Here is a 54,717-nt window from a genome sequence, read left to right as displayed (position 1 = left end):
TCGCCACCGCGGTGTAGAGCGCGTCCATGGGATGGGTTCCTCTCGTGTCCGTCCGTACGGAGCCGGTGCGGATCCGTACGGGGAAGCCTCGGCTGCCCGAACACAACTGAAGCACACAATTAGATTGCACACAACTAAATGGCGCGCGTGTTAGCCTGGCCGCATGGTGACCACGCCCCCCGCCCGCCCGCCCGACGAGGACTACCTGCGGCTCGACCTCCAGCTCTGCTTCTCGCTGCACGCCGCCTCGCGCGCGTTCAACGGCGTCTACCGCACGCTGCTGAAGGATCTCGGGCTGACGTATCCCCAGTACCTGGTGATGCTGACGCTCTGGGAGCACGGCGAGCTGCCGGTCAAGAAGATCGGCGAGAAGCTGCGGCTCGACTCGGGCACGCTGTCGCCGCTGCTCAAGCGCCTCGAATCGGCGGGCTTCGTCGAGCGCCACCGCAGCCGGGCGGACGAGCGGTCCGTCACCATCCGCCTCACCGGACAGGGCACGGCGCTGCGCGAACGCGCGCTGGCCGTGCCGCACCGCATCGCGGAAGCCGTCAATCTCCCCCCGGACGACTTCCACACCCTTCGCGCCCTCCTCGCCACCCTGACCGAAGGACTGGACGCCGCACAGGCCCCGCTCGCGACGGCCGCCGACGACGAGGCGGTCTGCGCCGAGGGCATATGAGGGGCCCGTTCGCCGGCCTGCCGGTCGTGCGGTAGGACTTGCTGTCGTCAGCACGTACCAGCCAGCGAGCGCGGGAGGCAGCAGGTGTCACGTCCGGTCACCATCGTCACAGGCGGCAGTCGGGGAATCGGGGCGGCCACATGCGTCCGGCTGGCAGCCGACGGACACGACCTGGCCCTCGGGTACGTCAGCAACCACGCGGCCGCGCAGGAGGTCGCCGAAAAGGTGCGCGCGGCGGGAGCCCGGTGCGTCACCGTGCGGGCGGACACCTCCCAAGAGGCGGACGTGGAGCGGCTGTTCGACACCGTGTCGGCCGAACTCGGGCCGGTGAGCGGCCTGGTCAACAATGCCGGAGTGACCGGCCCGCTGGGCCGGCTCGCCGATGCCCGCACCGAGGACCTGCGGCGGGTGGTGGACGTGAACCTCCTCGGCTATCTGCTCTGCTGCCGGCGGGCCGCCCGCGACATGGCCGCGCTCGGCGGCGGCGCCATCGTCAACATCTCCTCCGCCGCGGCCACCCTCGGCAGCCCCGGGGACTATGTCCACTACGCCGCGTCCAAGGCGGCGACCGACGCCCTGACCATCGGTCTTTCCAAGGAGCTCGGCCAGGACCGCATCCGGGTCAACGCCGTCGCCCCCGGCCTCATCGACACCGACATGCACGCCACCATGGGCGACCCGGACCGCCCGGCGCGGGCGGCCGGCAGCATCCCGCTGGGCCGCCCCGGAGAGGCGTCCGAGATCGCCGCCGCCGTCGCGTGGCTGCTCTCGCCCGACGCCTCGTACACCACCGGCGCCGTCCTGCGGGTCTCCGGCGGCCGGTGAGCTCAACTACCGTACGGTTCATGGGGGTTCGGGCGATGAGACCCGGTGGCGGGTGAGCACGGCGGGAGGTGTCCGGTGATGACTGGACCGTTCGAGGCGGCCACGGGGGACGGGCCCGTTCCGCCCGGGGCGGGCCGGGATGCCGCCGTGCGCACCGCCTTCGAGGGGCTGCTGCACATCCGCCGCGTCATGGACGGCCCGGGCGCCTCGGGGCCGGCGCGGTGGGAACGGCTCCAGCCGGTGCGGGCCATCGCCCTCAGCCTGGAGGCCGCGGGGATCGAGGCGTCGGCCGTCGACGCCGAGGGCCGGCGCTGCGCGACCGGCTACCGCGTCAGCACCACCGACCGGGCCTCGGTCGCCCGCGTCGAATGGCTCGGGCCGCCCGGCAGCGGCGCCGAATACACGGCGAACGAGTCGCTCCAGCGCTGTGCCGGCGTACTGCGGCGGCTCGGGTGGCTGGCACTGGAGTACCGCGGACCGCGCCGTCACCACTACCTGGAGGTTGAACCGGCGGGGTGAGAACGGCCCGGTTCGCAAGCCTCCCCGTCCGGCGCTAGAGTGCGATGCCTGTTCGAAGGGCCGGGGACGATGGGGGAAGCGTGAGCGCGCAACTGCGGGACACCGCACGGGAGTTGGCCGGGCTGCTGTGGCGGGAGCACACCGTGTACCGGGAGCGGTCCGGCAGCGTGGTCATTCGCGGGGCGCACGTCGAACGCTGGATCAGCCTCTCCCCCACCGGCGGCCAGGACCAGGTGCTGCTTCGCGCGGGCCGCATCCTCGACGGTGGCACCACCGCACCGGCCCGCTCGGAGACGGTGGCCAGCCTCACCCTCGGCACGAGTGAACTCGCCACCGTCTGCCGCCGGTTGCTGGCCGACACCGCGGCGGGCGCGGCACCCCGGAGCACCGCGCGTCCGCGCAGACCGAAGAAGGCGAGCAGGCCGCGGCGGGCCCAGGCAGCGGGACGGCCCAGGGGGGCGGGCCGCACGGGACGGCACACCGGTCTCGGCTCCTGGGTGGTCATCCTCGGCCTCGTCGCCGTCGTCGCCCTGTACCTGCGCAATCTGGCCGGGACGTTCTGAGCGCGACCCGTTTCGCGGTGCGCGGTGTGCGGCGGGGCCACCAGTGACCAGTCACCTGCTACAAAGGGCCTTCCACCTCTCGTTTCGACCCAAGGACGGCCGCGTGAACGCCGATGTGCTGGACCGGCTCGGCGCCGGAAAGTACCTGCTGGTCACGACCTACAAGAAGGACGGCACCGCCGTGGCCACGCCGGTGTGGGTCGTGCGTGACGGCGACGCCCTCGCGATCTGGACGGTCGCCGACTCCTGGAAGGTCAAGCGCATCCGCAACCGGTCCGACGTGCTGGTGGGGCCCTGCGACGTGCGCGGCAACCCCACGGGCGAGCAGCGCCCCGCCACCGCCGTGATCTGCGACGCGGCGGCCACCGACGCGTGCCGCGCGCTGCTGCGCCGCAAGTACGGCGTGCTCGGCCGGCTCACCCTGCTCGGCAGCCGGCTGCGGCGCGGGACGAGCGGCACGGTGGCCGTCCGGATCACCCTGGCCGACTGAGGGCGGGGCGCGCACACCGTACCGGGTGAGCCAAGTCGACGGTGATGGGCGCGAGTCGGCGGGCGGGGTTGAAGAATCCCGAGTCGAGGGTCCGCGCCGGTCCCGGCTGGTAGCTTGACGGGTCCGGAAGACGCTTCGCAGGGGGACGATCAGCAGTGCACAGGTTCTTGCGTACCACCGGCCTCGCCTCCGTGGGGCTCGCCGCCGTCCTCCTCGCCTCGGGCTGCAGCAGCAGCGGCTCGGACAAGACGTCCGGCAAGGCGCCGGCTGCGTCAGGCGCGGGAACAGGAAGCAGTACGGCGGCCGGGACGCCCGCCGGAACGGGCCCGAGCGGATCGGGCTCCGCCGGAACGGCCGGCGTCAAGGACGGCAGCACCTCCGGCAGTGCGGCCGGTGCGGCCGGTGGTATCGACGGCGACTGGGTCGCCGTCACCCAGGGCAAGCCGGTCGCCCTCGTCATCAAGGGCAAGAACGCGTCCGTACTCGGCGAGCACCTGTGCAACGGCACGGCGAACAGCGCCGCCGATACGGCGACGCTGCACCTCACATGCCCGGACGGCAACACGAATCGCACCACGGGCACGGCCAGGCTGACCGGCGCCGAGCTGGTGGTCAGCTGGGACGGGTTCGGCAAGGACGAGTTCACCCGGAACAAGACGTCGCGTTGAGGCGGGACCAGCCCCGGGAAGACCGGCCCGACGCCTGATCGACACCGCGAACACCAGCCCCGCAAAGATCCGGCACCGCGAAGACCCGTCCGGCCGGTCAGGCGTCGGCGAACCGCGCCTGCGCGAACAGGCCCACCGGCTCAACTCCGTTCTGCCTGGCCCGAGTTGACCGGACCGGCTCGGCGTCACCGAGCGCCTGGTCCAGGTCGCGCCACAGGTCCTCGGCGTCCTCCAGGCCGACCGACATCCGCAGCAGCCGCTCGCTGACCCCGGCCGAGGCCCGGTCGTCCGCCGGCACGATGCGGTGGCTGATGGAGGCGGGGTGCTGGATGAGGCTGTCGACGCTGCCGAGGCTGACCGCCGGAGTGATCAGGCGCACCCGGGCGATCACCTCGTGCGGGTCGGTGAGCGACTCGAAGGCCACCATGGCGCCGCCCAGCTTCGGGTAGTGGACGCGCCGCACGCGGGGGTCGGCGGCGAGGCGCGCCGCGAGTGCGGCGGCGGTCGCCGACGCGGCGCGCACCCGCACCGGCAGGGTCGCGAGACCGCGCAGCAGCAGATATCCGGCGAGCGGGTGCAGGACGCCGCCCGTGGCGAAGCGGATCTGGCGCAGCCTGCGGGCGAAGGCCTCGTCGCAGGCGACGACGCCGCCCAGGACGTCCCCGTGCCCGCCGAGGTATTTGGTCGCGCTGTGCAGCACGAGGCGGGCTCCGCTGTGGGCCGGGCGTTGCAGGACCGGGGTGGCGAAGGTGTTGTCGACGAGCAGCGGCACCGTTCCGCACGCGTCCGCGAGCGCCGCCAGGTCCACTTCCGCCAGGGTCGGATTGGCCGGGCTCTCCACCATGACGAGGGCGGTGTCGGGGCGGATCGCGTCCGCGACGTCCGCCGGGTCGGCCCAGGTGACCTCGCTGCCGAGGAGCCCGGCGGTCAGCAGGTGGTCGCTGCACCCGTAGAGGGGGCGTACGGCGACGACGTGGCGCAGGCCGGTGGCGTGCTGGGCGAGCAGGACGGCGGACAGGGCCGCCATTCCGCTGGCGAAGGCGACGGCCGCCTCGGTGTCCTCCAGGCGGGCCAGCGCGGTCTCGAAGCGGGCGACGGTCGGGTTCCCGAGCCGGCCGTAGACCGGCGGGCCCTCGGGGGCCTCACCGGTGGCGGCGAAGGCGTCGATCCTGGCGGCCTCGGCCCTGCTGTCGTACGAGGGGTAGGTGGTGGACAGGTCGATGGGCGGGGCGTGCAGGCCGAGGGCTGCGAGGCCTTCGCGGCCCGCGTGCACGGCCAGGGTGTCCACGGAGCTGGCGGCGGTGGTGGTGTCGGCGTCCATGCGGCCACTGTGAACAGTCGCCGGGCCCCCGGAGCCGCACCCCGTGTTACGTTCGGGCCATGGCTGAATCCGTCGTACTGGACCCGGTGGATCTGCACATTCTGCGCCTTCTGCAGAACGACGCCCGCACGACCTACCGCGATCTCGCCGCCGAGGTCGGTGTGGCGCCCTCGACCTGCCTGGACCGGGTGGCGCGGCTGCGCCGCACCGGGGTGATCCTGGGTTATCAGCTGCGCGTCGATCCGGCGAAACTGGGCCGGGGGCTCCAGGCGCTGCTGTCCGTGCAGGTGCGTCCGCACCGGCGTGATCTGATCGGTCCGTTCGTGGAGCGGGTCAGGGCGCTGCCGGAGTCCCGGGCGCTGTTCCATCTGACCGGTCCCGACGACTATCTGGTGCATGTGACCGTCGCGGACACCGCGGATCTCCAGCGGCTCGTCCTGGACGAGTTCACCTCGCGGCCCGAGGTCGCCCGGGTGGAGACCCGGCTCATCTTCCAGCAGTGGGACTGCGGGCCGCTGCTTCCCCCGGCGTAGGCGCTCCGCTGGGGGTGCGGGTATTCGACTGCGGGCCGATGGGGGTCCCCCCTGCTCGAACGAGGTTGAGAGCTTGGGGGAGGCTGGTCGCTCCCCCAAGTTCTCGGCTCTGCTCGAACAGGGGGGACCCCCATCGCGGCGGAGCCGCACGGTGTCACAGCCCCGCGCCCCTTCAGGGCGCCTCCACACGCCCGCTTGGAACCGGTTCCAGGCCCCTCGGTCAGGGGCCCGGAACCGGCCGCCGGGAATCAGCGGGCGTCGGCCTTCAGCAGGTCGGCGCACTTCTCGCCGATCGCCATCGTGGTGATGCACGGGTTGACCGTCACCAGCTCCGGCATGACCGAGCCGTCGCAGACCCGCAGCCCGTCGATGCCCTTGACGCGCAGCCGGGCGTCCAGCGGTGCCATCGGGTCGTCGTCGGCGCCCATCTTCACCGTGCAGGCCGGGTGGTAGACGGTGTTGTGGGTCTTGCGGATGTAGTCGAGCAGTTCGTCGTCGGTCCGCACGTCCGGGCCAGGGGCCAGTTCGGCGCCCGCCCAGCCGCTCAGCGCGGGCTGCGCCGCGATCTCGCGGGCCAGCTTCAGGCCGTACGTCATGACCCGCTCGTCGTGCTCGTGCGTGAAGTAGCGGGGGTCGACCATCGGCTTGTCCCGGTAGTCGCGGGTGCGCAGGCGCACCGTTCCGCGCGACTTGGCCCGGGTCACGTTGGGGGTGAGGCAGAAGGCGTTCTCGGTGGTCGGGTAGCCGTACCGGGCGGTGTTCATGTCGAACGGCACCTGGCCGTAGTGGAACATCAAGTCCGGTCGCGCCAGGCCGGGTTCGGTGTCCGCGAAGATGCCGATCTCCCACCACTGCGTGGAGGCGGTCGTCATGGGCTGCTTGGCCTCCCACATGATGACGCCCTCGGGGTGGTCCTGGAGGTTCTCGCCGACGCCGGGGGCGTCCACGAGGACGTCCACGCCCACCTCGCGCAGATGGGCCGCCGGTCCGATGCCGGACAGCATGAGCAGCTTGGGGGTGTCGATCGAGCCGCAGGAGACGATGACCTCGCGCCGCGCGGTGACCGTGCGGGTGTGGATCAGGTCCGGGTCGAGGTACTCGGCGCCGGTGCAGCGGCGGTCGGCGTCGATCAGGAGCTTCTTGGCGCGGACTCCGGTGCGTACGACGAGGTTGGGGCGCTTGTCCATCACGGGGTGGAGGTAGGCCACCGAGGACGACTGGCGGATGTTGTTCTCGTCGGAGTTGATCTGGAACCAGTTGGCGCCCCGGATCACGGTCCTGCCGTCGTTGAACTGCGTGGTGGGGATGCCCTGTTGGGCACAGGCCTCAAGCAGGGCCGCGCCGCACGGGTCGGCCGACTTGACGTTGCGTATCTTGACCGGGCCGCTGCGGCCGTGGTGGTCGCCGGGGGCGTCGTTGGTCTCCAGGCGCCGGTAGAGCGGGAAGATGTCGGCGGCGCTCCAGCCCGAACAGCCCGCCGCTTCCCAGGCGTTGAGGTCCTCGGCGGGCGCCCAGAAGGCGATGCACGAGTTGTGCGAGGAGCAGCCGCCGAGCACCTTGGCGCGGGCGTGCCGCATGAAGCTGTTGCCGTGCGACTGCGGCTCGACGGGGTAGTCCCAGTCGTAGCCGGACTCCAGCAGGCCCATCCAGCGGTCGAGTTGGAGGACGTTGTCGTCGCCGACGTCGGAGGGTCCGGCCTCCAGGACGCACACCGTCACCGAGGGGTCCTCGCTGAGCCGGGCCGCGACCACGTTGCCCGCTGTGCCGCCGCCGACCACGACGTAGTCGAACTCCTCGGTGCGTACGGGGGATTCAGTGGGCTGTGTGGACATGGGGCTCCGACTCACTTTCGGTTTCCGTTGCGGCATGGCTCGCGAGCACCCCGGTGCGGTGGCGCTGGACGAACCAGTAGTAGGCGAAGCCGCCGAGCAGGACGGCCCCGACGAAGAGGAAGGCGCCCCAGCGCAGGTACCAGTGGTAGGGGGCGGTGGCGTTGTAGACCTCGGCGCGCGGCCAGGCGAGGTTGACGGTCATGAAGCCGCCCCACACCACGCCGACGATGTTCACCGGCAGGCCCCAGCGGCCGAGCGAGAACTTGCCGTCGCCGGCCGGGGTCCACTTGCCGCGCAGCCGGGCGATCAGCATCGGCCCGGTGACCAGCAGGTAGGCGACGTAGATCATGATGATGCCGATGCTGGTGACCACCGAGAAGATCTGCGGCTGGCGGATGTTCACCAGCAGGATCACCAGGGCGAGTACGCCGACGACGACGGCGGGCAGCACCGGAGTCTTGAAGCGCGGGCTGACCTTCGCCATCAGGGACGCGGCGGGCAGGTTGTTGTCCCGGGACATCGCGAACGCGAGGCGGATGGCGGCGGTGTGCACGGCGAGCGCGCACACGGTGACGGCGATCAGGACGCACCAGAGCATCAGCTTGCCGCCGGTGTCTCCCAGCACGTCGAGCACGACGTACTGGAGTCCGTCGGTGGTGATGCCCTTGCCGTCGAGGCTGCTGACGCTCATCAGCGCCAGGATCAGGATCAGGCCGCCAAGGACGAACGAGGCGACCAGCGCCCGCAGGATCGCGCGGGGCGCGTTGCGGGACGGGTCGACGGACTCCTCACCGAGGGAGGCGGCCGTGTCGAAGCCGTACATCACGTAGGCGGAGGCGAGCGCCGCGGTGAGGAAGGCGCCCATGTAGCCGAAGCTGCCGCCGCTGCCGTGGCCGTGGGTGTCGAGCACGACACTGGGGCCGCGCACCACGTGCACGGCGAACAGCACGATCAGGACGACGGTGGCGACGAGTTCGAGGAAGACGCCCGCCGTGTTGATGCGGGCCATCAGCTTGACGCCGAACGCGTTGACCAGGGTGGTGAACAGGATCAGCACCGCGGCGAGGATCACCGCGTTGGTGGCGACGTCGTAGGTGCCGGTGCCGTCGCCGACGATCTGGAACGCCTTCGAGATCTGCGGCAGCGTCGCCTGGTAGGCGAGGGCCACGGCGGCGATCGACACGATCGATGCGACCAGCATCATCCAGCCGGCCAGCCATCCGATGTGCGGGCCGCCGAGCTTCTTGGCCCAGTTGTAGACCGACCCTGCCACCGGGTAGCGGGCGGCGAGTTCGGCGAAGCACAGGGCGACCATCAGCTGGCCGACGAAGACGAGCGGCCAGGACCACCAGTAGGCGGGTCCGCCGAAGCCGAAGCCGAAGTAGAACAGCTGGAAGGTGCCGGTGAGGATCGAGATGTAGCTGATGCCGGCGGCGAAGGTGTGGAAGTTGCCGAGCGTGCGTTTGAGTTCGGGTCTGTAGCCGAACTCCCGGAGTTCGGCGTCATCTTTGGTCATGCTCATGACCAGACTCCAAGTAGGCAGGGAACAGGAGGAGGCATGGGGCGGTGGCCGGCCAGTCCGGGGGGGGAGGACCGGCCGGGCTCAGCGGGTCAGCCCTCGAACCACCGCTGGGGTTCGGGGGCGGTGTTGCGCCAGATGTGCTTCGTCTCCTGGTACTCGGCCAGGCCCGCGGGCCCGAGCTCACGCCCCGTGCCGGACTGCTTGTAGCCGCCCCACTCGGCCTGCGGGACGTACGGGTGGAAGTCGTTGATCCATACGGTGCCGAGCCGCAGCCGGGCCGCGACGCGCCGCGCCCTGGCCTCGTCGGTGGTCCACACCGCGCCGGCCAGGCCGTAGACCGTGTCGTTGGCCAGGCGCACCGCCTGGTCCTCGTCGGTGAAGCGCTCGACGGTGAGGACCGGCCCGAAGGACTCGTCCCGCACCACGCTCATGTCGGCCCGGCATTCGTCGAGGACGGTCGGCGGGTAGTAGTGGCCGAACGCGAGCGCCGGGTCCTCGGGGCGCTCGCCGCCGCAGCGCAGCACGGCGCCCTCCGCGATTCCGGCGGCGACGTACGCCTCGACCTTGTCGCGGTGGGCGGCGGAGATCAGCGGTCCGGTCTCGGCCCGCTCGTCGAAGGGCCCGCCGAGCCTGATCCGGCGGGCGCGGCGCACCAGTTCGTCCACGAACCGGTCGTGCAGCGCGTCCTCGACCAGGAGCCGGGTGCCGGCCGAGCAGACCTGCCCGGAGTGCAGGAACACGGCGGTGAGCGCCATGTCCACGGCGGTGTCGAAGCTCGCCTCGTCCTTGCCCGCGTCGGCGAAGACGATGTTCGGGTTCTTGCCGCCGAGTTCGAGCGCGGTCTTCTTCACGGTGGGCGCGGCGGCGGCCATGATGCGGCGGCCGGTCACGAGACCGCCGGTGAAGGAGACGAGGTCGACGTCCGGGTGCTCGGCGAGCGGCGCGCCCGCCTCGGGGCCCGCGCCGAGCACGAGGTTGGCGACGCCCGCCGGCAGCCCCGCCTCCTGGAGGAGCTTCATGAGGTGGACGGCGGTGTGCGGGGTGAGCTCGCTGGGCTTCAGTACGAAGGTGTTGCCCGCGCCGATCGCCGGGGCGACCTTCCAGGCGGTCTGGAGCAGCGGGTAGTTCCACGGCGTGATCAGCCCGCAGACGCCCACCGGCTCCTGCACGACGCGGCTGTCGACCACCGGGTTCCCGGTGTCCACGACGCGGCCGGCGCCCTGCGCGGTGACGAGCGTGCCGAAGTAGCGGAAGCAGTTGGCGATGTCGTCCATGTCGTAGCGGGACTCGACGAGCCGCTTGCCGGTGTCGAGGGACTCGGCGCGGGCGAGCTGCTCCTTGTCGCGTACGAGCAGCTCGGCGACGCGCAGCAGGAGTGCGCCGCGCTCGGCCGGCGCGGTCCTCGGCCAGGGGCCGTGGTCGAAGGCCGCGCGGGCGGCGGCGATGGCGGCGGCGGTGTCCTTGGGACCCGCCTCGTCAACGGTGGCGACCAGGGTGCCGTCGGCGGGACACCGGATCTCACGGGTCCGCCCGTCGACGGCGGCGTGCCATTGGCCGTCGATGAAAAGCTCGGGCATGGTTCGGATCCTCCGATGCGGTGTGGGACAAGGCCATCTCGGCCCCTGCCCCGGCATGCGGGGAACATGCCGAAAAAATCACCCGAAGTGACGGGCCTCACTTTCCGTGGTCCACGCAGGTCAGAGAGGTACGACCGGTCACAGTCGGTGACGCCCGGCACGAAGGCGGCCAGGGCCGGACGCCCTCCGTACGGAATGTGAGACCGCGCTGCCGTCCCGGGGCGCCTTGTGCATACTGGCGCGTCTGCATGTGATCACCTCCAATCTCCGCGGGAGCAGCCATGGTTGACCGGGCCACCAGCACAAGGGCCGCCTTCAGGACGGTCGTAGAAGTCGGCCCGGACGCGCGGGACCGGGCGCGGGCCGCCGAGGCGGTGCTCCAGGAGGCGATCGCGCCGGCGGCCGCGGACTTCGACTTCGCGGCCGTACGCTCGGCCGCCCGCGGCCTGCCGGACAGCACGGTCGTCAAGATCATCCCCGGTTTCGGCCTCCAGGAGACCGCGCCCGTCCAGGTTCTGGTCCTCACGCTGAAGCAGGCCGTGCGCCAGGCGCTGGTCGAGCCGTTCGGGAATCCGGCCTTCTGGGAGAAGACCGACGCCGCGCTGGCCCGGGTCTTCCTCGGCCTCGGCGAGCAGGAGGGCGCCGCACACCTCGCCTTCCACGACGCCGCCAACGGCACCCGATACACCTGCAACCTCCTCTTCGCGCTCCAGGACGAGGAGACGGTCGGGCACCTCTACGTCGTCGCCTTCCGGGTCGAGGTGAACGTGGGCGCGGACAAGGAGAAGCTCCTGTCGCTGGGCGCCGAGGACACCGCGGCGTTCACGATCCGCCTCGATGCGATCAGCGTGCGACAGGAGCTCGCCCCTACGGACTGATTCCGTCCGTCACACGGGCAGCGCCCAGGTCTGGTTGGACTGATGACTGCCGCAGGTCCAGGTGTCGAGCCTGGTGCCGCTCGCCGTGCCGCCGCCGTACACATCGAGGCAGAGCCCGGAATCGGCGTTGACCAGCGTGCCGTCCTGGTCGGTGAACCACCGCTGGGCGTCGGCGCCGGTGCACGCCGAGAGGGTGGCGGCGCTGCCCGCGTCGCTCCCGCTCGCGGTCAGGCACTTGCCGAGCGCCCGTACGGTGTCGCCGGCGCCCAGGGTCCAGCGCTGGTTGGCGTTGCCGGTGCAGGGAAAGAGGATCACCGGTGTGCCGTCCGCGGTGCCGCTGTGGGACACGTCCATGCAGTTGGCGCCGTTGCCGGTGACCTGTCCGGTGGGTACGGCGGGTGCGCAGCCGCCGCCCGGGGTGAGCCGCCAGATCGCGGTGCCGTGCGCGGGCACGGTCGCGGTCAGCGCGGACGAGGTGGTCGAACTCGCCCCGCTCCACAGGTCCTTGGCCCGCACCGTGCAGCCGGGCAGGCCGATCGAGGCGAGGGAGGTGGAGACGCTCCGCGCCGACGAGGAGCGGTTGAGCACGGCGACGGCCCGGTCCCCGCCCGCCAGCGGGCGGGCCAGGACATCGGTGGTGCCGTCGGTGGCGACCACACCGGCCTGCCGTCCGAGGCTGTCCTGGTCGATCGCGACGAGGCCGGAGTTGCCCAGTGCCAAGAGCCCGGCCGGGCTGAGGGCGGCCACGTCGGAGGAGAGGATCATCGGAGCGGCCATCATCGACCAGAGCGCCACCTGGCTGCGCGATTCCTCGGCGGTCAGGCCCGGGTCGCCGGCGAGCAGGAAGTCGGGGTCGTTCCAGTTGCCGGGCCCGCCGTAGCGGCTGAGCCAGCGGTTGTAGCCGTAGTTGGACAGCACGCTCGCCCAGCGGCTCGCGCCGGGTTTCTGGGCGTCGTACGTGGCGATGTCCCAGCCCTCGCGCCAGAGCTGCCCGTACTGCCCCACCCAGGAGAGCGCCGAGAACCAGTCCGGGGTGCCCCATTCGCCGTTCTGGAAGTAGGCGGGGGCCGATTCGGAGTAGACGATGTCCCGCCCGGTGTCCCGCAGGGCCGTGGCCGCGGCCGCGTAGGCCTGGCGGTACGCCTGCTCCTGGGTCTCGCCGGGCGCGACGTACACGTTGCAGCCGTCCAGCTTGAGGTAGTCCACGCCCCAGGACGCGAAGGTGGCGGCGTCCTGCGCGAAGTGGTCGGCGCCGCCGCCCTGGGGGCGGCCGCTGCCGGGATAGCCCTCGCAGGTGGCGTAGCCCGAGTCCTCGTAGATGCCGAACTTCAGGCCCCGCGCGTGCAGGTACGAGCCGAGCCAGGCCATGCCGTGCGGGAAGCGGACCGGGTCCGCGACGAGCGTGCCCGCGCTGTCCCGGCTCTTGCTCATCCAGCAGTCGTCCACGGTCAGCGTCCGGTAGCCCTTGGCGGCGAGGCCGGTGGAGACCAGGGCGTCGGCGTTGTGCACGACGGTCTGTTCGCTGATGTCGCACATGTAGTGCGCCCAGTTGTTCCAGCCCATCGGCGGGGTGGTGGCCAGGGGCGCGCTCCGGGCGGGGGCCGCGGGCGTGCCGGAGGCGGCGAGGGCCCCGGTCGCGGTCAGCGGGAGCGCCAGGAGCGCGGCGAGCAGGGCGGCGATCCTCCGGCGGCGGGTGGGAAGTGACGGCACGACAGATTCCTTCCTGGCCCGGCCGGTTGTGGCCCGGGCGGGGTGCGTTCGAGGGCAGGGAAGGTGCCGATCCCTCCGGTACGAGCCTGCCGGAGGGCATCAGCCAGTGCAGTACTGATGCTTGTTCTTGTCAATGGCTCCCATCAACCGAGCAGAATCAAGCATCCGTCGCCGTCGCCGCCCAGCCCGGCATTGCCACGGCGTGTCCGGCCACGCGCCACCCGCCGGGGACGGCATCGCCCCGCCACTCCATCGGCGCGAGCCCCAACTCCCTTGACCTGAAAGGGACTTCTACGGCGCGACCACGCCGGCGTCGTGGGCGAGCAGTCCGGCCTGGGTACGGTTGGCGCATTCCAGCTTGTCGAGCATCCGCGACACATAGCCCTTGACGGTGGCCTCGGACAGATACAGCCGGGCCGCGATCTGCGCGTTGGAGAGCCCCTCCCCCAGACCGGCAAGCACCTCGACCTCCCGCTCGGTGAGCCGGCCGACGAGGTCCCGCGCACGGTCGCGGGCGGACAGGCTGTCGGTCGAGGCGGCGATCAGCCGGCGGGCCGCGGCGGGCGAAAGGACGGTGTGGCCCTCGGCGGCGACCCGGACCAGGCCGATGAGGTCCTCCGGCGGTGTGGACTTCACCAGGAACCCCGTGGCCCCGGCCCGCAGGGCGCGCAGGACGTACTGGTCGGCGTCGAAGGTCGTGAGCACCACGACGGGCGGCGCGTCGGAGCGCTCGCCCAACCGCTCGATAGCGGCGATCCCGTCCATGCCCGGCATGCGCAGGTCCATCAGCACGACGTCGGGCCGGTGGCGCAGCACCGCCCGCACGCCCGCGGCCCCGTCGTGCGCCTCGGCGACGACCTCGATGTCGCCGGCGGTACCGAGGATCGTGCGCAGGAACCCGCACACCATCGGCTCGTCGTCCACCACCACTACTCGGACCACAGGCCTCACACCACCGGTTCCGCTGTCGGTACATAGGCGGGCAGCACGGCCTCGACGCGGAACCCGCCGTCCGGGTCCCCCGCGGCGCGCAGGGTGCCGTGCACGAGCTCGATGCGCCGGCGCAGACCCTCGATGCCCAGGCCCGAACCGGTCCGCGCCAGCTCGCTGTTGGGCCCCGCGGTGGGGCGCGTGTTGCTCACGACGACGCGTACCCGCGCCTCGTCGTACTCGATCCGTACGGTGACCCGCGCACCGGGCGCGTGCTTGCGGACGTTCGTCAGCGCCTCCCGGACGATGCGGTACGCGGTGCGGCCGACCAGGGGCGAGGCGAGCGAGGGGTCGCCGCGCTCGACCAGCTCGGCGGGAACGCCCACCGCCGTCGACTCGGCGACCAGCGCGGCGAACCCCGCGACCGAGGGCGTCCGGTCCCCTTCCGGTGCCGTACGCAGAATGCCGATCAGGTCCCTGAGCTCCTCCAGCGCCTGGCAGCCGGCCGCCCGCAGTTCCTCCGCCGCCCGCCGGGTCGCCGCGTCGGGCGCGGTGACGCGCAGCGCGCCGGCCTGGAGCACCATCAGGCTCACCCGGTGTGTCACCACGTCGTGCATCTCGCCGGCCAGCCGGGTGCGTTCCTCGGCGCGGGCGCGTTCGGCGAGCAGGTGCCGCTCCCGTTCGGCCCGTTCGGCCCGTTCGGTCAGCGCGCACACCAGCCGCCGGCGCGCGTCGAAGTACAGGGCGAGCAGCGGCCCGACCGCCGTGCGCAGCAGGCCGATGCTGATGACGGTGACCGACGGCTGCCAGGCCCGGGCGACGACGAGGGTGAAGACGCCGAGCACGAGGTACGCCGCCCGGCGGTTCCAGGCGTTCTTTCCGTAGCAGACCGGGCCGTACGCCGCGAGCGCGGTCGAGAAGGGTGCCCATACGTTGCCGGGGTGCGCGGGCGTCAGTGCGTGCGCGGGTGAGATGAGCAGTGTTACGGCGAGCGTGAACGCGCCGAGGACCGCGACCACGGTCAGGGGCGCGCGGCGGCGGGCCGCCAGCGAGAGGCAGGCGAGCGCCTGCACACCCAGCATCGCCCAGGCGAGGCCGCCGGGCCGCTCGGGCCACCAGGTCGCGCCGAGCAGCGTCATGCCGCTGTCCAGCAGGGCGAAGCAGACGGCGATCGCCGTATCCACGGCGATCGGGTGCCGACGGTGCCACGGTCCGTCACTCATGCCGCTCACGGTAGGTCATCCCCCGCTCGCCCGGACCTGGCAGCGGACTTTCGGCCGGGGCGGAACCTACGAAAGTCGCATGCCGCCACGCGCGGCCCTCCCTTCGTCGCCTCCGGTCCCGACCGCCCGCCCTTTCGCGCGCGGTTCCGGCGGCGTGGAATCGGCCTATGGAAACGAACCAGGACAGGACAACGGCGGCCCCCGGACTCGGCCGCTACGAGATCGACCCGGCCGGCTCGACCGTGACGTTCACGACCCGGCATGTGTTCGGGCTCCTCCCGGTTCACGGGAGCTTCGCGATCCGGAGCGGGACCGTCGACATCGTCGAGCCGCTCACCGCGTCGAGCGTGCGCGCCGAGGTCGACCCGGCGAGCTTCCGCACCGGCAGCCGCCAGCGGGACACCGCCGTACGCTCGGCCCGCTTCCTGGACACCGCCCGCCACCCCGTCATGACGTACACCGCCGACCGCCTGGACGGCACGGCCCTCACCGGCACGCTCACGGTGTGCGGGGTCACCCAGCCGGTGACCCTCGCGATCGAGAACTCTGCCTCGTCCGCGGGGGCGTTCACCGCCCGCGCCACGACCCGTATCGACCGGACCCGGTTCGGGGTGACGGCATCGCGCGGGATGGCCGGGCGGTACCTTGATGTGCGGGTGGAGGTACGGTGCGTGCGCCCCTGAGGGCGGCGAACACGCTCCCCGGATCCGGCCATGACCGGCACGCTCCGCGGTCGCCGCTGACGGATCGGTCACTTTTCCAAGATTTGTAAGATTAATCCGGAACCCTTTGGTCCTTGCTGACCATCACGACTGATGGAACGAACAGGCATGCCCTTGGGCCACAGAACGGATCCGGAGCGAACGCAATGACCAACCCCCGACACGGGGCCTATCAGTCTCGGGGCCACCGCCGGGCCAGCCGCGCCAAGCGCTGGATACTCGGCGTGGTCGCCGTCGTCGTGCTCGGCCTGATCGCGTGGCCCGCCCTCAACTACTTCGGCGTCCTGTCGGACAAGGGTGACGCGATCAGCTTCGGGCAGAGCGGCGGCGGCGACGGCGGCAAGGGCGGCGGCGCAGGGCAGCCGGCCGACTCCAAGGTGCTCATGCCGACCGGCCCGGAGGCCAAGTTCACCGTCGCCGGCACGGTTCCCGAGAACGACACCAAGATCGCCGTGACGACCCTCGAGGGCAAGAAGTCCGGCTTCACGGGCAAGGTCTGGGTCTGGGTCCCGCCGGAGTACAAGGACCCGAAGTACGCCAAGAGCGGCTTCCCCGTCATGATCGCGCTGCCCGGCGGCGCCGGATACCCGACCAACTACTGGATGGGCACGGACCTCAAGCTGGAGGCGAGCATCTCCCAGTGGTCCACGGAGGGCAAGAGCCTTCCGTTCATCCTGGCGATGCCGGTCCTCAACCCCCATCCGGACAAGGGCGGTCTGTACTGGGACGCCAGTGACATCCCGGGCCAGCCGAAGATGGGCACCTGGCTGACCGAGGACGTCCCCGACCTGATAAAGGCCAACTTCCGTACGGTCAAGTCCCGTGACGGCTGGGCCTTCATGGGCTCCTCCACGGGCGGCTTCGCGGGCCTGAAGAGCGTGCTGCAGAAGCCCGACCAGTTCAAGGCCGTCATCGCCTCCGGTCCCGACATCGTCCCCGACTCCCGACTGTGGGCCGGGCACGACAAGGAGAAGGCGGAGAACAACCCCAAGCTGCTCGCCCAGAAGCTGATCGACGCGAAGAGCCCGGACGTCTATCTGGCCTTCCAGGTCGGCACCGCGGGCTCCGACGCGCAGGCCAAGCCGAAGATCGAGGACTTCGTGGCGAAGTACACGAAGGGCCCGGTCAAGACGAAGCTCAGCGTCATCCAGGGCGGCGACCACAACGCCAAGACGTATGTGCCGAACATGGCCACCGGCGGGCTCATCCAGTGGATCAGTCAGCACATGCAGGGCCCCGTGCCCGCCTCCTGACCCGGCCGCGGCAAAACCGCCGAGCCCCTGTCCCCCGCACCCCCGTGGTGCGGGGCGGCGGGGGCTTATGCGTGCTACCGCGTCCTTCGGATGCAGGAAAGCGACCGGACACCCCTCGGAGCCGACGGTGAACGGACCCGCCCGGAACTACCGTTCGTTCACAACCTGGTGGATCCGCGCCATTCGGCGCGCGGACCGCGGTGCGAACAAAGGAGCGGGCGTGGGGAATTCAACGGTCGGCGCGGGCGGAAGCCCTCAGACCGACGGTGACGAGCCGGACGGCCAGCACGGCCGGCGGCCCGGAAAGCAGCGCTCCTTCTGGAAGGAACTGCCGATCCTCATCGGTGTCGCGCTGGTACTCGCGCTGCTCATCAAGACGTTCCTGGTGCAGGCGTTCTCCATCCCCTCCGACTCCATGCAGAACACCCTCCAGCCCGGCGACCGGGTGCTGGTCGACAAGCTGACGCCGTGGTTCGGCTCGGAGCCCGGCCGCGGCGAGGTCATCGTCTTCCACGATCCCGACAACTGGCTGCGGGGAGAGTCGAGTTCGAACCCGAACGTCATCCAGCGGGCCCTCTCGTTCGTCGGGCTGATGCCGGCGGCGAACGAACACGACCTGATCAAGCGGGTCGTCGGGGTCGGGGGCGACACCGTGGAGTGCCGGGGCACCGGCCCGCTGACGGTCAACGGCAAGGCGCTCACCGAGCCATACGTCTTCCCCGGGAACACGGCGTGCAGCGCCGACGAGGCGGGCGGCCAGTTCAAGGTGACCGTGCCCAAGGGAAAGCTCTGGGTGATGGGCGACCACCGGCAGAACTCGGCCGACTCCCGCTACCACTCGCATGACAAGAACCAGGGTTTCGTCCCCGTCGGCGAGGCCGTGGGCCGCGCCTTCGTGATCGCCTGGCCGGTCACCCGCTGGGCGACGCTGCCCGTCCCCGGCACCTTCGACCAGCCCGGCATCAACAGGGCGGCCGCCGTCGCACCGGGCGCGCTGGGGCTGGCGGGCGCGGTGCCCCTGGTGCTGTGGCAGCGGAGCCGCAGCCGCGAACGCGGGGCCTGATCCCCGCTGCCCTCAGCGGACCGGCGGCGCCGACGGCGGGGCGGACCGCTGGGGTCCGGCGGCGCGGGACGGCAGTCGATTCACCGGGCCCGCCGGGGGCTGCGGGGGTGGCGGCGACACCTCGCTGGACGCCTTCGAAGGCTCGGCGGACGGCGCGGGCCGCGGGCCGGGCGACGTGGACGGGGCCGGCGTCGGCGGTGGCTCGACCGGGCCCGGCGGTCCTGCGGGCAGCGGGCGCTGCTCGTCGTGGCCGGGGGCCAGCGTGAAGTAGCCGACGGCCACGGCCGCGGCGGTGGCGAGACCGGCCAGCGGCAGACCGAGCCGGCGCAGCCGCAGCCGGGCCAGCGGGGTGCGGCGCAGCCGGGGTCCCGGCGGGTCGGCGGGCCGCAGACCGGCGAGGGTGATCTGCTCCGCGCGGGCGGCGAGCGCGCGGCGCAGCCGCGTCTCGACCGGGCGCTCGGGCGCCTCGGACCCGCTCCAGTGGCCGCTCATGCCCGTCCTTCCAGGATTTTCTCCAGCGAGTCCAGGGCCCGGCTCGCGATGGATTTCACCGATCCCCGGCTGATGCCGAGGGTCTGCGCTATCTCCGCCTCGGTGAGGTCGCTCCAGTACCGCAGCACCAGCACCTCGCGGCGGCGTACGGTCAACTGCCCCAGCGCGGCGAGCACTTCGCGGTGCTCCTCGTCCAGGACGACCCGTTCCTCCGCGGAGGGCGCGTCGGGCTCGTGCGGCGGGGTGTAGCCGCGGGCCGTGCGCCGGCGGCGCAGCACGGAGCGCGAGGCGTTGACGACGGCGGTGCGCAGATAGGCGAGGGCGTTGTCGATCTCGTCGATCCGGTCGCCGTGGCGCCGGTACAGCGCGGTGAACGCGTCCTGCACGACGTCCTCGGCACTCGCCCGGTCGTCCACCAGCATGACGGCGAGATGCACCATCTTGAGGCGGTGCGCGTGGTAGAGCTCGCTGACGGTCGGCCGCGAAGTACCCGGGCCGTACGGATCACCGAACGGGCCGCGGTAGGTGCCGCCCGGCCCCGCCGGGTACGGATCCGCGTACGTGTCGCCGGACGCCGGGCGGTCCCGGCGCAGCAGTCTGCGCCACCAGGGCGGAAGCAGTCCGCGCGGGGTGAGGCGGGCCGGGCGCCGTACGGCGGTGTACTCCATCAGTTCCTCGGGTGCGCGGGTGAAGGGGTGTCCGACCCTGATCCACCGGACACCCCCTGGGCCCCGTCCTGGCCGGGGCGGGGCCGTGGGTGTCTCGGAGTCCGTGCCGCGGTCCGGTCCGGGCGGGGACCGGGCACAGGCTCTCAGTGCTGGTGGCGCCGCCGGACGGCGTAGAGGGTTCCGGCGCCCGCGAGGACCAGCGCGCCGGCTCCGAGGCCCATCGCCGTGTTGGCCGTGGACGAACCAGTATGGGCCAGCTCTTTCTGGTCCGAGACGGCGGGGGCGGAGGGCGCCGTGGGGGGTTCGCGGTCCGTGCTGGGCGACTGGCTCGCCGCGGGCTGCTTCTCCTGGGTGCCAGTGGAAGGGGCGCTCGGCGCGGCGCTCGGCCGCGTCTGCCCCGGCCGCTTGACCGACGAGGAGGGCGTGGCGCTCGGCTCGGCGGGGGCGGCTGCCGCGCGCACGGGCTTGGCGCTCGGCCCGTCGGCGTACGCCGTACCGGCCAGGGCTGGCCCGGCGAGGGCGATGAGCAGGCCGGTCGCGGCCGCGGCGCGGGTGAGGCGGCGGTGTGCGGGGTGGTCAGGGCTGTGCTGGGGGACGGTCACGTTGTGGTTCTCCACGGTCGGCAAGGCGGCGCGGTGTTCGCGCCTTCACCCCTGACGACGTGCGGCGGGAAGCGGGGTTGCCGCCGGTCCGGAAAAACTTTCGGCACTCCGGAGAACGAGATCGGCACTCCGCAGGACGGGAAAGGCTCCGGCCGCGCGGTGCAGCGCGCGGGCCGGAGCCGGGGAGAGATCAGCAGGCGCCTTCATCCTGCCAGACTCCCCACTGCCCCGTGGTCCCGGGCTCCTCGTTCTGGGTCCACCACTTGGCCTTCCACTTGTGGCCGTTGTGGGAGACCTCGTTGCCCTGCGTGTACACCGCGCCCGCGCTCCAGGCCGCCACGGTGCAGGCGCCGCCGCCCGGCGAGGAGGGCGGTGCGGAGGACGGCGGGGCCGACGAGGGCGGAGTGGCGCCCGCGAACTTCACCGAGTACTTGGCGAAGTCCCAGGCCGCCTGCGGAACGCTGCTGCACGTTCCCGACGTCGTGCCGTTGTTGTCGGGCGGGGTGCACTGCCGGTCCCGGTTGAGGGACCAGAAGGTGAAGCGGGCCATGCCGTGGCTCGTCGCGTAGTCGAGCACCGTCTGGAAGTCGGACTGCGAGAAGTACTCACCCGAGTCGCTGCGGCCGTTCATCCCGGAGAAGCCCTCGTGGGCGTAGGCGGTCGCCGCGTCCCAGCCGAACGTCGACTGGAGTACGGAGTTGAAGTTGGTCAGCGCGCTCGTCTGGGCGGCGGCGCCGCTGAACCCGCCGTCGAACGGCATGATCGAGAAGTTGTCGGGCACAAAGCCCTGCGTCTTGGCCTCGTTGAGCATCTGCTTCCCGAACCAGCCGGTGCCGTCGGCCGTGCCGGCGGTGGTCACCGAGACGTACAGGCCCGGGTTGTTCTGCTGGAGGATCTTGGCGGCGCCGATCTCGTGGGAGATGGCGGTGGCGTTCTCGTACTCCGGCTCTTCGAGGTCGAAGTCGACGGCCTTGAGCTGGTACTTGGTGATGACCTGCTGGTACGCGGCGGCCGTGGCGGCCGCGTCGGAGCAGTTCTGGCCGAGCTTGGTGCCGCCGTAGCCGCCGACGGACACCGAGACGTCTCCGCCCTTGGCGCGGACGGCGTTGATGACGGCGGCGACCGCGGTGTCGGACGAGACGGGTGCGGTGCCGCCCCAAGTCGGGCTGCAGCCGCCCCCGTTGGGGGCGAGGACGAAGGCCAGCTGGAAGGCCTTGAGTCCGGTGGCGTCCATGATGGCGGTGGCGTCGGGTGGGTTGTTGTCCAGCGGCATCAGATAGGGCGCCGCGGCGTACCAGCGCCCGCCGAGCCCGGCCGCGGCGGCGGTCGCGCCCGATGCCTGGCCGGCGACGAAGGCGGTGAGCCCGGCCGCGGCCAGTGCGGCGCTGGCGACGCCGCAGAGGAGAGCACGAAGAGGCTTCATGTCGAGGTCTCCTGGGGGTGGGAGGGGATCCCAGAATTGGGCGATGGCCGGAACACGTCAACGACTTGGACTAGACCATTGCTATTCCTTGAACGAACAGAACAGGCCTGAACGAGCCGAACCGGCCGCAAGCGGCGCAGGGTACGCCCGCCTTCCTCAGGTCGATTCCCCCGCCGCAGGCCCACCGCCGCGGGCCCGCCCCTGTAAGCCGGACGGCACATGCCGACCTGCGGGATGTCCGTTCTGTTCCTACGGTGGCTGAATGGTCATCAGATCCGGATTCCGTTCGATGGCAGCACTCACCGCCGGTGCCGCCATCGGGCTGTGCTGCCTCGCCCCGACGCCCGACAGCTCCGCCTCCGTCTCCGCGTCCCCGCCGAGTCCGGCGGCGGGCGAGCAGGTCCGGCTGCGGCCGGGCGCACCCGCCCTTCCGAGCGAGCTGTCCGCCCTCTCGTTCGTGGTCGCGGACGCCCGCACGGGCAAGGTGCTCGCCGCCCGGGACGCGCACCGCCGGCTGCCCCCGGCCAGCACCCTCAAGACCCTGTTCGCGGTCACCGCGCTCCCCCATCTGCGCGCCGAGGACCGGCACACGGTCTCCGAGCAGGACCTGGCCGGCATCGGCCCGGGCAGCAGCCTGGTGGGCGTCGAGGCCGGGCACACCTACCAGGTGTCCGATCTGTGGCGCGGAGTGTTCCTCAGCTCCGGCAATGACGCCGTGCACGTACTGGCCTCGCTCAACGGCGGCTGGGACGAGACGGCGGCACAGATGCAGGCCCAGGCCCGGCGGCTCGGCGCGCTGGACACCGAGGTCGTGTCGCCCGACGGCTACGACACTCCGGGCCAGGTCTCCTCGGCGTTCGACCTCGCGGTGTTCGCCAGGGCGGGCCTCGCCCTGCCGGACTTCGCCACCTACTGCTCGACCGCGTCCGCGCAGTTCCCCGGCCGGGAGGGCTCGTACGGCATCGTGAACACCAACCGGCTCCTGTCGGGGACCGACGGGATCGCGCCGTACCCGGGGATCGTCGGGGTCAAGAACGGCTACACCAGCCATGCGGGCAACACCCTGATCGCCGCCGCGCACCGGGGCGAGCACACCCTCCTTGTCACCGTCATGAACCCCCAGGCCGGCGGCGGATTCGCGGTGTACGAGGAAGCGCGGTCGCTGCTCGACTGGGGCTTCGGGGCCTGGGACCACGTGGACGCGGTGGGGTCACTGGAATCTCAGCAACCGGCCAAGGCGTCCCCGCGGGCCACGCCCGTGCAGGCCGCGCACGTGCCGGCGGTCAAGTCCGGCGGCTCGGCGGACGGCGACGACTCCGCGTGGCCGGTGGCGGGTTCCGTGGCGGGCGGCCTCACCGCGGCCGGGATGCTCCTCCTCGTAGTACGGCGCCGGGCGGGCAGGGGTGGTGGCAGGGGCCCGACGGGGTGAGCCGCACCGGAATCCGGTCGCGGGGCGGCTGACGCGATGCCCGGGTGACGACGGCGCCCGGCGCGCCCGGCGGGCGCGGTGCGCGGAGGGGCCGCACGGAGGGGCCGCCAGGGCCGGACCCGCTCGCTCCGTATACAAGCGAACCGCGTGACCGCCATCTGACCACCCCTCAAACCAGCCTAAGATTCACAGAATCAGGCTTCAGTCTGCCTTGAAATCGACCATTAAGCCCCCAACACGCCTTTCTTTTGGCCGACCTTGGGGAGCTCGGCGACCTGCACTCCTATGCGATGCCCTGCACTGATGCGGCTTCATTGAGTTACTTCGCGTGACCGAATGTGTCCGGCGTGGTCCGCGGAGCACTCTCCGCAGGGAGAGACTCCTGTTCGTTCTTCGGAAACCCAACCCCAGGAGTGTTCGAAATGCGGAAGATCGCAGCAGCCACCGCCGTCGCCGTCGCACTGTTGGCCAACGGGCTCGTCGGTGCGGGACTCGGCGTCGCGACCGCTGCCCCCGCCGCCGCCACGAAGCCCATGAGCCTGTACTCGCCGTCCGCCCTCGTGCTCACGGTCGAGCCCGGCACCGGCGACGACGAGGGGTCCGTCCAGCGCGCGGTGACCCTCAGTTGCGCCCCGACCCCCTCGGGCACCCACCCCGCAGCCGCCGCGGCCTGCGCCGAACTCAAGCGCGTACAGGGCGACTTCACCGCCCTCGCCCCGATCGGCCGGCCGATGTGTACCCAGTTGTGGCAGCCGGTCACCGTCCGGGCGGACGGCGTGTGGAACGGCAAGCGGGTCAGCCACGTGCAGACCTTCCCCAACACATGCATCAAGTCGGCGGCCATGGGAGGCGTGTTCGAGTTCTAGGCGCCCGCGACACGTTCCGGCATACCCGGCGGTCCCCACCTCGCGGCCGGACCGGCCGCGGGGGGTGACAGGAGGAATCCAACTCGCGTTACTTGACATGTCTCCGTCGCTTCATTCGACGGTGCCATCGTCCTGACGGAGTGTTACCCCCTAGGAGGACCCGTGTCGGAACCCCGGCCCAGACGATTCCCGCCCCGGCCGCGTACGGCCCTGCTCGGCGCGCTCGCCGCCTGCCTCGCCCTCGCCATGACGGGCGCCGGCGGCAGCGCGTCCGCGACCGGGCCCGAGACCCTGCCGCTGTCCGGGGCCACCGTCTCCGGCCTGCACAACACCTACGACCCGGCCGCCTTCCGCTACCTCGCCCAGGCGCTCGACACCGGCACGTCGATGATCGAGCTCGATGTGTGGGACGACTTCATCACCAAGGAGTGGAAGGTCAGCCACTCCAACCCGCTGGGCAACAGCAACAACTGCGTCAACGCCAACACCCCCGCCCAGCTCTACACCGGCGGCGCCAACAAGGACCTGGAGAGCTGCCTGGACGATGTACGGGTCTGGCTCACCGCCCACCCCGGGCACCCGCCGCTCGTCATCAAGCTGGAGATGAAGGCGGGCTTCCAGGCCACCTACGGCCTCGGCCCCGCCAAGCTGGACCAGACGATCAGCGCCCATCTCGGCTCGGCCGTCTTCCGCCCGGCGGATCTGCTCGCCAAGCCGGGCGGCGGCCAGTACGCCACGCTGGACGAGGCCGCCACCGCGGGCAACTGGCCGACCCGTCAGCAGCTCGCGGGCAAGGTCATGCTCGAAGTCATCCCGGGCACGGTCGAGGAGCACAACCCCACCGACACCCTGTGGACGGACGTCGAGTACGCGCGGTACCTGCGCGACCTGGCGGCGGCGGGCCGCACGGCGCAGGCCCAGGTCTTCCCCGCGGTCCACAACGCCCAGGCGGGCGACCCCCGTTCACGTTATTCCGACCCGTCGATCCGCCCGTGGTTCGTCGTCTTCGACGGCGACGCGGCGACCTATGTGAACGGCACCATCGACACCGCCTGGTACGACACCCGCCACTACTTCCTCATCATGACCGACGCCCAGAACGTGCCGCCGGCCCTCGACGACAAGAACCCGTCCGCGTCCGACGCCCAGGCCCGTATCGCCCGCCTCGCCACCGCCCACGCCAGCATCGCCTCGAACGACTGGACCGCCCTTCCCCAGGTCCAGTCCCTGGCACTGCCGCGCGGCGGGAGCTGACCGAGCAGACCCGGGCGCGGGCGCCGCACCTGCGGAGCCCGCGCCCGGGTCTCGGTGACGAGGCCTAAGGCACCGGCGCGAAGGAGACCGGGTGGTGGACGGTGGCCGGGCCGCGTACTCGGGAGCCGAAGGCGATCAGTTCGCAGGCGTCCTTCGTACGGCAGTCCACCGTGCGGCCGTCGATGGTGGTGAAGGCGGCCGAGACGGTGAGGTCCTGGTTGATCCGGCCCTGGTCGGTCGTCGCGGGCGGCCGGCTTCCGGGGCGGCAGCCGAAGGTGTCGGCCGATCCGGCCAGGCACTCCAGGATGGAGATGTGGTACTGCGGTTCGTAGCCCCCGCCGGACAGGTGCACGCTCCGCCCGTCGGTCAGCCCGGTGTCGGGGGTGGCCCGCAAGGTGGGTGCGGGCTCCGGGCGGCCGTGCGGGCGGAACGTCAGCGGCACCGTGGTCAGGACCGCGCCCGCGTTGTCGGTGAGCGCCAGTCGGCACTCGTAGCCGCTCCCGGGCGCCCGGCAGTCGAAGTCGCCCGCGCCGGTGTGCAGTTGGGCGTACAGCTTCTTCGGCGACACCTGGTAGGTGCCGTCGGGGTACACCCGGAACTGCCGTCCGGTGCCCCCGTCGCAGGCCGTTCCGGCCGCCGTCCGGACGCACTGCTCGACCCACACGTACGCCTTCGGCGGCCCGCCCGCGATGCCGAACTTGACGATGTCGCCGTCGAGCAGCCCCGTCGTGCGGTTCACGCTCAGCACGGGACCGGCCGGGGCCGGATCCGCCGTGCCCGGCTGCGCCCCGGCCAGCGAGAGCGCGAGTGCGCCCGCCGTCGCGGCCACCCCCGTGACCGCCCTGCGCACTCCGCCCGGCCGTCTCTTCATCCCCTTCATCGTGCTCTCCCCTCCCCTTGTCCCCGCCCGTCCGACTACTCGCACACTGTGCCGCACAGTTGCCACGGGCCCCATGGGCCGCCGGGTGAATCCTGGGTGATCTGCCAGTAGCGGGTCTCCCGGTTCCACTCATGGACCGTCAGATGTACGCGTCCGTCCGGGAGTTGGGAGATGGTGGAGGGCTGGCTGAGCCCGATGCCGGTCTCGGGGACCTGGCCCATCGACGTGACCGGGCCCCAGCCCGCACCCGCGTCGTACTGGCTGCGGACCTCCATCGAGGAGCCGGTCTTCATGCTGGCCGCGAAGGCGTCGATGGTGCCGTCCCGCTCCTGGAAGAGGACCACGCCGCCCATGTAGGGGCCGGGCGCCAGGCCGAAGTTGTCGGGCTCGCTCCAGCCCGGCCCGTCCGCGTTCCGTACGGAGTGGCAGAACTGGCCGTACGTCGAGAAGAGGATCTCCACCTGCCCGGCGGAGTTCTCGATCGCGGTGAGGTAGTAGCTCTTGGGGCCCACGGTCGCCGCGCTCACCCGGGTCCAGGGCCCGTACGCCTCGCCGGGCGCGGCCTGCTCGCGGTGCCACACGAAGGGCAGCCCGCCCATCGCGCTGGGGTCGTAGAACAGCTGGAGCTGGTCGACCCGGCCGTCGGAGCGGGGCACTTGGACGAGGCTGCCCGCCACCGGACCGCCGGCAAGTCCCTTGGCTCCCGTGTCCGTTGAGCACGCGGAAGCCGCGACGGCCGGGGTGGCGGCCTGCGCCGCGGCGGGCGCCAGTGCTCCGCCCGTACCCGCGAGAAGGAATGCGACGGCTCCGCGCACCCACGCCCTTGACGGTCTTCGCCTCATCGACATCCTGCTTCCCCCCACAGTGCGGGCGGCACCGGACGCCGCCCCCGACCGGGCGATCCTCACGTCAGAACGCCCCTTTGGCCAGAGGGGGGTTCAGGCCAGTGGCCGGACCACGGCGGGTGTTTCCGGTCAGATTCCGGAAGTGAGGGCAGCCACAGGTGATTCATCAAAGCAACAAGATTTTCACAAAATTGGCATATTCCAGCAAGAATCTTCACGTCTGGCGATCCGGCGGCCGCGCGCCAGCAAGATCCCCGTGGTTGAACACTGCACATCGAATCTGGACATGTCCGCATGGCGGCCAACCACCTGGGCGCCACTTCTGGCTCCCTGCCTTCGACATGTAGGGATGGATGGCCCAACTACCCATCCATCCAAGGGGATTGCCATGTCTCGACCCACTCGCCGCCAGGCCTTGGGTGCCACCGCGGGCACCATCGCCGGACTCGCCCTGGCGGGTTCGGCCTACGCCACCTCCAAGGACTCCGCCACTCCGTCGCGCGCGACGGAGTCCGGCCATGAGGGCCACGGCGCACCCGAGGCGTTCGACGAGGTCTTCCAGGGGCGCCGGATCCAGGGCGCGCCCGGCTCCGGTCACATGCACCACGGCGGCGGCTACGCGGTGCGGATAGACGGCCGGGAACTGCACGTGATGCAGAACGCCGACGGCACCTGGATCAGCGTCGTCAACCATTACCAGCCGTTGGCCACACCCCGCGCGATCGCCCGCGCCGCCGTGGTGGACCTCCAGGGCGCGGCCCTCGTCCCGCTCACCTGATCCGGCCGCGAGGCCCACACCCGCGCCCACGTCCACGCCCCGCACCCGCAGCGATTCCAACCAGGAGCACCTCATGGCCGTTCGCAAGAACCAGGCAGATCTGACCGCCGACGAGAAGCGCCGCTTCGTCGCCGCCCTGCTTCAGCTGAAGCGCGACGGGAGGTACGACGCCTTCGTCACCACGCACAACGCCTTCATCATGAGCGATTCCGACACGGGTGACCGGGTCGGCCACCGTTCGCCGTCCTTCCTGCCCTGGCACCGCAGATTCCTCATCGAGTTCGAGCAGGCGCTCCAGTCGGTCGACGCCTCGGTCACCCTGCCGTACTGGGACTGGACGGCCGACCGCACGGCCGGATCCTCGCTGTGGGCGGCCGACTTCCTCGGCGGCACCGGGCGCAGCCGGGACGGCCAGGTGATGGACGGCCCGTTCGCCCAGAGCGCGGGCGGCTGGACCGTCAACGTCCGGGTGGACGGCCGCACTTACCTGCGTCGGGCGCTGGGCGCGGCCGTCGCACAGCTGCCCACCCGGGCCGAGGTCGACGGCGTCCTCGCCATGCCGACGTACGACATGGCCCCGTGGAACAGCGCGTCCGACGGCTTCCGCAACCACCTGGAGGGCTGGCGCGGGGTCAATCTGCACAACCGGGTGCATGTGTGGGTCGGCGGCCAGATGGCGACCGGAGCCTCACCCAACGACCCGGTGTTCTGGCTGCACCACGCGTTCATAGACAAGCTCTGGGCCCAGTGGCAGGCCCAGCACCCCGGCTCGCCGTATCTGCCGGCGGCGGGGACCCGGGACGTCGTGGACCTGCACGACACGATGCGGCCGTGGAACAACGTGACCCCGGCGGACCTGCTCGACCACACCCGCTACTACACGTTCGACACGGCGGCCTGAGGCATGTCCGAGCTCCGCTAGGAGGCGGGGACGCCGGCGAGTATCGAGCGCAGGATCCGGTCCCGGCGGCGCAGGTCGGCGTCCCGCCAGTCGTGACCGCAGGAGGCGCACCGCCAGTTCGGCTCGTCCGGCCGGACCTCGCAGCCGCTGCTGCTCGCGGCCACCAGCCCCAGCTCCTGCGCGCGCAACGCCGCCGAGCCGGGAAGGCTCAGCCCGCCCACCAGCGGAACCGGCGCTCCGGCACACCGTGGGCAGGGCGGCGGTGCCGGGGGCGCGGGAGGGGCGGGGAGCTTGCGGTGAGGGAGCGTGAAGGCGTAGGCGCGTTCTGCGCCGCAGCCCCGGCAGGAGCCGACGAACCGGGCGACGATCCGGTCGTCGGCCTCGGCCAGGGTGTTGCGCCACAAGCTGCGGAACTCCCCGCAGGAGCACGCCCGGTGGGCGATGTCGGCAAGCGCGTCGATGGCGGAGAGGCGGCCGTCCTCGACCGGCGGTTGCCGGACGGCGTCGGCGCCGCCCGGGTCGGGAAACCTGAACTGCTTCCGCTTCCACGGCTCCGCCCGGGAGGTGATGGACCCCGACCCGCCGCAGTCGATGCAGCTGCCCGCCCCGCCCCGGCCCCCGGAGCACCAGCACCGATGCGCCCCGAAAGCTGAGCCGGTCCCGCTGCCGCGCCCGCTGCCTCGGCAGTCCATGCACACACCCCAGCCGTGGCATTCGGAGCACAGCACCCCGTCGGCGGTGCTGCGGGTGAAGTGCGGCTGCCGATGGCCTGGTTCGGTGAACACGACCGGCGTCCAGCCGGTGAACGTCAGGATCCCGGGCCCTTCGCCTTCGTAGACCCTGACCTCGAAATCCTCGGACCGAGCTGTCGCCCAGCTCTCCTGCGGGCTGCCCGAACCCGATCCGAGTGCCGTCCACCCGGCCGCCCTGAAGGCATCCAGGACTTCGTCGAAGTCGGGGTGCGCCGGGCGGTCGTCCCCGCCGACGGCGACCAGGAGCAGATGGCGATGACCGACGGGTTCGGGCTCGAAGAGCTGTACCGGATCGCTCCACTCGCGGACCACCACCGGGCCGCGGTCGGGATACAGAGCGGAGGCGATCTTCAGCAGTTGCCCCTTCAGCCACGTCGCACTCGCCGGGGCAGCGGGCTCGGCGGCCTGTTCCGGCCCCGGTCCCTGTTCCCGTTCGGTGGATTCACCGGCCATCGCGAGTGCCTTCCCTTACGCGCCGGGGGTTTCGACGGGGTGCGCCGGGCGGCGGCCCCAGGCGGAGATCATCGGCGAGGTCGCCAGGTCGAGGCGGCCCGAGGCGACGTTCGCGAGGTGGCGGTCGATCTCGTCGTCGCTCGCGAGGTTCCGGGCGACGAGCAAATCCCTGACCTGCCGCACGGTGGCCGCTTCGAGCACCGTAGCGGCGGGCGAGGTGACCGGGAAGTACGCATCGGCCGCCACCCCCTCCAGGCCCAACTCCCGTAGCAGACGCGGGAGTTTGCGGCCGTACGACAGGTCGGCGCCGCGCTCGGTGAGGAGCTGCCGGAAGCCGTGGCGGAGCCGGTTGGCGAGTTCCTGGTCGGGGCCGTACTCGTCGAGGCAGAGCAACGGCTGGAGTGCGGGGTCGGCGTCCTCGATCAGCAGGACGCCGCCGGGGCGCAGCGCCCCGGCCATCGTGCGCAGGGCCCGTGCCCGGTCGGTGACATGGACCAGAACGAGGCGCGCGTGGACGAAGTCGAAGGTCTCGGGCGGGGTGACGTCCCGACCGATGTCGTGGCGGCGGACCTCGACGTTCGGCGGGAGGGCTGCGCCGGTCAGCCATCCGGTGTCGAGGTCCGTCGCGAGCACCCGTCCTTCGGGGCCGACCCGTTCGGCCAGGCCGCGCGGCACCGAGAGCCCGCCCGCGCCCACCTCCCAGACGTGGTGCCCCGCTCCGAGACCCAGGGCGTCGAAGTGGCGGAACGTGGAGCCGTCGAAGAGCTGGGCGAGCGCGTCGAAACGCTCGCCCGCCTCGGTCTGCCGGTTGTCCAGGAGGTAGCCGCTGCCGTCGGTCATACGGATCATGATGGCAGCGCTCAGCGGGCCAGCCTGCCGAGCAGCGAGGACGCCGCCAGGATGCCGAGCGCCGCGGCGACCAGCAGGACCGCGTAGTCGAGGGCGAGATGGGACGGGGTGCCGAGCAGGAGTCCGCGCAGGGCGTCGACCTGGTAGCTCAGCGGGTTGCCCTTGCTGACGGCCTGGAGCCAGCCCGGCATGATCGACACCGGGTAGAGGGCGCTGGAGCCGAAGAACAGCGGCATGGTGATGGCCTGCCCGATGCCCATCAGCCGGTCGCGGGTCAGCACGATCCCGGCGATCGTCATCGACAGGCAGGAGAAGAACGCGGAGCCGAGGACCACGGCCGCGGCGACGCCGAGCAGCCGCAGCGGGTTCCACGTCATGGCCACGCCGAGCAGTGCGGCGATGACGATCACCACGACCGCCTGGATCAGCGCCTTGACTCCGGCCGCGAAGGCCTTGCCCGTGATCAGCGCCGAGCGGGGGGTGGGGGTGACGAGGAGCTTGGTGAGGATGCCCGAGTCCCGCTCCCAGATGATCATGATGCCGTAGAAGATGGCGATGAACATGGCGGACTGGGCGATGATGCCGGGCGCCAGATAGTCGATGTACGGGATGCCGCCGGTCGGGATCGCCTTGATGCGGGTGAAGGTCTCGCCGAAGATCAGCAGCCACAGGGCGGGCTGCACGGCACGGGTGTAGAGCTCGGCGCGGTCGTGCCGGAGCTTTTGCAGTTCGACCGCGCACAGGGCGCCGACCCGGGCGGGCAGCACGCGCCAGCCGGTGCGGGGCCGCGGCGGGACGAGCAGCAGGTCCAGCTCCCCGGCGGTGGTGTCAGCCGAGGCGGGACGCGGTGCGGCGGGTGCTGCGGACATCGCGGAAGTCACCTCCCTGGGTGTCGAGCCCACTGCCGGCGACATCGCGGAAGACGTCCTCCAGCGTGGGTACGGGATCGTCCGGGCCGGTTCCGCGGCGGCGTTCGCGCAGTTCGGCCCGCAGGCCGTCGGGGGTGCCGAGGGCGCGTATTCGGCCGCGGTGCATGAGGGCGACGCGGTCGCAGTACTGGTCGGCCTCGTCCATGTAGTGCGTGGTGACGAGCACGGTCATGCCGGTGGCCCGGCGTACGGCGTTGATGTGCTCCCAGACGCTAGTGCGGGCGATCGGGTCGAGGCCGATGGTCGGCTCGTCCAGCATGAGCAGGCGGGGCGCGCTGACCAGGGCCTGGGCGAGTTCGAGGCGGCGGATCATGCCTCCCGAGAAGGTGTTGGCCATGCGGTCGGCGGCTTCGGTGAGGTCGACGGCGTGCAGCGCCTGCTCGACGCGGCGGGCCCGCTCCCTGCGCGGGACGTCGAAGACGCGGGCGAACAGGGCGACGTTCTCCCGTCCGGTGAGGCCCGCGTCGGCGGACAGTTGCTGCGGTACGTAGCCGAGCAGGCGGCGCACGGCCATCCGCTCCCTGGCCGCGTCGTGCCCGAACACCCGGACCCGGCCGGCCGGCACCGGCAGCAGGGTGGTGATGCAGCGGATCGCGGTGGTCTTGCCCGCGCCGTTCGGGCCGAGCAGGCCGAAGACCTCGCCCGTGGTGACGGCCAGGTCGAGTCCGTCGACCGCTCTGGTCTCGCCGAACGCGTACTCCAGGCCGCTGCACACCACCGCGTCGTCGTCACTCATGGTCCCTCCGCTTCCTCGTGCAGGTTCTCGGCGAGCCGGCGCAGCGCGGGCAGGGCGGCGGCGAGCGCGGCCCGGTCGGCCGCGTCGAGCCGCGCCACCTGCTGCCGTACGAGCGCGGCGCGGCGCTGCTGCCAGTCGTGCAGCCGGGCGAGGGCGGCGGGGGTCGCGAAGAGCCGTACCGAGCGGCGGTCGCCCGGATCGGTCTCGCGCCTCAAGTACCCGTCCCTGACAAGCTGGTTGACGAGTGTGGAGACCGAATTGCCCGCGAGATACAGCTCCTTCGCGGCGGCCGACACCCCGATGCCGGGAGCGCCGGCGACGAGCCTGAGCAGTTCGACGTGGGCGCCGCGCAGCGGGGGCACGGTCAGGCCGCGGCGCAGTCGCCGCCGGACGAGCCGCTGGACACCGGCGAGCACATCGGCCAAGGAGTCGTCGAACGGTTCGGCCTCTTCGGCAGCCATGCACCTATTTTAGCTCTGAATAAGAGATATTCACCACACCCGTGCGGGGCCGCGCGGAGTGTGGTGACGAGCACATGTGGACCCGCTGTGCGAACGCGCCAGGGCGTCATGACATCGTTCCCCGGGGCCCCTCGCGCTCCACGGAACGCCATTCGCATCGGGCAGGGAAACAGGAGCTGAACGCACGTGCCGGCCATCAGTCAGAGGATGCATCTGATCCTGCTCGCCGCATGGACCGCGCTGTGGTTCGCCGTGGTGGAGCCCAACGGCGGCTTCTCCTGGCACTATCTGCGCGCGGGCGGCGAACTCATCTACCAGGGCCCCTCCGGCGACGGCACCGGCGGGCTCAACCTCTACGCCCACCATCCCGAGCTCCAGATGGGCCCGGTCAGCTTCCTGACGGCCGGGCTCTTCAACCCGTTCCCCGAGCGGACCGGTCAGTTCCTGGCCGCGCTGCTGATGTCGGTGCTCGGCCTGGTGATCGTGGTGCTTGCCGGGCGCAGCGCCGCCTGGCACTTCCTGGGGACCGGCACCAACCACCAGCGGCTGCGCCAGCGGGTGCTGATCGCCGGTCTCGCCTTCATCCCGATGTGGATCGAGGTGTCGGTCCGCTTCGGCCACCTCGACGACGTGCTCGCCCTCTTCTTCACGGCGCTGGCCGTCCGCTCGGTGACCCGGAACAGCCCGGTGGGCACGGGGGTGTGGCTGGCGCTCGCGATGGACTCCAAACCGACCGCGGTGACGTTCGCCGCGCTGCTCTTCGCCCTGCCGCGGCACCAGTGGCTGCGGGCGGGGCTGTGGTGCGCGGCGGTGGTCGCGGTCGCCTGGGCGCCGTTCTTCCTCAGCAATCCGCACTCGATGTCGGCCGCCGGTTTCGCGATACCCAACCAGCCCGCGTCGGCGCTGCGCTGGCTCGGCGTCGCGGATCCCCAGACGCCCGGCTGGGACCGGCCCGCCCAGGCGGCGCTCGGACTGCTGCTCGGCGCCTTCGCGGTGTGGCGCGGGCGGTGGGCGGCGGTGGTGCTGCTCGGCGCCAACGCGCGGATCGTGCTCGACCCCAGCGTCTACACGTACTACACGGCGTCGGTGCTGCTCGGGACTCTGCTGTGGGATGTGATCGGACAGCGCAGGCTGGTCCCGTTGTGGAGCTGGCTCGCGCTCCTGACGCTGTACGGGAGCGTGTTCGTGGTGCCGGATGACGCGGCGCGGGGGCTGATCCGGCTGGCCTTCGTGATCGTGTCCACGGCGTACGTGCTGCTGTGGCCGCAGCGCGACCGGACCCGGGACCGCCGGCGAAGGCGCCGGGGCGCCACCGAAGGCGCCCTGTCCACCTGAGGCCCGGACAGCGGTCGGCGGATACCCCCCTGGGCCGCGTGAGACGCTGGGCGGGACCGCACCGGCAGACTTGCGAAGAGGGTCCCCCATGACTCGTCAGACGCGTACGGCTGAGCACATCATCGCGGCCACGGCGGCCGAGCTCGCTCCCGCGGCGGACGCCAACCGCCTCGTCCCGCTCATCGAGGCCGGCTCGGCGCCGCTGTCCGCGCTCGCCCAACTCGCCCTGGAACAGCGCCACATCATCGTCTCCGACCGGCGCGCCTTCCTGTACCTCGCCGAGCGCGCGGGCAAGGGCACGGCGTGCGCGGAGTTCTTCGGCACGCTCGCCGAGGGCGAGACGCTGGCGCTGGAGCGGCTCGGAGCCTACGAGGCGGCCTGCGGCCTCACCCCGGAGGCGATCGGACAGTACGAGCCGCAGGCGGGCTGCCAGGCCTATCCGGCGTATGTGGCGTGGCTGGCGCTGAACGGCGAGCCGCCGAGCGTGGCGCTGGCCCTCACCGCCAACTTCGCGGCTTGGGGCGGCTATTGCGCGCGGGTGGCCGCGGCGCTGCGCGCCCGGTACGGATTCACCGACGAGGCCTGCGGTTTCTTCGACTTCTTCGCGGGCCCGGCGCCGGAGCTCGAACGCCGGGCCGTCGCGGCCGTCGCCGCCGGATCGGACGACGAGCACGGCGAGGGCGTCGCCGACGGGCTGCACCACGGGCGGCTGCTCCAGGCGTACGAGTCGATGTTCTGGAACACGCTCGCCGAGCGCGCCTGAGGCACTCCCGCCCCCGGGGTGGCACTAATGCCACCCCGGATCGGGGTGGTGGCGGGATCGAGGCGGGGGCTCCGGGCGGTGGACGATCTACTCGACCGATCCGCAGCAAGGGGAGCAATCCCAACGGGGAGCCAAGCACATGCAGTTGTTCAAGAAGCCGGTCCGCTGGGCCGCGGCCGCCGCGTGCGGTCTGCTCGCCGCGGCGGCACTGCCGGCCGGTGCGGCGAGCGCCGCCGCCAAGGGCGCGACGCCGCCCGTGCCCGACCGCTACCGCCATCAGAAGCTCGACTGGCAGCCCTGCGTGTCCGGCGCGCTGGAGTGCGCGACGATGTCCGTGCCCCGGGACTGGTACCACCCGGACGCCGGGCCGAGCCTCAGCATCCAGGTGTCCCGGCACAAGGCCGCCGATCCGGCCAAGCGGCGCGGCGTGCTCATGATGGCGGCCGGCGGGCCGGGTGCCTCGGGCCTCCCGCGCCCGGCCAACCTGGCCAGGGGCAGCGCGAAGCTGGCGGCGGCGTACGACATCGTCAGCTTCGACCAGCGGGGCGTCGGCGCGAGCACCAACGTGGTCTGCTCGGACCAGGACACGGTCGACGCCTTCTTCACCAGCGGCGATCTGCGGGACCGCTCCGACCAGGCGGTGCGGGCGACGTTCGACCGGGCCCGTGACTTCGTGCGGGACTGCGAGCGCAATTCGGGCGGGCTGCTGCCGTACATCACCACCGACCAGGCCGTGCACGACATGGATCTGTACCGCGCGCTGCTCGGCGTGGACAAGGTGTCCTACTACGGCCCGTCCTACGCGTCCTTCCTCGGGGCGTACTACGCGACCGAGTTCCCGCGCCACGTGGAGCGGGTCGTCCTGGACAGCAACGTCGACTTCACGGGCAGCTGGGAATCGTTCCTGGTGGGGCAGCCGATGAGTTTCCAGCGCCGGTTCGAGCAGGACTTCCTGCCGTGGCTGGCGAAGAACGACGCGACGTACCACCAGGGCCGCACGCCCGCCGAGGCCAAGGCGTCCTACGAGCGGCTGCGGGCCGCGCTGCACGACCACCCGCTCGACATCGAGGGCACGCTCATCACGCCCAACCAGCTCGATGTCGCCGCGACCAACGCGATGTACGAGGCGAACGGCGGCTTCCAGATGCTCGCCGCGCAGATGGGCGTGCTCGAACATCCCGACAGCGCCTCGGCGGACGCGAGGAAAGCCGTCGCCAACCAGATGAAGCACCCCATGGGCGCCAACTTCTTCGCCGACTTCTTCTCGGTCACCTGCGGCGACACCCCGTGGAAGCGGGACGGCCGCTACTGGGTGGACAAGAGCGCCGAGGCCACCCGCGACAACCCCCTTGCCGGAGCACGGGAGTTGACGTTCACCGCGATCTGCGCGAACTGGCCGCGGACGAAGGCGCCGCACATCAAGGTGACCGGCAAGGGCCTGCCGCCCGTCCTGATGCTCAACTCGACGCACGACCCGGCGACCTACTACGAGAGCGCGGAGCGCGCCCACCGCGGTCTGGCGGGCTCGCGTCTGATAACCGTGAACGACGGCGACCACGGCCAGTACCAGAACGGCAACGCGTGTGCCGACGCGTACGTCGACAGCTACCTGGTCGACGGCGCGATACCGGCCGAGGACACCACCTGCGCGGGCGTCCCGCTGCCGGAGCCCGCCGCACGCGGCTGACGCCGGGCGGCGAGAACTCCCCGCAGGACGGGAACCAAGGGGTGCACAGGCGTTTACCCTGGGGGGGTGAACGGCCGTGCACCCCTGCGCGTGCCGTCCGGTGCCTGCCGTACGGAGAGTCATGCCCCCAGCGATACCCGCGGCCGCCGCGCCGGCGCACCCCCGCTTCTTCGTCGGGGTCCTGGCGTTCTGCGGGGTGGTCGTGGCCCTCATGCAGACGCTGGTGGTACCGCTGCTTCCGCATGTGCCCGCACTGACCGGCAGCACCCCGGCCGCGGCGAGCTGGCTGGTCACGGTCACGCTGCTGACCGGGGCGGTCTTCACCCCGGTGCTCGGCCGGGCCGGCGACATGTACGGCAAGCGGCGGGTGCTGCTTCTCTCGCTCGGGGTGCTCACGGCCGGGTCCGTGATGTGCGCGGCGAGCTCGCACATCGGGATGCTGATCGCGGGCCGCGCGCTGCAGGGCGCCGCGCTCGCGGTGATCCCGCTGGGCATCAGCATCATGCGCGACGAGCTCCCGCCCGCGAAGGTGCTCTCCTCGGTGGCCCTGATGAGTTCGACGCTCGGGATCGGGGCCGCCATCGGGCTGCCGGTGGCCGCGCTGGTCGTCGAGCACTTCGACTGGCACACCATGTTCTGGGCGTCGGCCGTGCTCGGGGTGCTCGACATCGCCCTGGTGCTGGCCTGCGTACCGGAGTCGCCGCTGCGCTCGCGCGGCCGGTTCGACGCGGTGGGGGCGCTCGGCCTCTCGGCGGGCCTGATGGCCGTGCTGCTCGTCATCACCCAGGGCGCCGACTGGGGATGGACGTCCCCGCGCGCCCTCGCGCTGCTCGGCGCGGCCGTGGTCATCTGGCCGCTGTGGGGCGCGTACGAGCTGCGCACCCGCTCCCCGCTGGTCGATCTGCGGGTCTCCGCGCGGCCCGCGGTGCTGCTGACCAATGTGGCGGCGCTCCTGATCGGGTTCGCCTACTACGCCAACTCGCTGGTGACCGCGCAGATGGTGCAGGAGCCCAGGAGCACCGGGTACGGGCTCGGCGCCTCCATCGTGGTCAGCGGGCTCTGCCTGCTGCCGGGCGGCCTCGCGATGGTGGCGCTCTCCCCGGTGTCGGCCAGGATCTCGGCGGCGTACGGCCCGAAAACGACGCTCGCCCTTGCGGCCGCGGTCATGGCGGTGGGTTATGTGGTGCGGTTCTTCACCAGTCACAGCCTGCCGATGATCATCGCCGGGGCCACGGTCGTGTCCTGCGGCACCGCGATCGCGTACTCGGCGCTGCCCGCGCTGGTCATGCGCGCGGTGCCGGTGAGCGAGACGGGCGCCGCCAACGGGCTCAATACGCTGATGCGGGCGGTCGGGCAGGCCTGCTGCGCGGCGGTGGTCGCCGCGGTGCTCGCCAACCTGACGTTCCGGGCCGGCGGGCTCACGGCGCCCACCCTGCACGCCTATCTCCTGGTGTTCCTGATCGCGGCCGGTGCCGCGCTCGCCGCGCTGCTCGCCACGCTGTGCCTGCCGGGCCGCGGCACGCCGGTGACCGGTAGCGTCGGGGCGGACCGTCCGGCGGGCGCGACGGGACGTACGACGGCCGAGGAGAGCGCATGACCGGGCGACAGGCCACCGGTGTGGACACGGAGAGCGGCAGGGACGCGATCCTGCGTGCGGCGCGCCGGGCGTTCACGCTGCACCCGTACGCCGAGGTCACGATGCGCCGGATCGCCGCCGACGCGGGGGTGAGCGCCTCCCTCATCGTCAAGCGGTTCGGCAGCAAGGAGCGCCTGTTCCACGCGGTCGCGGACTTCGGGCCCGCCGCCGACGAGCTGTTCGCGGCGGCTCCGCAGGCGCTGGGGCGGCACCTGGTACTGACGATGGTACGGATGCGCCGGGAACAGCAGGGGGATCCGCTGCTGCGGGCGGTGTTCTCGCTGGGGAACGTGGATGAACGCACCCTGCTGCGGGAGCGGTTCCGCGAGCAGGTCACGTCCCGGCTGGCCGGTCAACTGCCCGGTGGGAACAGGGAGTTGAGGGCCGAGTTGATCGCCGGTCTGTTGCTGGGCCTGGGCGCGACCCTGAGTCTGCACCGGCCGGGCGCCGGGGAACGCGCCACGCCCGAGCAGCTGGCGGATCTGTACGCGCCGGCTGTGCAGCGTCTGATCACCGGCTCCGACCAGTGGTAACCGGTGCTTGCCGTCATTCCTCCAAGGTGATGGCCTGCACGGGGCAGGCCCGGGCGGCTTCGCGGACCAGCGGGTCGCCGCCGCCGTCCGCGCGGCCGGGCAGCAGTTCGCTGAACCCGTCGTCGTCCTGGGTGAAGACGCCGGGGGACGTCAGCACACACTGCCCTGCGCCGATACAGACGTCCTGGTCGATACTGATCCGCATGTGCGGCTCCTTGTGCGTTGGCCCCGACTGCTACCAGGCGACGGGGAGTTCGAGCATTCCCTGAATGGTGTCACCCGGCTTGAACGGAATCCGGTCGGCGGGCACCGCGAGTCGCAGCCCGGGCAGCCGGTCGAAGAGGGAGCGCAGTGCGATCTCCATCTCGGCCCGCGCCAGGTTCTGGCCCAGGCACTGGTGGATACCGAAGCCGAAGGCGACGTGGTGGCGGCTGGAGCGGTGCCAGTCGAGGAGGTCGGGATCGTCGTAGGCGGCGCTGTCCCGGTTGATGATCGACGTCGAGAAGACGACGCCCTCGTCGGCGCGGATCGTGTGGCCGCCGATCTCGATGTCCTCCAGGGCGAGGCGCAGCATCCCGTCGGCGATCGACAGGAAGCGGAGCAGTTCCTCGACCGCGGACGGCATCAGCGCCGTATCGGAGCGCAACTCGGCCAGCTGCTCGGGGTGTTCGAGGAGCGTGAACGTACCGAGCGAGATCATGTTGGCGGTGGTCTCGTGGCCGGCGACGAGCAGGAGGGTTGCGAACTCCACCAGTTCCTGCCGGTCCAGCGTCCCTTCGTTCAGGCGCTGCTCGATGAGCTCGTCCAGCAGCCCGTCGCCGCGGTCCTGCTGTTTGCGGTCGATCAGCCTCCCGAAGTAGTCCTCCAGGGCGTCGCGGGCCGCCTCCGTGTCGGCGGCCCCGGGCCCGCGCAGCAGCTTGCGGGACTGCGCCTCGAAGAACTCGTGGTCCTCGTACGGGACGCCGAGCAGGGCGCAGATCACCATCGACGGCACCGGCAGCGCGAACGCGCTCACCAGGTCGGCGGGCGGCCCCTGCGCGACCATGTCGTCGAGCAGCCGGTCCACGGTCCGCTGGATCTGCGGCCGCAGCGAGGCGGTGCGTTTGAGGGTGAAGCTCGGGATCAGCATCCGGCGCTGGGTGGCGTGCTCGGGATCGTCCACGCCGAGCAGCGCCGTGCGGCGCCTGCCGACCCCGCGGAAGCGGGCCGTGGGGAACGGGAAGGCACTGCTCTCCCGGTTGGAGGAGAGCCTCGGATCGGCGAGCAGGGCGCGCGCCTCGGCGTGTCCGGTGACCATCCATACGGAACGGCCGTCGTAGAGGCGGACGCGGGCGAGCGGGCGCTCGTCGCGCAGTGGCTGATATGCGGTGGGCGGGTGGTAGGGGCAGCTGCGGTCCGCCGGGAAGGCGACGCTGCCGGTGTCGGTGGCGGTGTGGTCGGTGTCGATGCTGGTGTTGCTGCCTGTCATGTCGACCTCGCAAGCGAAGGGTTTCCGTCTTGCCGATCTCCACTACATGCCTCAGGCACCTATGACGTCTACACGTTCTTCGGCCGATTCCGGGCCGTCGAACGGACGCTCCCACGGCCCGCCGGAGGGGCCGGTGCGAGCGCCGCCGGACGGCGGAGCTAGCGTGTGTGCGGCCCGTCGTACGTCACGGGCCGGTGAGGAGATCGAGCCGGATGTCTGGGATGGCGCTGAGCGGGGCCGTGGTGGCAAGCCTGCCCGAGCTGACCACGGGACGGCTGCTGACGGTGTGGGAACCGGACGCGGCGGCGCTGCTGCTGATCGCCGTCCTGGGCGGTCTCTACGGCTGGGGCGTGCTCCGGCTGCGTCGCCGGGGCGAGCACTGGCCCGCCCTGCGGACCGCGGCCTTCGCGCTCCTCGGCCTCGGCACGCTGGCCGTCGCGACGATGTCCGCGCTCGCGGTGTACGACACCGCGCTGTTCTGGCCGGCCGCCGTCCAGAACGTGCTGCTCGACCTGATCGCGCCGCTCGGTCTCGCGCTCGGCGATCCGCTGCGGCTCGCGGCAAGCGCCCTGCCCGAGCGCGGCGCGCGGCGGCTGCGCGGCGCGATGGCCGGCCGCCTGGTGCGCTTCCTCACCTTCCCGCTGGTCAGCTCCGCGCTGGTGCTCTCCAGCGAGCTGTGCATCTACTTCACGCCGTACTTCGAGACGGCGCTGCGCCACGGCGCGCTGCACGAGCTGATGTACCTCCAGCTGCTGCTCGCGGGGAGCCTGTTCGTGCTGCCGGTGCTCACCCGCGAGGAGGCGCTGCCCGCCTGGTGCAACCATCCGGTGCGGGCCGCGCTCGTCTTCCTCGACGGGCTGATCGACGCGGTGCCCGGCATCGTGGTGATGACGCACAGCACGCTGATCGCGGGCGCCTGGTACCTGCATCACGCGCCGGCGTGGGCGCCGGACGTCCAGCGGGACCAGCAGCTCGGCGGCGGCGCGATGGTCACCATCGCCGAGCTGGTGTCGCTGCCGTTCCTGCTCGCGATCCTGGTGCAGTGGTCGCGGGCCGACCGCGCCCAGCGCGCGGTGCTCGACCGGCGCCTCGACGTGGAACTGGCTCCGGCCGCCCCTGTCGCGGGACGGCCGGAGGAAGCGGAGCTCGTGCGGCCCTGGTGGGAGACCGACGGCGGTACCGTCGGCCAGCGGATGCGTCACCAGCGCCCTCAGGACTGAGCGGTCAGTGCCTGTTGCGGCGCCTGCGCAGCCGGCTCACGATGAACCAGATCACGAACACGACGAACGCGATGAAGAGGAGCACCAGGACCAGCAGGAAGATCCCGAGCTTCTTGAGGAAGCTGCTCTTCTTCTTGACCTTCTTCGACGCGGTCACGCTGGACTTCTCGGCCACCGTATGGCGATCTGTGTGTCCCGCGGCTTGGAGCGGCCGGGCCGCGTCCCGTACTGCGCCGGCCTGGTGAGCCGCCGCCGCGACCGTGGTCCGCGGCGCGGCCTCGGCGGTCACCGGGCCCGCCACCAGGGCGGTGCCGAGCAGCAGGGCGAGCAGCACCGCCGCGCGGCGCAGCGGCCGCTGGGCGGCCTTCGAAGTGGCCGTGGACTGCGATTCGTTCATGATGGGTCATCCCCCAAGGACGCTGGGTGCGGCTGCCTGCCGCACGCTGCTTGTATCTGTACCCGTCGCGCGCACCGTACGCGTCAGCCGTGCGCCGGGACGCCCGCCGTGGTCTCCACTTCCAGGAGCGAGGCGCTGTGCCGTTCCGCCTCGAAGGCGGCGTGACCGCCCCGGAGCCCGAACAGCCGCTTGGCGAGCAGGATGTAGAGGACGGCGAGGATGTTGATCGTCAGGGTGACGATCTTCACCCAGCTGATCTTGTCGGTGAGTTCGTAGATCTCCAGCGGCAGGAACGCCGCCGTGGCGACGACCGTCAGGTACTCCGCCCAGCGCTTGGCCCGCCACAGGCCGACGCCCTCGACGATCTCGATCAGCGCGTACACGAACAGCGCCACGGCGACGATCACCAGGGTGGAGTGCTTGTAGTTGAAGGTCTTCTGGATGGTGCCCACGACCGGCGAGTGGTCGAGGTCGTAGTGGAAGTGGCGGAAAACCGGCCGGAAGACGTCGAGGTACTCGTCGAAGAACCGGCGCACCGAGTCCTGGCTGTTGCTGAACTTCCACACCGCGATCGCCACGAGCACGATGAACACGCCGCGCACCGCCCGCTCGACGGCCAGGAAGCGCAGGATGAACAGATCGCGCAGTACCTTGCCGCGCGGCACCAGCGGGGCCTCGTCCGCGGGGCCGGTTCCGTGCGGTTCACCGAGGGCGAAGTCGCCGCAGCGCAGACAGCGCCAGGCCTCGCCGAGACCGGTCTCGGCCCGCAGCCGGTCGCGCAGTACGGCCTCCTGCGGCGCGTAGGTGACATGGCCGCGGCGCGCGCAGGTGCGCCGGTCCCAGTCGATCTTCATTCTCTTCCTCCCGTGAGGCCCGCGAGAGCGGGCCGGTGTGCTCACCAGGGACCGTAGTGGACCCTTGTCGTGGACTCGCCATGGGGGCGGGATCGGGGCGCCGTGACGCGTCCGCATCTTCAAGGAGACGAGAATGCCCTGATGAGTTCCGCGAACACGACAACTTCCCCCGCCGGGGAGAACGAACCGGCCCTTCTTGTCCTGTCGGCGGCCTCCGGCGCCACCGACGCCTTCGCCTTCCTGTGCCTGGGGAAGGTGTTCGCGGGGGTGATGACCGGCAATCTCGTCCTGGTCGGCGCGTCCGTGGGGGCCGGGGACCGCGATGTGGCGCCCCGGGCCCTGACCGCGCTCGTCGGGTACGCGCTCGGCGCGGCCGGGGCGGCCGTCGCCGGACACCGGATCACGCCGCGCCTGCTGCTGATGGCCGAGACCGTGCTGCTCGCACTGGCGGCGGCCGGCTGGTCGCTGGGCCTCGGCCGCTCGCTCGGCTCCCAGCTGGTGCTGCTGGTCGCGGTCTCCCTCGCGATGGGGGTGCAGGCGCGGGCATGGGGCACCCCGACCACGTACTTCACCGGTACGTTCACCGGGCTCGCGGGGCGGCTGGCGAAACGCGCACCGCGCCGCTCGGACCGCTGGGTGGCGGCACGGCTCGCGGCCGTGGTGGCGGGGGCGGCCGCCGGCTCGCTGACCGCCTGGTGCTGGTCCCCCGTCACGGGCGCGGTCGCCGCTCTGCTGTGCGCGGCCGCCCTCGCCACCCGGCTGCCCCAATATGCTTCGCCCCAGGGGTAGTTGCAGGTTTCCACCGCCGCGGGCGCCGCTCCGGGCCGGGCTCGCGGGAGGTCGATCCGGAGGCCTTTGGCATATACCAGAAGCACCACCGTATCGAGTGTTGCCAAATCCCTTACGGGGCATCGCTCCCTGTGCAACAGTCGTAACCGGTCCACATCACCAGACCAAAGCTCTACCGCGGCCGCATCGGAGAACGTCATGCCGTCCCATCTGTTCGCGGACCGACCCGCTCCGCAACCGCCCGAGCGGGGCACGGTCGACGCACTGATCACGCAGACCCGCCGGCTGCGCGGCGGGCTTGACGCGGTGCGCCGCGAAGCGCTCGTGGACGATGACGACGACGCACAGGGGCGCTGGCAGCGCGCGCTGTGCGATCTGGCGGCCCATCAACTGGACGATCTGGGCTCCCACTTGGGCCAGCTGCGCGAGGGGCTGACCGCCGAGGAGGAGGACGCGGCGGTGCTCGCCGCCGAGAGGTCCTTCCACGGCGAGCCGGACACCGAATCGCTGCTCAGCCGCGTCGGCAGCGCCGAATGGAACCTGCTCACCGACGAGGTGAGCTGGTCGCAGGAGCTCTTCCAGATCTTCGGGCGCTCCCCCGCGAGCGGCGGCATGTCGCTCGACGAACTGCCCACCATGGTGTTCGCCGAGGACCAGGCGCTGCTCACCGCGATGGTCACGGCCTGCCTGGTGGACGGCCGGCCCATCGACGGGGAGTTCCGGATCGTACGGGCCGACGGAGGGGTCCGCACGCTCCACATGATGGGCGAGCCGGTGCTGGACGCCGACGGCTGCACCGCTTCGATGTGGGCCGTCCTGCGCGATGTGAGCGAGCTGCGGCGAAGTCAGCGTGCCGTGCGGGAGAGCCGCGACTGCCTGCAGCGCCAGCGCCGCATCGCGCAGACCGAGCACCGGCTCGCGGTAGAGCTGCAGGAGGCCGTACTGCCACCGTGGCGCGGCTCCCTGCGGCTCCCGCACGGCGGTCCCGGCGCCCTCGACATCGCCGCGCACTATCTGCCCGCCACCACCAGCGCCCTGATCGGCGGCGACTGGTACGACGCTCTCGAACTGCCCGACGGGTCCTCTTTACTGACCGTCGGCGACCTCACCGGCCACGGTGTGACGGCGACCGGCGCCATGGCGATGCTGCTCGGCGCGCTGCGCGGAATGGCCGTCGCGGGCCTGGCGCCCGGCCCCCTGATGGGCCACCTCAACCAGCTCCTTGAAACGACCGTGCAGCCCGCCCTGGGCAGTGCGGTCTGCTGTCGTTACGAGCCCGCGCGGCGCAGGCTCTTCTGGGCCCAGGCAGGCCACCCCGCCCCGCTGCTGTTCCGCGACGGGACGGGGCACGCCCTCGGCGCACCGGAGGGCGTCCTGCTCGGCGCCACCCATGGAGCCGCCTACGGGCAGGCCGAACTCACCCTCCGCGCGGGCGACTTGCTCGTCCTGCACACCGACGGGCTGACCCGGCAGAGTGCGTCCGAGGAGTCCCAGCAGCGCAGGCTGCTCGACCTCGCGCCGCTCTTCGACGGGGTCCGCACCGCTCAGGACTGCGTGCGGATGATCACCGAGGAGTTCGGCGAGCACGAGCGCGAGGACGACGCCTGCGTGCTGGTGGCCCGCATCGGGGCCTGAGGCCCACCGGCACCGGGTCCTGACCCGGCCGGCGGAGGAACGGCCCGAGGGGGGCCGGGGGGTTGTACGCGTCCGACGTACAACCCCCTCTAGATGTCCGCGATCCGCCCCCGCTTGGACGGCGACTGGGGCATGGCCAGCTCGATCTCCTGGCGCAGGTCCTCGATCTTCGCGTAGCCCGCGTACTGGCCCGTGAGCCGGTACATCTCGCGCAGCCGGTCCCAGGTGCGGTGCGAGGAGGTCTCCCCCATCGACACCAGGGCCAGCCGGGCATAGCGGTCCGCCTGTTCCGGGTCGTCGGCGATGAAGCAGGCCGACGCCAGCGAGATGTAGTCGAAGATCTTGGAGCGCTGACGGCCCCCCACCCGCAGTTCCAGCGCCTGCTTGGCGTGTTTCTGCGCGATGGCCGCCGCGGCCGGCTCGTGGTCGGCGAGGGTGCGGAAGGCGAGGGCCTCCATGCCGTGCAGGTCCGCCTCGTCGAACATCTGCATCCAACTGGGCGGCGGCACATCGCCTTTGTCGGAGACGAACAGCTCCTCGGCCTCGCCGAGGGTGCGGCGCATCGCCTGACCGTGCCCCAGCGACGCCTGGGCCCACGCCTCGATGGTGTGCAGCATGGCGCGGGTGCGCGGCAGGGTCTCCTCGCCGGAACCGGACTTGGCGAGCTTCATGAGGTCGAGGGCCTCGCCGGGGCGGCCCAGGTGGACCATCTGGCGGGCGGCCCGCGAGAGGGCCTCACCGGCCCGCGGGCGGTCGCCGCCCTCGCGGGCCGCGTGGGCCGCGATGACGAAGTACTTCTGCGCGGTGGGCTCCAGGCCGATGTCGTGGGACATCCAGCCCGCGAGCACGGCGAGGTTGGCGGCGACGCCCCACAGGCGGCGCTGGAGGTGGTCGGGGTGGCGGTAGGCGAGCATGCCGCCCACCTCGTTGAGCTGGCCGACCACCGCCTTGCGCTGGAGTCCGCCGCCGCGGGAGGCGTCCCAGGCGCGGAAGACTTCGACCGAGCGCTCCAGCGCGTCGATCTCCTGCGACCCGATGGGGGCGGCCTCGTAGCGGTCGAACCCGGCGGGGTCGATGCGCAGCGGGTCTTCGATACGGGGGGCGTCGGCGGACAGTACGGGGTCGGTGTGCAGCCAGTCGGACATGGCGCTGCTGAGTACGGAACCAGTGGCGAGCGCGGCGCCCGCGCCCACCAGACCGCGTCGGTTGAGCATGAGGTCCATTCCCGTGAATTCGGTGAGGACCGCTGCCGTCCGTTCGGGCGCCCACGGAAGGCCGTCCGGATTCTTGATGTTCCTGACGTCGTTCCGCTTTCCAGCGCGCCCGTGCCGGTCGAACCCGAGATCCTCGATGGTCACGACACGGCCGAGCCGCTCGGTGAACAGCGCCGCCAGCACCCTGGGCACCGGATCGCGCGGGGTCTCCCCCAGGTCGATCCAACGCCGCACCCGCGAGGTGTCGGTGGCCAGTTGGGGGTGGCCCATGGCCGCCGCCTGCCGGTTCACCAGTCGCGCGAGTTCACCCTTGGACCATCCGGCGAGGCCGAACAGGTCGTTCAGGCGGGTGTTGGGTTGTCCGCTCACGTCAAGCCCCCAGGTTCTCGGCTGAGTTGACAGTAATCCCCCTGTCAGATGCGGCGCGAGTATTCGCCACCGTTCGCCAGGGTGCGCCAGATGGTGTGCCACCCGCGGCCGGGTGTCAGGTAAGAGAGCGCCACCCCGACTCGGGGGCCGGACCCCATTCCCCAGGGTGCGGCTCGGCCACCGGGGCGGGTAGCGCACGCAACTTGCCGGCACACGAAGGGATCTGTCACCCCATGTACACAGCATCGTCCTCCGTGTCCGCCCCGCCCCGTCCGCACCGTCCCCTGGGGGCGGGCGGCGGACCGTACCTCGACCCCACCCACGCCGCACCGGCGTACGGCGCGGGCCGCATGCCGCGCCGCCCCGGGGCGGGCACCCAGCCGCTCAGCGGCAGAATCGACCTGTCCGGCCCGCAGGGCGCCCAGCTGCGCATCGCGATCGCGTCGGTGCACCGCATCTGCCCGGAGTTCAATCCGGTGCAGGTGATGCGGCACAGCGGACGCTCGGTGCTGATCGTCGGCACCACAGGACGCACGACGGCCGTCGCCAAGTGTTTACTGGACCACTCGCCCGCCTGGGCCGAGCGGTTCCGGCACGAAATAGCTGCGTACCGGGCCTTCGTCCGGCACCGTCCACCGGTGCGGGTGCCGCGGCTGATCGCCGCCGATCCCGACAACTGCACCCTGGTGATCGAACGGATGCCGGGCCGGGCGGCGGCCCTGACGCGCCACCCCGTGGAGGCCCCGCCACGGGCAGATGTACGGGCCGCCCTCGGTGCGGTCGGGCGCGTCAACGCCTGGCGGCCGCCCGCCGAGATGTTCGGCAGGCCGCTGGAGTACGCGCCGCGGATCGCCCGCTACCACGAGCTCGGACTGTTCACCGACCGGGATCTGAGTGACCTTCAGAAACTGGTGCACGGTCTGGCGGCGTCGGGCCGGGTCTCCTGGCAGTTCTCGCACGGCGACGCGCTGCTCTCCAACATCCTGCTGTCGCCTGCCGGTCCGGTCCTGGTCGACTGGGAGCACGCCGGCTGGTACCTGCCCGGCTACGACCTGGCGACGCTGTGGGCGGTGCTCGGCGACGCTCCGATGGAGCGGCGGCGGATCAGCCAGGCGGCGCAGGCGGCGGGCCCCGCTTCGCGGGACGCCTTCCTGGTGAACCTGATGCTCGTACTGACCCGGGAGATCCGGACGTACGAGACGGCGGTGCAGCGCACGATGCGGGAGGCGGCACCGGCGAGTCCGGCGCAGGCACCCCCGCCGGGTGTGCTGTCCGCCGGGGAGCAGCAGCGGCTGCTGCTGCGCAGGCTGCACGACGACTGCGCGCTGGCGCGGCGGGCCGTGCGGGCGGCGGTCGGCACACGCTGACCACCGGGCAGAGGGGGAAGCGCGCTGCGCGTCCAGTGCCGACACACTGGGCGCGCAGCGCACTGTCGTCGCGCTAGCGCACCCGGACGACGTCCACGTCGGACGCCTTCACGAAGGCGATCCGGTGCCCGATCTGCACGGTCACATAGGCGGTGCCGCCGGGGAAGTACGTGTGGTCGTAGGGGTACGACGAGTCGATGGTGGGGGCGTAGTAGTAGCCCGCGGGCGCCTGGCCGCCGCCGGGGTAGGACTGGCCGGCCTTGATGGTGTAGCCGAGCGGGGTGCCCACGTGCGGCGCGGTGAAGTCCGCCGGGTAGTCGGAGGCCGCCGGATAGGCGGTGCCGTACACCGGCACGTCGGTCAGGCCCGGCTTGGGGCGTACGACGTGGCCGGCGGTCGGGGTGGTGGTGCGGGTGTGCTCGGGGCTCTGGAACCAGGCCTTCTGGCCGTACCACCAGATCGCGGTCCAGCCGGGTTTCCGTTCGGCGACCACGGCCTGCTGGGTGGCGCTGATCTTGCTTCCCCAGTCGTTGGCGCAGTTGGTGCCGGGCTGGCCGGGCGGATGCAGTGCGGGGTCGGCGAACAGCGGGGCGGTGGTGGCGGGTTCGGTGTACAGCGGGACCGCGCTGCTGGGCTGGACGGGCAGGTCGATGTTCTTCTCGCAGTCGCGGATCGCCTGGAGGTTCCGCTTGAACTCCGGGTTGATCGTGACCAGTTGACTGCTGGGCCGGGCGGTGGGCTCGGTGGGTCTGCCGAGCAGGGTCATGAAGTGGTTCCAGTCCCAGTACGGGCCCGGGTCCCAGTGCATGGCCCTGGTGCCGGCCGCGGTGGTCGGCGGCACGTTGTCGTGGCCGATGATGTGCTGGCGGTCGAGCGGGATGTCGTATTTGGCGGCGAGGTAGCGCACCAGGGCCGCCGTCGAGCGGTACATCTCGGGCGTGTACCACTGGGCGCCCCCGGTGGCGAAGCCCTCCTGCTCGATGCCGATGGAGTGGGTGTTCAGGTACCAGTTGCCGGCCTGCCAGGCGACGTCCTTGGTCTTCACCATCTGCGTGACGTGGCCGTCGGCGGAGCGTACGACGTAGTGCGCGGAGGCGGCGCGGGTCGGGTCCTGGAAGATCTTCAGGGTGCTGGCGAAGGTCTCTTCGGTGTCGTGCAGGACGATGTACTTGATCTTGTTGGTGTGCGGCCGGTCGGAGCGGTCGTAGTTGCCGTACGCCTCCTTGTTGGCGGGGGCGCCGGTCTGCTGGTAGGCCGCCGGGACCCAGTCGCACGTCAGGACGCGGGGGCATTCGGTGCGCTGCCCGGCGGCGCTCGCCGGTGCGACGGGGCCGGTCAGGGCGAGGCCGAGGGTGCCGGCCGTCGCGAGCGCGAGTCTGGTCCGCTGCTTGGACGTCATGGGACAACCTTCCTGCCGGGAGGTGCACGCGGGGCTCTCTCGCCGTGCGGCGAGTGCGGTACGCGCGGACACTCTGTGACCTGAGGTGACGGCTCGTCAAGAGCCCCTTCACCGGCCCGACTTGTACCAGTGGCCCAGACCTCTGACGAGCGTCTGACCTGTTGGTGGCGCGGACCCGGGAGGCCTGCGGGCCGGATTCACCCGGCCGGGGGCATGAAGCAGCCCGGCACCTGGACGGAGGTGCCGGGCTGTGGGACGGAGCGCCAGGGGGCGGCGCTCAGCTCTGCTGGAAGAGCTCAGCGGGGAGCGGCTTCAGGAGCGCGTACAGGTCGTCGGTGATCGGCCGGTCCCAACTGGCGATCGTGACGAGGACGTTGTCGCTGCGGTCGAACTGCACGCAGGAGATGCGGCTTTCGGAGAGCTTGAGGCGGCGCACGATGAGGAGGTTGTCTCCCTGCATCACCGGCATGTCCTCGGTGTCCACGACCTCGACGGGCTCGTCATTCTCCAGCGCCACGAGCAGCTGGGCGACCTCGAAGGGCACCTGTCCCTCGGCCATCTCGCGGGCCGGGGAGCCCTCCGGCAGATTGCCGATGATCATCGCCGGGCCGCGCCCGCCGAACAGGTCGTAGCGCAGGAAGACACCCTGGCAGCTGCCGTCGGGGGCGGGCAGCAGACCGGCGCCCAGGTTGCCGGGCCAGTCACCCGGGTCCATGGCCAGGACGTCGAAGTCCGGGCCCGCGGGAGTGGCGGCGCTGCGGCGGCGGAGGAAGGACATGCCGTCAATGGTACGTGGCGGAAGCGGTCCGGCGGAGCCGGGGCCGGGGGCCGCGGCGGGTCGGACGTCTCTTCCGCGGCGGCGGGCGGGGGGCGCCTGTGCGGGGCCGCGGCGGGTCGCCGGGCAGCGGATGCGGCACGGCCCCGGCTCCCCTGCCATCGGGTGGCTCGGGGGCCGGGGCCGTGCCGGGGTGGTTCACACACAGGCTCTCAGTGGCCGGGTACTCCTCTCAGGCCGGAGCCGCGGGTCTGGCAGGGCAGCAGGCCCGCCAGGCCGTCCCGGTTGGTGCCGAGCTTGCGGAAGGCGCCGGACAGGAGGAGCTCCACCGTTCGTTCCTTGGTGCCCAGCTCTTCCGCGATCCGCCGGTTGTCCCAGCCCTGGGCCGCCCGCTCGGCCACCGCCTTCTCCTGGGAGGTGAGCGAGTCCGAGTCGACGGCCCTCAGCTGGAGCGGGCGCAGACCGGAGGCGGCCAGTTCCTCGCGGGCCCGTGCGGCCAGCGCGTCGGCCCCGCAGAGCGCGGCGCTCTCCAGGCCGCGCATCAGGAGGTCGGCGGCGTCCTGGGGCAGTCCCGCGCGGCTGAGCATCGCACCGTGGTCGACCAGCGCCTGGGCCAGCTCGAACGCGGCCGGAGACCGTTCGAGATGGCGGACGGCCTCCGCCATCAGGGCCAGGCTGTCGGCGCCCGAGGCCACCTTGGCGGCGGCGTGCAGGGCGCGGCCGATGGCGCCCGGGGTCCCGAACCGCCGAGCGGTGTCGACGGCTTCCTGCGCGATCTCGGCCGCCTCGGCAGGATCGGTGTGGGCGATCGTCTGGGCGAGCAGCGGCCGCCACGGGCACCACATGGGGTTGCGCATGCCCCGGGGTTCGAGCCTGCGGCCGACCGCCCGCAGCCGTTCCTCGGCGTCGGTGCGCAGCCCCCGGGCGATCAGCAGTTCGCTGTAGACGGTCTCGGAGTCGGGGTAGACGACGGCGTTGGGCACGACCTGCCCGTAGTTGTAGCGGTCGGAGAGTTCCTGGGCCTCCTGGATGCGGCCGCGGCCGAGCAGGATCTCGATGAGGATGCCGAGCGCGAACCACTGGGCGGGGACCTGCTGGCCGACCCGGTCGGCGATCCGCAGTCCGCTGTGCACCAGGGCCTCGGCCTCGGCGAGCCGGCCGCGGTGGAACTTGATGTAGCCGAGCAGGGTGAGCCCGAAGGAGAGGTGTGCGCCGCGCCAGCCCTTGCGCTCGCATTCGGCGATGCCCTGGTTGAACAGCTCGTCGGCGCGGCCGGGCTGGTCGCAGTACATGAAGGTGAGCGCGACCAGGACCGGGACCTCGAAGCCCCAGTTCTCGTCGGTCCACTCCAGCCCGCCCTCCAGGGCCTCCTCGGCGTACCGCAGGGCGGTGTCGGCGGGTTCGCCGCGCACCATCGCGTCCCAGGCGCGCAGGCCGAGGATGTAGCGCTCGGCCTTGCCGCGGCCGGTGAGGTGGTCGGCGAGCCGGGCGAGGCTTCGGGAGCGGGCCGGGGAGTCCTCCTCGTCGGCGCGGAACGCGTTCCACTGGAAGGTCTCGGCCTGCATCCGCAGCCGGGTGCGGGCGCTGGTGGACCGCTTGGCCTCGGCGGCGACGGTGGCCGCGGCCTCTCCCATGCGGTCGGTGTGCGCGAGGGCCTGGGCCAGCTTGTAGGTGATGGCTTCGCGCAGTTCCGGGGCGAGTTCGGTCTCTTCGAGGGCCGCCTTGAGGTGGTTGACGGTGGTGGCGGGTTCGTTGAGCAGGGCCGAGCAGCCGAGCTCGAAGAGCACCTCGGCGCGTTCCTCCAGGGCGGGTGGTTCGCGCAGGGCGCGGGCCAGACAGCGCCGGGCCGCGTCCGGAGCACCGGCGCGCAGGTAGTCGCGGGCGGCCGCCCTCAGCTGCCGCACCGCCCACCGGTCGTTCTCGGGGTGCATCTCCAGGATGTGCCGGGCCGCGACCGTCGCGCCGAGCCCGGCCTCGGTGACGGCGAAGGCCGCCTGGCCGTGCATGGCGACCCGCATCGCTGCCGGGATGGCCCGGTAGACGGCGGTGCCGACGAGCGGGTGGAAGAACTCCAGACGCGTGGATGCGTCCTGCGGTCCGGCCAGGATCCGGGCCTCGCGCAGCCGGTCGACGGCGTCGGACATCTCCTCGGCGCCGAGTCCGGCGACGCCGCCCGCCATGTCCCGGTCGGCGTCGGTGCCGAGCACGGCGACGGCCCAGGTGAGCCGCCCCGCGGAGGGGCCGAGCCGGTCCAGTCGGGCGATGAGGCCGCTGCCGCTCACGGCGGAGGCCAGTTCGCGCAGTTCGCCGGCGTTGACGTACTGCGGTTTGAGTCCGCGGTCGCGGATCCTCGCGATGAGTTCGACGGCTTCGTACGGGTTGCCCGCGGTGAGTGTCCAGCATTCGCGGGTGAACAGTTCGTCGGCGCCCTCGCCGATCACGTCCTGCACCAGTCCGGCGACGGCGGCCGGGGTGAACGGCGAGAGGTCGAGCGGGCGTGAGCCGTGCCGGGTGGCCAGGCGGTGGAACTCGTCGGCGTGGCGCGGGAGTTCCTCGGGCCGGTAGGCGACGACGATCAGCAGGGGCAGGTCGGTGGCGCGCAACGCGAACGAGCTGAGCCAGGCCAGGGTCTCCTCGTCCGCCCAGTGCGCGTCGTCCACCACGAGCACCACAGGTGCGTTCTGGACCGCGAACCGGGTGATGAGCCAGTCGAGGCCGTCGCGGACGCCCTGCGGGTCGGGTGCGACGCCGCTGCGTCCGGCGATCAGCCCGACCGCCGGCGCGACGATGTCGTACCAACTCCCCAGTATTTTCCGGCGCTCCTCCTCGCTCACCGCCGCGAGCACCGGCTGCACGAGCTGGCGTACGACGTGGAACGCGACGCCTTCCTCCTGCTCGTTGCCGCGGGCGGCGAGCAGGGTGCAGCCGCGGGCCGCGGCTTTTCGGCGTACCTCCGCGACCAGTGTGGTCTTGCCCAGGCCTGCCGCACCGGCGATGGCGAGCAGTCCGCCGTTGGGCGCGCTCCCTTCGCCCGCGCGGTCGCACAGGTCGTTCAACATGCTGTCGAACAGCAGCAGTTCATCGTCGCGCTCAAAGAGCGTCCGGCGCGGAAGTCCGCCCCGGCCCCTCGTCTCCGCCACAGCGGTCCCCTTCTGGCAGTAGCAGCGAGCCTACGCCCCCGGACACGTACCGTGACATGAATATCCAACCTCCGTCAGCTCGTTGGGGTTTTGTGTTGGCCGAATCGAGTGGACTACTGGGCTCGTTCTGTCAATAAGGGGCGCGGGACGTTGCCCCGTACGCCCCTGGCGCGCTGACGGGCTCCGGCGCAATGCGACTTCTCGCAGGCCAGGGATCGGTCGAAAATTGGACGATTGAATAACGTACGAAGCAGAGCGCTAAGGAGGCGGTGCCGCATGGGCAGCATTGGCAGGGTCCGGTCGACCCGGACGCGGACCGGGCTCGTGGACATCCCCTTCCCGGCCCGGCGCCATGTGCGGCACGGTCTGGCGCGGCGGCACACGCTGGACTGGCTGCATCAGTTCGGCATGCTGGCCGGGGAGCAGGCGACCGCCGAGTACGACGCGATGGGCCTGGAGCGTCTGATGGCGTATTTCTATCCTGACGCCTCGGACCAGCATCTCGCCCTGGCCACCGACCTCAACGCGTGGTTCTTCGTCTTTGACGACCAGTTCGACGGGCCGCTGGGCAAGCGCCCCGAATTCGTGCTGCGCCAGGTCGACACGGTGCTGCACACCATGAGCGACGAGCCGCCGGTGCCGGGCGAGGCCACGAACCGGCTGGCCGAAAGCTTCCGTGACCTCTGGCAGCGGGTGACGGCGGGCACCCCGCTTCTGTGGCAGGACCGATTCCGCGGCCACTGGCGGGAGTATCTGACGGCATATCACTGGGAGGCGCTGAACCGGACGCGCAACGGCACGCTGTCGCTCCCCGGATTCCTGCGCGGCCGCCGGGACTCGATAGGCGTGCAGCCCTGTCTGGACCTGGTGGAGCGCTGCGGCGGCTACACGCTCCCCAAGGAGCTGCACGAGGGGGAGCCGCTGGCCGAGATGCGGGAGATCACGGCCGATGTGGTGATCTTCGTCAACGACATGGTGTCCGTGGACAAGGAGCTGGCCGCGGGTGACGTCAACAACAGCGTCATCATTCTGCTCAGGCAGGAGATGTGCACCGTCGACCAGGCGGTGCGGCGGGTGGCCAAGCTGGCCAACACCCGGCTGGCCCGCTTCCAGGAGCTCACCGCCGAACTCGACGCCCGGCTCGCCGAGACCGCACTCCCCGAGCAGGTGCGGTCCCAGGTGGACGACTACGTCGAGGGCATGCGGGCCCTGATGAGCGGCAACCTGGCCTGGTCCCTGGAGACCGCCCGGTACGGTGCGGCGGGCATCGCCGCCGTCAGCGAGGGCCGCCAGCGCCCCTGGGCCCGGCTCTTCCCCGAGCAGGCCGCCGAGGGGTGACCCGGTCAACCGGCCTGCACGCCAAGGAGGTTGAGGCCGGAGCGGTGCGGGGGCCCCGCCCCCCCCCCCCCCCGGGGGGGGGGGGGGGCCCCCCCCCCCCCGGGGCCCCCCCCGAGGTCTGGGCACTGGCGCGGGCGGCGGGGGGTATGACCTAGAGCGGCCCCCGGCGGGG

The 54,717-nt window shown here is 71.8% G+C and carries 53 protein-coding genes (1 of these 53 only partly in view); 26 read left to right on the top strand and 27 right to left on the bottom strand.

The genetic code is table 11. From position 1 onward, the window contains the following. Positions 1 to 28, bottom strand: the 5' portion of a protein-coding gene (locus tag ACIBK6_RS09530) for an organic hydroperoxide resistance protein (RefSeq protein WP_399050284.1). The gene continues 389 nt to the left of window position 1, outside the view; 28 of the gene's 417 nt are visible here — the first part of the coding sequence; it begins with the start codon at positions 26 to 28; its stop codon lies beyond the left edge, outside the window. Positions 29 to 163: 135 nt separating this feature from the next. Between ACIBK6_RS09530 and ACIBK6_RS09525 the strand changes: the two genes are divergently transcribed. The 6 genes from ACIBK6_RS09525 to ACIBK6_RS09500 all read left to right on the top strand — a co-directional run bounded on the left by ACIBK6_RS09525 (position 164) and on the right by ACIBK6_RS09500 (position 3,744). Continuing rightward, positions 164 to 679, top strand: a complete 516-nt coding sequence (locus tag ACIBK6_RS09525; RefSeq protein ID WP_399050283.1) for a MarR family winged helix-turn-helix transcriptional regulator — start codon at positions 164 to 166, stop codon at positions 677 to 679. Positions 680 to 763: 84 nt separating this feature from the next. Next, positions 764 to 1,504: an SDR family NAD(P)-dependent oxidoreductase gene (locus tag ACIBK6_RS09520; protein WP_399050282.1), complete on the top strand. Its 741-nt coding sequence runs from the start codon at positions 764 to 766 to the stop codon at positions 1,502 to 1,504. Between the two features lie 78 nt (positions 1,505 to 1,582). Further along, a complete protein-coding gene (locus ACIBK6_RS09515) occupies positions 1,583 to 2,023 on the top strand; it encodes a hypothetical protein (RefSeq protein ID WP_399050280.1) in 441 nt (146 codons plus the stop codon). Between the two features lie 80 nt (positions 2,024 to 2,103). Continuing rightward, complete coding sequence (locus ACIBK6_RS09510) at positions 2,104 to 2,586, top strand: hypothetical protein (RefSeq protein ID WP_399050278.1); 483 nt, start codon at positions 2,104 to 2,106, stop codon at positions 2,584 to 2,586. A gap of 103 nt (positions 2,587 to 2,689) precedes the next feature. Further along, positions 2,690 to 3,076, top strand: coding sequence for a PPOX class F420-dependent oxidoreductase (locus tag ACIBK6_RS09505; RefSeq protein ID WP_399050277.1), 387 nt, complete (start codon positions 2,690 to 2,692; stop codon positions 3,074 to 3,076). A 155-nt stretch (positions 3,077 to 3,231) separates the two neighbouring features. Next, a complete protein-coding gene (locus ACIBK6_RS09500) occupies positions 3,232 to 3,744 on the top strand; it encodes a hypothetical protein (RefSeq protein WP_399050276.1) in 513 nt (170 codons plus the stop codon). Between the two features lie 97 nt (positions 3,745 to 3,841). On the opposite strand, the gene ACIBK6_RS09495 is transcribed toward ACIBK6_RS09500, so the two are convergent. Further along, on the bottom strand, positions 3,842 to 5,065 hold the full coding sequence (locus ACIBK6_RS09495; protein ID WP_399050274.1) for a trans-sulfuration enzyme family protein: 1,224 nt from the start codon (positions 5,063 to 5,065) through the stop codon (positions 3,842 to 3,844). A 59-nt stretch (positions 5,066 to 5,124) separates the two neighbouring features. On the opposite strand from ACIBK6_RS09495, the gene ACIBK6_RS09490 reads away from it, so the two are divergent. Then, on the top strand, positions 5,125 to 5,598 hold the full coding sequence (locus tag ACIBK6_RS09490; RefSeq protein WP_399050273.1) for an Lrp/AsnC family transcriptional regulator: 474 nt from the start codon (positions 5,125 to 5,127) through the stop codon (positions 5,596 to 5,598). A gap of 248 nt (positions 5,599 to 5,846) precedes the next feature. Here ACIBK6_RS09490 and ACIBK6_RS09485 read toward each other — a convergent pair whose 3' ends face one another. The 3 genes from ACIBK6_RS09485 to ACIBK6_RS09475 form a co-directional block, all read right to left on the bottom strand. Beyond that, a complete protein-coding gene (locus tag ACIBK6_RS09485; RefSeq protein ID WP_399050271.1) occupies positions 5,847 to 7,430 on the bottom strand; it encodes a GMC family oxidoreductase in 1,584 nt (527 codons plus the stop codon). Then, positions 7,411 to 8,952 carry an APC family permease gene (locus ACIBK6_RS09480; protein ID WP_399050269.1) on the bottom strand — a complete coding sequence of 514 codons (1,542 nt, stop codon included), beginning with the start codon at positions 8,950 to 8,952 and terminating at the stop codon, positions 7,411 to 7,413. Before ACIBK6_RS09480 ends, ACIBK6_RS09485 begins: the two co-directional genes overlap by 20 nt. Before the next feature lie 89 nt (positions 8,953 to 9,041). Further along, positions 9,042 to 10,529 carry an aldehyde dehydrogenase family protein gene (locus tag ACIBK6_RS09475; protein WP_399050268.1) on the bottom strand — a complete coding sequence of 496 codons (1,488 nt, stop codon included), beginning with the start codon at positions 10,527 to 10,529 and terminating at the stop codon, positions 9,042 to 9,044. Positions 10,530 to 10,810: 281 nt separating this feature from the next. Between ACIBK6_RS09475 and ACIBK6_RS09470 the strand changes: the two genes are divergently transcribed. Beyond that, positions 10,811 to 11,407 carry a Type-2Aa cytolytic delta-endotoxin gene (locus tag ACIBK6_RS09470; RefSeq protein WP_399050266.1) on the top strand — a complete coding sequence of 199 codons (597 nt, stop codon included), beginning with the start codon at positions 10,811 to 10,813 and terminating at the stop codon, positions 11,405 to 11,407. Positions 11,408 to 11,416: 9 nt separating this feature from the next. Here ACIBK6_RS09470 and ACIBK6_RS09465 read toward each other — a convergent pair whose 3' ends face one another. From ACIBK6_RS09465 to ACIBK6_RS09455, 3 genes are all read right to left on the bottom strand, one after another. Further along, positions 11,417 to 13,117, bottom strand: coding sequence for a ricin-type beta-trefoil lectin domain protein (locus tag ACIBK6_RS09465; protein ID WP_399050265.1), 1,701 nt, complete (start codon positions 13,115 to 13,117; stop codon positions 11,417 to 11,419). Positions 13,118 to 13,408: 291 nt separating this feature from the next. Beyond that, positions 13,409 to 14,059, bottom strand: coding sequence for a response regulator (locus ACIBK6_RS09460; RefSeq protein WP_399050263.1), 651 nt, complete (start codon positions 14,057 to 14,059; stop codon positions 13,409 to 13,411). A 5-nt stretch (positions 14,060 to 14,064) separates the two neighbouring features. Then, complete coding sequence (locus tag ACIBK6_RS09455; protein ID WP_399050262.1) at positions 14,065 to 15,270, bottom strand: sensor histidine kinase; 1,206 nt, start codon at positions 15,268 to 15,270, stop codon at positions 14,065 to 14,067. A 167-nt stretch (positions 15,271 to 15,437) separates the two neighbouring features. Here ACIBK6_RS09455 and ACIBK6_RS09450 point away from each other — a divergent pair, with 167 nt between their 5' ends. The 3 genes from ACIBK6_RS09450 (at position 15,438) to lepB (ending at position 18,308) form a co-directional block, all read left to right on the top strand. Then, a complete protein-coding gene (locus tag ACIBK6_RS09450) occupies positions 15,438 to 15,953 on the top strand; it encodes a YceI family protein (protein ID WP_399050261.1) in 516 nt (171 codons plus the stop codon). A 185-nt stretch (positions 15,954 to 16,138) separates the two neighbouring features. Next, the gene (locus ACIBK6_RS09445) at positions 16,139 to 17,245 is read left to right on the top strand and encodes an alpha/beta hydrolase (protein ID WP_399050259.1); all 1,107 of its coding nucleotides are present in this window, start codon (positions 16,139 to 16,141) and stop codon (positions 17,243 to 17,245) included. 220 nt (positions 17,246 to 17,465) lie between these two features. Next, positions 17,466 to 18,308 (top strand): signal peptidase I, encoded by an 843-nt coding sequence (gene lepB / locus ACIBK6_RS09440; protein WP_399050257.1) that lies wholly within the window; start codon positions 17,466 to 17,468, stop codon positions 18,306 to 18,308. A 12-nt stretch (positions 18,309 to 18,320) separates the two neighbouring features. Here the strand turns inward: lepB and ACIBK6_RS09435 are convergent, their stop codons facing one another. The 4 genes from ACIBK6_RS09435 to ACIBK6_RS09420 form a co-directional block, all read right to left on the bottom strand. Continuing rightward, positions 18,321 to 18,800 carry a hypothetical protein gene (locus tag ACIBK6_RS09435; RefSeq protein WP_399050255.1) on the bottom strand — a complete coding sequence of 160 codons (480 nt, stop codon included), beginning with the start codon at positions 18,798 to 18,800 and terminating at the stop codon, positions 18,321 to 18,323. Then, positions 18,797 to 19,468 carry an RNA polymerase sigma factor gene (locus tag ACIBK6_RS09430; protein WP_399050253.1) on the bottom strand — a complete coding sequence of 224 codons (672 nt, stop codon included), beginning with the start codon at positions 19,466 to 19,468 and terminating at the stop codon, positions 18,797 to 18,799. Before ACIBK6_RS09430 ends, ACIBK6_RS09435 begins: the two co-directional genes overlap by 4 nt. Before the next feature lie 143 nt (positions 19,469 to 19,611). After that, positions 19,612 to 20,070, bottom strand: a complete 459-nt coding sequence (locus tag ACIBK6_RS09425; RefSeq protein WP_399050251.1) for an LPXTG cell wall anchor domain-containing protein — start codon at positions 20,068 to 20,070, stop codon at positions 19,612 to 19,614. 190 nt (positions 20,071 to 20,260) lie between these two features. After that, positions 20,261 to 21,493, bottom strand: a complete 1,233-nt coding sequence (locus tag ACIBK6_RS09420) for a carbohydrate-binding protein (protein WP_399050249.1) — start codon at positions 21,491 to 21,493, stop codon at positions 20,261 to 20,263. A gap of 262 nt (positions 21,494 to 21,755) precedes the next feature. Between ACIBK6_RS09420 and ACIBK6_RS09415 the strand changes: the two genes are divergently transcribed. The 3 genes from ACIBK6_RS09415 to ACIBK6_RS09405 all read left to right on the top strand — a co-directional run bounded on the left by ACIBK6_RS09415 (position 21,756) and on the right by ACIBK6_RS09405 (position 25,042). Further along, complete coding sequence (locus ACIBK6_RS09415) at positions 21,756 to 22,922, top strand: D-alanyl-D-alanine carboxypeptidase family protein (RefSeq protein WP_399050247.1); 1,167 nt, start codon at positions 21,756 to 21,758, stop codon at positions 22,920 to 22,922. A gap of 422 nt (positions 22,923 to 23,344) precedes the next feature. Further along, entirely contained in the window at positions 23,345 to 23,788 is a 444-nt protein-coding gene (locus ACIBK6_RS09410; RefSeq protein ID WP_399050245.1) for a subtilase-type protease inhibitor, read from the top strand. A 162-nt stretch (positions 23,789 to 23,950) separates the two neighbouring features. Next, the gene (locus ACIBK6_RS09405; RefSeq protein WP_399050243.1) at positions 23,951 to 25,042 is read left to right on the top strand and encodes a phosphatidylinositol-specific phospholipase C domain-containing protein; all 1,092 of its coding nucleotides are present in this window, start codon (positions 23,951 to 23,953) and stop codon (positions 25,040 to 25,042) included. A gap of 64 nt (positions 25,043 to 25,106) precedes the next feature. On the opposite strand, the gene ACIBK6_RS09400 is transcribed toward ACIBK6_RS09405, so the two are convergent. Together ACIBK6_RS09400 and ACIBK6_RS09395 are read right to left on the bottom strand one after the other, a co-directional pair. Continuing rightward, positions 25,107 to 25,913, bottom strand: a complete 807-nt coding sequence (locus tag ACIBK6_RS09400) for a neocarzinostatin apoprotein domain-containing protein (RefSeq protein WP_399050241.1) — start codon at positions 25,911 to 25,913, stop codon at positions 25,107 to 25,109. A 44-nt stretch (positions 25,914 to 25,957) separates the two neighbouring features. Continuing rightward, on the bottom strand, positions 25,958 to 26,764 hold the full coding sequence (locus tag ACIBK6_RS09395) for a hypothetical protein (protein ID WP_399050239.1): 807 nt from the start codon (positions 26,762 to 26,764) through the stop codon (positions 25,958 to 25,960). A 391-nt stretch (positions 26,765 to 27,155) separates the two neighbouring features. On the opposite strand from ACIBK6_RS09395, the gene ACIBK6_RS09390 reads away from it, so the two are divergent. Both ACIBK6_RS09390 and ACIBK6_RS09385 read left to right on the top strand, forming a co-directional pair. Then, the gene (locus ACIBK6_RS09390) at positions 27,156 to 27,545 is read left to right on the top strand and encodes a tyrosinase cofactor (RefSeq protein ID WP_399050237.1); all 390 of its coding nucleotides are present in this window, start codon (positions 27,156 to 27,158) and stop codon (positions 27,543 to 27,545) included. 73 nt (positions 27,546 to 27,618) lie between these two features. Next, positions 27,619 to 28,446 (top strand): tyrosinase family protein, encoded by an 828-nt coding sequence (locus tag ACIBK6_RS09385; RefSeq protein ID WP_399050235.1) that lies wholly within the window; start codon positions 27,619 to 27,621, stop codon positions 28,444 to 28,446. Positions 28,447 to 28,463: 17 nt separating this feature from the next. Here the strand turns inward: ACIBK6_RS09385 and ACIBK6_RS09380 are convergent, their stop codons facing one another. The 5 genes from ACIBK6_RS09380 to ACIBK6_RS09360 are packed head-to-tail and all read right to left on the bottom strand — an operon-like array spanning position 28,464 to position 32,626. Further along, on the bottom strand, positions 28,464 to 29,651 hold the full coding sequence (locus tag ACIBK6_RS09380; RefSeq protein WP_399050233.1) for a hypothetical protein: 1,188 nt from the start codon (positions 29,649 to 29,651) through the stop codon (positions 28,464 to 28,466). A 15-nt stretch (positions 29,652 to 29,666) separates the two neighbouring features. Continuing rightward, positions 29,667 to 30,491, bottom strand: a complete 825-nt coding sequence (locus ACIBK6_RS09375) for a methyltransferase domain-containing protein (protein WP_399050231.1) — start codon at positions 30,489 to 30,491, stop codon at positions 29,667 to 29,669. Positions 30,492 to 30,511: 20 nt separating this feature from the next. Next, positions 30,512 to 31,369, bottom strand: a complete 858-nt coding sequence (locus ACIBK6_RS09370; protein WP_399050229.1) for an ABC transporter permease — start codon at positions 31,367 to 31,369, stop codon at positions 30,512 to 30,514. Then, entirely contained in the window at positions 31,329 to 32,165 is an 837-nt protein-coding gene (locus tag ACIBK6_RS09365) for an ATP-binding cassette domain-containing protein (protein ID WP_399050227.1), read from the bottom strand. Before ACIBK6_RS09365 ends, ACIBK6_RS09370 begins: the two co-directional genes overlap by 41 nt. Further along, a complete protein-coding gene (locus ACIBK6_RS09360; protein ID WP_399050226.1) occupies positions 32,162 to 32,626 on the bottom strand; it encodes a MarR family winged helix-turn-helix transcriptional regulator in 465 nt (154 codons plus the stop codon). Before ACIBK6_RS09360 ends, ACIBK6_RS09365 begins: the two co-directional genes overlap by 4 nt. A 186-nt stretch (positions 32,627 to 32,812) precedes the next feature. On the opposite strand from ACIBK6_RS09360, the gene ACIBK6_RS09355 reads away from it, so the two are divergent. From ACIBK6_RS09355 to ACIBK6_RS09335, 5 genes are all read left to right on the top strand, one after another. Continuing rightward, positions 32,813 to 33,961 (top strand): hypothetical protein, encoded by a 1,149-nt coding sequence (locus tag ACIBK6_RS09355; RefSeq protein ID WP_399050225.1) that lies wholly within the window; start codon positions 32,813 to 32,815, stop codon positions 33,959 to 33,961. A gap of 88 nt (positions 33,962 to 34,049) precedes the next feature. After that, positions 34,050 to 34,724 carry a transcriptional regulator gene (locus ACIBK6_RS09350; protein ID WP_399050223.1) on the top strand — a complete coding sequence of 225 codons (675 nt, stop codon included), beginning with the start codon at positions 34,050 to 34,052 and terminating at the stop codon, positions 34,722 to 34,724. A 139-nt stretch (positions 34,725 to 34,863) separates the two neighbouring features. After that, positions 34,864 to 36,411, top strand: coding sequence for an alpha/beta hydrolase (locus ACIBK6_RS09345; protein ID WP_399050221.1), 1,548 nt, complete (start codon positions 34,864 to 34,866; stop codon positions 36,409 to 36,411). A 121-nt stretch (positions 36,412 to 36,532) separates the two neighbouring features. Beyond that, on the top strand, positions 36,533 to 38,008 hold the full coding sequence (locus ACIBK6_RS09340) for an MFS transporter (RefSeq protein WP_399050219.1): 1,476 nt from the start codon (positions 36,533 to 36,535) through the stop codon (positions 38,006 to 38,008). Beyond that, positions 38,005 to 38,580 (top strand): TetR family transcriptional regulator, encoded by a 576-nt coding sequence (locus ACIBK6_RS09335; RefSeq protein ID WP_399050217.1) that lies wholly within the window; start codon positions 38,005 to 38,007, stop codon positions 38,578 to 38,580. Before ACIBK6_RS09340 ends, ACIBK6_RS09335 begins: the two co-directional genes overlap by 4 nt. Before the next feature lie 13 nt (positions 38,581 to 38,593). Here the strand turns inward: ACIBK6_RS09335 and ACIBK6_RS09330 are convergent, their stop codons facing one another. Together ACIBK6_RS09330 and ACIBK6_RS09325 are read right to left on the bottom strand one after the other, a co-directional pair. Then, a complete protein-coding gene (locus ACIBK6_RS09330; protein ID WP_399050215.1) occupies positions 38,594 to 38,785 on the bottom strand; it encodes a ferredoxin in 192 nt (63 codons plus the stop codon). Positions 38,786 to 38,815: 30 nt separating this feature from the next. Continuing rightward, complete coding sequence (locus ACIBK6_RS09325) at positions 38,816 to 40,048, bottom strand: cytochrome P450 (protein ID WP_399050213.1); 1,233 nt, start codon at positions 40,046 to 40,048, stop codon at positions 38,816 to 38,818. Positions 40,049 to 40,260: 212 nt separating this feature from the next. Here ACIBK6_RS09325 and ACIBK6_RS09320 point away from each other — a divergent pair, with 212 nt between their 5' ends. After that, a complete protein-coding gene (locus tag ACIBK6_RS09320; protein WP_399050212.1) occupies positions 40,261 to 41,268 on the top strand; it encodes a cytochrome c oxidase assembly protein in 1,008 nt (335 codons plus the stop codon). A gap of 4 nt (positions 41,269 to 41,272) precedes the next feature. On the opposite strand, the gene ACIBK6_RS09315 is transcribed toward ACIBK6_RS09320, so the two are convergent. Together ACIBK6_RS09315 and ACIBK6_RS09310 are read right to left on the bottom strand one after the other, a co-directional pair. Next, positions 41,273 to 41,665 (bottom strand): hypothetical protein, encoded by a 393-nt coding sequence (locus ACIBK6_RS09315; RefSeq protein WP_399050210.1) that lies wholly within the window; start codon positions 41,663 to 41,665, stop codon positions 41,273 to 41,275. Between the two features lie 83 nt (positions 41,666 to 41,748). Next, on the bottom strand, positions 41,749 to 42,519 hold the full coding sequence (locus ACIBK6_RS09310; protein ID WP_399050208.1) for a DUF2127 domain-containing protein: 771 nt from the start codon (positions 42,517 to 42,519) through the stop codon (positions 41,749 to 41,751). Between the two features lie 141 nt (positions 42,520 to 42,660). Here ACIBK6_RS09310 and ACIBK6_RS09305 point away from each other — a divergent pair, with 141 nt between their 5' ends. Both ACIBK6_RS09305 and ACIBK6_RS09300 read left to right on the top strand, forming a co-directional pair. Beyond that, positions 42,661 to 43,308 (top strand): YoaK family protein, encoded by a 648-nt coding sequence (locus ACIBK6_RS09305; protein WP_399050206.1) that lies wholly within the window; start codon positions 42,661 to 42,663, stop codon positions 43,306 to 43,308. Positions 43,309 to 43,506: 198 nt separating this feature from the next. Next, positions 43,507 to 44,943 carry a PP2C family protein-serine/threonine phosphatase gene (locus tag ACIBK6_RS09300; protein WP_399050204.1) on the top strand — a complete coding sequence of 479 codons (1,437 nt, stop codon included), beginning with the start codon at positions 43,507 to 43,509 and terminating at the stop codon, positions 44,941 to 44,943. Between the two features lie 89 nt (positions 44,944 to 45,032). Here ACIBK6_RS09300 and ACIBK6_RS09295 read toward each other — a convergent pair whose 3' ends face one another. Then, the gene (locus tag ACIBK6_RS09295; RefSeq protein ID WP_399050203.1) at positions 45,033 to 46,526 is read right to left on the bottom strand and encodes a hypothetical protein; all 1,494 of its coding nucleotides are present in this window, start codon (positions 46,524 to 46,526) and stop codon (positions 45,033 to 45,035) included. Positions 46,527 to 46,759: 233 nt separating this feature from the next. On the opposite strand from ACIBK6_RS09295, the gene ACIBK6_RS09290 reads away from it, so the two are divergent. Further along, positions 46,760 to 47,893, top strand: coding sequence for an aminoglycoside phosphotransferase family protein (locus tag ACIBK6_RS09290; RefSeq protein WP_399050201.1), 1,134 nt, complete (start codon positions 46,760 to 46,762; stop codon positions 47,891 to 47,893). A gap of 73 nt (positions 47,894 to 47,966) precedes the next feature. Here ACIBK6_RS09290 and ACIBK6_RS09285 read toward each other — a convergent pair whose 3' ends face one another. The 3 genes from ACIBK6_RS09285 to ACIBK6_RS09275 all read right to left on the bottom strand — a co-directional run bounded on the left by ACIBK6_RS09285 (position 47,967) and on the right by ACIBK6_RS09275 (position 53,207). After that, positions 47,967 to 49,292 (bottom strand): N-acetylmuramoyl-L-alanine amidase, encoded by a 1,326-nt coding sequence (locus ACIBK6_RS09285; protein WP_399050200.1) that lies wholly within the window; start codon positions 49,290 to 49,292, stop codon positions 47,967 to 47,969. A gap of 277 nt (positions 49,293 to 49,569) precedes the next feature. Continuing rightward, on the bottom strand, positions 49,570 to 50,070 hold the full coding sequence (locus ACIBK6_RS09280; protein ID WP_399050198.1) for a hypothetical protein: 501 nt from the start codon (positions 50,068 to 50,070) through the stop codon (positions 49,570 to 49,572). Positions 50,071 to 50,279: 209 nt separating this feature from the next. Beyond that, entirely contained in the window at positions 50,280 to 53,207 is a 2,928-nt protein-coding gene (locus ACIBK6_RS09275) for an ATP-binding protein (RefSeq protein WP_399050196.1), read from the bottom strand. 276 nt (positions 53,208 to 53,483) lie between these two features. Between ACIBK6_RS09275 and ACIBK6_RS09270 the strand changes: the two genes are divergently transcribed. Next, positions 53,484 to 54,545: an isoafricanol synthase gene (locus ACIBK6_RS09270; protein ID WP_399050194.1), complete on the top strand. Its 1,062-nt coding sequence runs from the start codon at positions 53,484 to 53,486 to the stop codon at positions 54,543 to 54,545. Positions 54,546 to 54,717 lie beyond the last annotated feature (172 nt).

It is taken from the genome of Streptomyces sp. NPDC050485 (assembly GCF_044458185.1).
Classification (GTDB): domain Bacteria; phylum Actinomycetota; class Actinomycetes; order Streptomycetales; family Streptomycetaceae; genus Streptomyces.
Note: the sequence above shows the minus strand (reverse complement) of the source record. Positions and strands in the feature narration are given on the sequence as shown.

Bases quoted from the DNA above. Each gene is read 5' to 3' on its own strand.
- ACIBK6_RS09315 (WP_399050210.1), bottom strand. From the start codon at position 41,665: ATGAACGAATCGCAGTCCACGGCCACTTCGAAGGCCGCCCAGCGGCCG.
- ACIBK6_RS09340 (WP_399050219.1), top strand. From the start codon at position 36,533: ATGCCCCCAGCGATACCCGCGGCCGCCGCGCCGGCGCACCCCCGCTTC.
- ACIBK6_RS09415 (WP_399050247.1), top strand. From the start codon at position 21,756: ATGGTCATCAGATCCGGATTCCGTTCGATGGCAGCACTCACCGCCGGT.
- ACIBK6_RS09515 (WP_399050280.1), top strand. From the start codon at position 1,583: ATGACTGGACCGTTCGAGGCGGCCACGGGGGACGGGCCCGTTCCGCCC.
- ACIBK6_RS09525 (WP_399050283.1), top strand. From the start codon at position 164: ATGGTGACCACGCCCCCCGCCCGCCCGCCCGACGAGGACTACCTGCGG.
- ACIBK6_RS09420 (WP_399050249.1), bottom strand. From the start codon at position 21,493: ATGAAGCCTCTTCGTGCTCTCCTCTGCGGCGTCGCCAGCGCCGCACTG.
- ACIBK6_RS09480 (WP_399050269.1), bottom strand. From the start codon at position 8,952: ATGAGCATGACCAAAGATGACGCCGAACTCCGGGAGTTCGGCTACAGA.
- ACIBK6_RS09490 (WP_399050273.1), top strand. From the start codon at position 5,125: ATGGCTGAATCCGTCGTACTGGACCCGGTGGATCTGCACATTCTGCGC.
- ACIBK6_RS09400 (WP_399050241.1), bottom strand. From the start codon at position 25,913: ATGAAGAGACGGCCGGGCGGAGTGCGCAGGGCGGTCACGGGGGTGGCC.
- ACIBK6_RS09365 (WP_399050227.1), bottom strand. From the start codon at position 32,165: ATGAGTGACGACGACGCGGTGGTGTGCAGCGGCCTGGAGTACGCGTTC.
- ACIBK6_RS09285 (WP_399050200.1), bottom strand. From the start codon at position 49,292: ATGACGTCCAAGCAGCGGACCAGACTCGCGCTCGCGACGGCCGGCACC.
- ACIBK6_RS09445 (WP_399050259.1), top strand. From the start codon at position 16,139: ATGACCAACCCCCGACACGGGGCCTATCAGTCTCGGGGCCACCGCCGG.
- ACIBK6_RS09430 (WP_399050253.1), bottom strand. From the start codon at position 19,468: ATGGAGTACACCGCCGTACGGCGCCCGGCCCGCCTCACCCCGCGCGGA.
- ACIBK6_RS09280 (WP_399050198.1), bottom strand. From the start codon at position 50,070: ATGTCCTTCCTCCGCCGCCGCAGCGCCGCCACTCCCGCGGGCCCGGAC.
- ACIBK6_RS09385 (WP_399050235.1), top strand. From the start codon at position 27,619: ATGGCCGTTCGCAAGAACCAGGCAGATCTGACCGCCGACGAGAAGCGC.
- ACIBK6_RS09335 (WP_399050217.1), top strand. From the start codon at position 38,005: ATGACCGGGCGACAGGCCACCGGTGTGGACACGGAGAGCGGCAGGGAC.
- ACIBK6_RS09310 (WP_399050208.1), bottom strand. From the start codon at position 42,519: ATGAAGATCGACTGGGACCGGCGCACCTGCGCGCGCCGCGGCCATGTC.
- ACIBK6_RS09450 (WP_399050261.1), top strand. From the start codon at position 15,438: ATGGAAACGAACCAGGACAGGACAACGGCGGCCCCCGGACTCGGCCGC.
- ACIBK6_RS09330 (WP_399050215.1), bottom strand. From the start codon at position 38,785: ATGCGGATCAGTATCGACCAGGACGTCTGTATCGGCGCAGGGCAGTGT.
- ACIBK6_RS09290 (WP_399050201.1), top strand. From the start codon at position 46,760: ATGTACACAGCATCGTCCTCCGTGTCCGCCCCGCCCCGTCCGCACCGT.
- ACIBK6_RS09380 (WP_399050233.1), bottom strand. From the start codon at position 29,651: ATGGCCGGTGAATCCACCGAACGGGAACAGGGACCGGGGCCGGAACAG.
- ACIBK6_RS09435 (WP_399050255.1), bottom strand. From the start codon at position 18,800: ATGAGCGGCCACTGGAGCGGGTCCGAGGCGCCCGAGCGCCCGGTCGAG.
- ACIBK6_RS09300 (WP_399050204.1), top strand. From the start codon at position 43,507: ATGCCGTCCCATCTGTTCGCGGACCGACCCGCTCCGCAACCGCCCGAG.
- ACIBK6_RS09305 (WP_399050206.1), top strand. From the start codon at position 42,661: ATGAGTTCCGCGAACACGACAACTTCCCCCGCCGGGGAGAACGAACCG.
- ACIBK6_RS09270 (WP_399050194.1), top strand. From the start codon at position 53,484: ATGGGCAGCATTGGCAGGGTCCGGTCGACCCGGACGCGGACCGGGCTC.
- ACIBK6_RS09345 (WP_399050221.1), top strand. From the start codon at position 34,864: ATGCAGTTGTTCAAGAAGCCGGTCCGCTGGGCCGCGGCCGCCGCGTGC.
- ACIBK6_RS09485 (WP_399050271.1), bottom strand. From the start codon at position 7,430: ATGTCCACACAGCCCACTGAATCCCCCGTACGCACCGAGGAGTTCGAC.
- ACIBK6_RS09360 (WP_399050226.1), bottom strand. From the start codon at position 32,626: ATGGCTGCCGAAGAGGCCGAACCGTTCGACGACTCCTTGGCCGATGTG.
- ACIBK6_RS09410 (WP_399050245.1), top strand. From the start codon at position 23,345: ATGCGGAAGATCGCAGCAGCCACCGCCGTCGCCGTCGCACTGTTGGCC.
- ACIBK6_RS09390 (WP_399050237.1), top strand. From the start codon at position 27,156: ATGTCTCGACCCACTCGCCGCCAGGCCTTGGGTGCCACCGCGGGCACC.
- ACIBK6_RS09375 (WP_399050231.1), bottom strand. From the start codon at position 30,491: ATGACCGACGGCAGCGGCTACCTCCTGGACAACCGGCAGACCGAGGCG.
- ACIBK6_RS09395 (WP_399050239.1), bottom strand. From the start codon at position 26,764: ATGAGGCGAAGACCGTCAAGGGCGTGGGTGCGCGGAGCCGTCGCATTC.
- ACIBK6_RS09495 (WP_399050274.1), bottom strand. From the start codon at position 5,065: ATGGACGCCGACACCACCACCGCCGCCAGCTCCGTGGACACCCTGGCC.
- ACIBK6_RS09350 (WP_399050223.1), top strand. From the start codon at position 34,050: ATGACTCGTCAGACGCGTACGGCTGAGCACATCATCGCGGCCACGGCG.
- ACIBK6_RS09325 (WP_399050213.1), bottom strand. From the start codon at position 40,048: ATGACAGGCAGCAACACCAGCATCGACACCGACCACACCGCCACCGAC.
- ACIBK6_RS09470 (WP_399050266.1), top strand. From the start codon at position 10,811: ATGGTTGACCGGGCCACCAGCACAAGGGCCGCCTTCAGGACGGTCGTA.
- ACIBK6_RS09475 (WP_399050268.1), bottom strand. From the start codon at position 10,529: ATGCCCGAGCTTTTCATCGACGGCCAATGGCACGCCGCCGTCGACGGG.
- ACIBK6_RS09320 (WP_399050212.1), top strand. From the start codon at position 40,261: ATGTCTGGGATGGCGCTGAGCGGGGCCGTGGTGGCAAGCCTGCCCGAG.
- ACIBK6_RS09370 (WP_399050229.1), bottom strand. From the start codon at position 31,369: ATGTCCGCAGCACCCGCCGCACCGCGTCCCGCCTCGGCTGACACCACC.
- ACIBK6_RS09455 (WP_399050262.1), bottom strand. From the start codon at position 15,270: ATGAGTGACGGACCGTGGCACCGTCGGCACCCGATCGCCGTGGATACG.